This window comes from Klebsiella sp. K4 (assembly GCF_014596785.2).
GTDB lineage: Bacteria > Pseudomonadota > Gammaproteobacteria > Enterobacterales > Enterobacteriaceae > Klebsiella > Klebsiella pneumoniae.
Map to the genome: position 1 here is coordinate 2,054,660 of NZ_CP115021.1, position 57,092 is coordinate 2,111,751.

A 57,092-nucleotide genomic window follows, 5' to 3' on the forward strand; every position below is an offset into this window, starting at 1 on the left:
CCGCTATGTGTCCCGGCGCGCCCTGGCGCTGCTCGGGTTGCCGGAGCAGGAGAGCGGCCTGGTGATCGCCCACCTGGGCAATGGCGCCTCGATCTGCGCGGTGCGTAACGGCCGCAGCGTGGACACCTCGATGGGGATGACGCCGCTGGAGGGGCTGATGATGGGCACCCGCAGCGGCGATGTCGACTTCGGCGCCATGGCGTGGATTGCCGGGGAAACCCGGCAGACCCTCAGCGACCTGGAGCGGGTAGCCAACACCGCCTCCGGCCTGCTGGGGATCTCCGGTCTTTCCTCCGACCTGCGGGTGCTGGAGCAGGCGTGGCATGAGGGCCATGCCCGCGCCCGCCTGGCGATTAAAACCTTTGTCCATCGTATCGCCCGCCATATTGCCGGCCACGCCGCGGCGCTGCAGCGTCTCGACGGCATTATTTTCACCGGCGGGATTGGCGAGAACTCGGTGCTGATCCGTCGGCTGGTGAGCGAGCGGCTGACGGTCTTTGGCCTTGCGATGGACGCCGCCCGCAATCAGCAGCCCAATTCGGCCGGCGAGCGCCTGATCTCCGCCGACGGCAGCCGGGTGCGCTGCGCGGTTATTCCTACCAATGAAGAGCGCATGATTGCCCTCGATGCGATCCGCTTAGGCCGGATCCACACCGCGGCGGCGCTGGCCTGACTTTTTATTCTGTAGAGAGACGATGTTCATGAAAGTAGATATCGATACCCAGGATGTACGATACGCTGACGCCTGGCTGGGCTTTCGCGGTACGGCGTGGCAAACGCAGATCGACGTTCGCGACTTTATTCAGCATAACTACACCCCTTACGAGGGCGATGAGTCTTTCCTCGCCGACGCGACGCCAGCGACCACCGCCCTCTGGGAGCAGGTGATGGCCGGGATCCGCGTCGAGAACGCCACCCATGCGCCGGTGGATTTCGACACCAATGTCGCCACCTCCATCACCGCCCACGCGGCGGGCTATATCAACCAGCCGCTGGAAAAGATCGTCGGCCTGCAAACGGACCAGCCGCTGAAGCGCGCCCTGCATCCTTTTGGCGGCATCAAGATGATCAAAAGCGCCTTCGAGGCCTATGGTCGCGAAATGGATCCTGACTTTGAGTATCAGTTTACGGCGCTGCGTAAGACCCATAATCAGGGCGTTTTTGACGTCTATTCCCCGGATATGCTGCGCTGCCGCAAATCCGGGGTGCTGACCGGGCTACCGGACGGCTATGGCCGCGGACGGATCATCGGCGATTACCGCCGCGTGGCGCTGTACGGCATTCGCTATCTGGTCCGCGAACGTGAGCTGCAGTTTGCCGACCTGCAGCCGGCCCTTGAGCGCGGCGAGGCGCTGGAGGCCACCCTGCGCCTGCGCGAAGAGCTGGCCGAACAGCGGCGCGCGCTGCTGCAGATGCAGGAGATGGCGGCCCGCTACGGCTGCGATATCGCCCACCCGGCGCGCACTGCCCGGGAGGCGGTGCAGTGGCTCTACTTCGCCTACCTGGCGGCGGTGAAGTCGCAGAACGGCGGCGCCATGTCGCTGGGGCGCACGGCCACCTTCCTCGACATCTATATCGAACGCGATCTGCGCGCCGGTTTATTGAATGAGGAGCAGGCCCAGGAGCTCATTGATCACTTCATCATGAAGATCCGCATGGTGCGTTTCCTGCGCACCCCGGAATTTGATTCGCTGTTCTCCGGGGATCCCATCTGGGCGACGGAGGTGCTGGGCGGCATGGGGCTGGATGGTCGCACCCTGGTCAGCAAAACCACCTTCCGCTATCTGCATACTCTGCACACCATGGGCCCGGCGCCGGAGCCGAACCTGACCGTGCTCTGGTCGCAAGCGCTGCCGGCGGCGTTTAAAAAATATGCCGCCCGGGTCTCTATCGCCACCTCGTCGCTGCAGTATGAGAACGACGATCTGATGCGCAGCGATTTTCACAGCGACGACTACGCCATCGCCTGCTGCGTCAGCCCGATGGTGATCGGCAAGCAGATGCAGTTCTTCGGCGCCCGCGCCAATCTCGCCAAAACGCTGCTCTACGCGATTAACGGCGGGGTGGATGAGAAACTGAAGATCCAGGTGGGGCCGAAAACCGACCCTCTGCGTGATGAGGTGCTGGACTACGACACCGTGATGGCCAGCCTCGACCACTTTATGGACTGGCTGGCGGTGCAGTACATCAGCGCGCTGAACATCATCCATTGCATGCATGATAAGTACAGCTACGAGGCGGCGCTGATGGCCCTGCACGACCGCGACGTCTACCGCACGATGGCCTGCGGCATCGCCGGCCTGTCGGTGGCAGCGGATTCGTTGTCGGCGATAAAGTACGCCCGGGTGAAGCCGGTGCGCGATCACCACGGGCTGGCGGTGGACTTTGTCATTGAAGGCGACTATCCGCAGTACGGCAACAACGACGATCGGGTTGATGCCATCGCCTGCGACCTGGTGGAGCGCTTTATGCGCAAAATTCAGGCGCTCCCCACATGGCGTCAGGCGGTGCCGACCCAGTCGATCCTGACCATCACCTCCAACGTGGTATACGGCCAGAAAACCGGCAACACCCCGGACGGACGTCGGGCGGGGACGCCGTTCGCTCCGGGGGCCAATCCGATGCATGGCCGCGACCGGAAAGGGGCGGTGGCGTCGCTGACCTCGGTGGCGAAACTGCCGTTTACCTACGCCAAAGATGGCATCTCGTATACCTTCTCCATCGTGCCGGCGGCGCTCGGCAAAGCCCCGTCAGCGCAGGAAAACAACCTGGTGGGCCTGCTGGACGGCTACTTCCACCACGAGGAGACGGTGGAGGGGGGACAGCATCTCAACGTCAATGTGCTGAACCGGGAAAAGCTGCTCGATGCGATAGAACACCCGGAGCAGTATCCGAATCTGACGATCCGCGTCTCCGGCTATGCGGTCCGCTTTAACGCGCTGACCCGCGAACAGCAGCAGGATGTGATCTCCCGAACGTTCACCAGCCAACTCTGAGCGGCCACCGGGTCACAGGAGAGCCTTTACGGGCTCTCCTGTTATCATCTTCACATTACCGCAACAAAATAATCACCACTGTTGATCATATTCGCATTTTTGCACCACGCCGGCGCGCAGCGACCGCTAACTGCATCTATGTTTAGCTCACGGGCCGGTACGGATACCGCGTTGTCCGGCTCGCCACGTGATGGCAACCGATCTCCTGACCTGAAAGGGAATGCGCCCTTGCCGGATGCGGCACGGGTTGCCGTCGCGTGCGTACCGACTGGGGCGACTGTTCTCCGGTGTTCCACTCCTTCCTGGCGGGATTTTTGCTTCTTCCACCCTGGCCGTCCTGGCGCTGCGCCAACGTCGGCACCACACGGTAAGTGATATTTTCTGCGTCATTCCATGACGCCAGGCTTTACATCGCTGAGGAATATCCGAATGTCTTTGAAACTGAAAACAATGACGCTTCATGTTGTGATAGCAGGTTGTATGAGCATGGCCTTTTACGCCCAGGCAGACGTGAAGATCGGCGTCGCCGGGCCCTTTACCGGCCCCAACGCCACCTACGGCGCCCAGTACTGGAAGGGAGCCTCGCAGGCGGTGGCCGATATCAATGCCGCCGGCGGCATCAAAGGCGAAAAGATTGTGCTGGTGCAGGGGGATGACGCGTGCGAACCGAAGCAGGCGGTGGCGGTGGCCAACCGGCTGGTGGATGAAGCGAAAGTCTCCGCCGTGGTGGGGCACTTTTGCTCTTCCTCAACGATGCCGGCCTCCGAGGTATATGACGAAGCCGGGATCCTGACCATTACCCCCGGCTCGACCAACCCGCAGATCACCGAGCGCGGCATGAAAGATCTCTTCCGCATGTGTGGTCGTGACGATCAGCAGGGGGCGATCGCCGCCAACTATATGCTGGACGTGCTGAAGGCGAAGAAAATCGCCGTCATCCACGATAAAGACACCTATGGTCAGGGGCTGGCCGATGCCACCCGCGCGGCGCTGGCGAAGCGGGGTACCAAAGAAGTGTTGTACGAAGGCCTTTCCCGCGGTGAAAAAGACTTTAACGCCCTGGTGACCAAGATCGGCGCCCTCAAGCCGGACGTGGTCTACTTTGGCGGCTGCCATCCGGAAGCGGGCCCGCTGGTGCGCCAGATGCGCGAGCAGGGGGTGCAGGCCAAATTCTTCTCCGGCGACTGTATCGTCACCGAGGAGCTGGTCACGGCCGCCGGCGGGCCGCAGTTCACCAACGGCGTGCTGATGACCTTTGGTCAGGATCCGCGCACCCTCCCGGACGGCAAAGCGGTGATCGAGAAGTTCCGCGCCAGCGGCTTTGAGCCGGAAGGTTATACCCTCTACGCCTACGCCTCCATTCAGGCTATCGCCGCGTCCTGGAACGCCGTCGGTACCGATAACGCCAAAGCCAGCGACTGGCTGAAGAGCCACGACGTCGAGACGGTGATGGGCAAGAAAGCCTGGGATGGCAAAGGCGACCTCAAGGTGTCCGACTACGTGGTCTATCAGTGGGACGACAAGGGCAAATATCACCAGCTCTGATCGGCCACGACCTGAGGACGCTCTGTCCTTTTGACTTGCGAATTGTCACATGACGGCGGTTGACCGGGAACGGAACCCGGCGGCCGTCTGCCTGGCGGCTGGAGGGGCTATGACGGCGTTTTTTCTGCAACAACTGATCAATGGGCTGACGCTGGGCGCGGTGTACGGCTTAATCGCCATCGGCTACACCATGGTGTATGGGATCATCGGCATGATCAACTTCGCCCACGGCGAGGTGTATATGGTCTCCGCCTACCTGTGCGCCATCGGCCTGGCGCTGCTCTCTTTCTTCGGGATCCACTCCTTTCCGCTGCTGATTTTCGCCACCCTGGTGTTCACCATCGTGGTCACCGGCGTATACGGCTGGGCGATCGAGCGCATCGCCTACCGGCCGCTGCGCAACTCGACGCGGCTGGCGCCGCTGATCTCGGCTATCGGGATGTCGCTGATCCTGCAGAACTATGTCCAGCTGAGCCAGGGGCCGAACCAGCAGGGGATCCCGACGCTGCTTAGCGGCGCGTTGCGCATGACGGTGGGCGATGGGGTAGTGCAGATCACCTGGACCAAGGTGTTTATTCTCGTCGCGGCGCTGGTGGGGATGCTTATCCTGACCTGGATTATTCAGTATACCCGGCTGGGGCGCATCTGCCGCGCCACCCAGCAGGACCGGCGCATGGCGGCGATCCTTGGCATCAATACCGACCGGGTGATCTCCCTGGTGTTTGTCATCGGCGCGGCGATGGCCGGTCTGGCCGGCGTGCTGGTGACCATGAACTACGGCACCTTCGACTTCTATATCGGATTTATTATCGGCATCAAAGCCTTCACCGCCGCGGTGCTGGGCGGGATCGGCTCGCTGCCTGGCGCGATGCTGGGTGGTCTGCTGCTTGGGGTGGCCGAAGCCCAGTTCGCCGGGCTGGTGAATTCGGATTACAAAGATGTCTTTTCCTTTGCGCTGCTGGTGGCGATCCTGATTTTTCGCCCGCAGGGGCTGCTGGGACGTCCGCTGGTGGCCAAGGTCTAAGGAGGCTTTATGGGTGAAATTACGCGCCAGCCTGCGCGGGCTATCCAAAACGCGCTGATCGACAGCGTACTGGCCGGCCTTTGCGCGTTAATTGTCTTTGGCCCGATCGTCGGCGTGGTGCTCAAAGGGTATGGTTTTACCCTCGCGCCTGCGCGGGTGGCGATTCTGGTGGCGGTGGTGATGGCCGGCAGGCTGGCGCTCAGTCTGCTGCTGCAGAGCCACAGGGGAAAAGCCTTTATTGCCCGCTTTGAGGGGGCGGATGACGGGGTGTACGTCCGGCCGCCGGGCTACCGCTCGCGGCTGCGCTGGATAATACCGCTGCTGGTGGGGCTGGCCATTGTCTTTCCGTTTCTCGCCACAAAATATCTGCTGACCGTGGCCATTCTTGGGCTGATCTACGTTCTGCTTGGCCTGGGGTTGAATATTGTGGTGGGCCTCGCGGGCCTGCTCGATCTGGGCTATGTGGCGTTTTACGCCATCGGCGCCTACGGCCTGGCGCTGGGCTACCAGTACCTGGGACTTGGCTTCTGGGCGATGCTGCCGCTGGGGGCGGTGATGGCGGCTCTCGCCGGGGCGTTGCTGGGTTTTCCGGTGCTGCGTATGCATGGCGACTATCTGGCCATCGTCACCCTCGGCTTTGGCGAAATTATCCGCCTGGTGCTCAACAACTGGGTGAGCTTCACCGGTGGCCCTAACGGCGTACCGGTGCCATCCCCCACGCTGTTTGGCCTCGAGTTTACCCGCCGGGCCAAGGATGGCGGCATCCCCATCCATGAGTTTTTCCACGTCAGCTACAACCCCAACCTGAAATTCATCTTTCTCTACGCCGTGCTGTGCCTGGTGGTGATGCTGGTGCTGCTGGTGAAGCATCGCCTGACGCGGATGCCCATCGGACGCGCCTGGGAGGCGCTGCGCGAGGATGAGATCGCCTGTCGGGCGATGGGGCTCAACCACGTGCTGGTGAAGCTCTCGGCGTTTATGCTCGGCGCGTCGACGGCCGGCATCGCCGGGGTGTTCTTCGCCAGCTATCAGGGGTTTGTTAACCCGACGTCGTTCACCTTTTTTGAGTCGGCGCTGATCCTGGCGATTGTGGTGCTCGGGGGAATGGGCTCCACCCTGGGAGTGGTACTGGCGGCGTTTGTTCTGACGGTCACCCCGGAGCTGCTGCGCGGTTTTGACGAATATCGGGTGCTGCTGTTCGGCGTGCTGATGGTGATGATGATGATCTGGCGGCCGCGCGGCCTGGTGCGCACCAGCCGCAGCGGGGTTGCGTTGCGAAAAGGAGTCGCGCCATGACCGACAGCATCTTACGCGTTGAGCATCTGATGATGCATTTCGGCGGCATCAAAGCGCTGAATGATGTCAATCTGGAGGTGGAGCGGGGGTCGATCACCGCCCTGATCGGCCCCAACGGCGCGGGCAAGACCACGGTGTTTAATTGCCTGACCGGTTTTTATCGGGCGACGGGGGGCAGTATCGTGCTGCGGGCGCGGGAAAAGGTCACCGATGTTATTCAGGTGCTGGGGCAGAAGCTTCACCCGGACGATTTTCTCCACCCGGCGCAGCTGGGGAGGCGGATCTATTACAAGATGTTCGGTGGCACCCATCTGGTGAACCGCGCTGGCCTGGCGCGCACCTTCCAGAATATACGTTTATTCCGCGAGATGTCGGTGATCGAGAACCTGCTGGTGGCCCAGCATACCCAGGTCAACCGCCATCTGCTGGCCGGGATCCTCAATACCCGTGGGTATCGGCAGGCGGAGAGTCAGGCGCTGGATCGCGCTTTTTACTGGCTGGAGGTGGTGGAGATGGTGGACTGCGCCAACCGTCTGGCGGGGACCCTCTCCTACGGACAGCAGCGGCGGCTGGAGATCGCCCGCGCCATGTGCACCCGTCCGGAGATGATCTGTCTGGACGAGCCGGCCGCCGGCCTCAACCCGGTGGAAACCCAGGCGCTGAGCCGGATTATTCGCTTTCTGCGCCAGCAGCACGGCATCACGGTGCTACTGATCGAGCATGATATGGGGATGGTGATGGAGATTTCGGATCATATCATCGTCCTCGATCACGGGGACGTCATCGCCCGCGGCGCGCCGCAGGCGATCCAGGCCAACGCCAGCGTGATTGCCGCCTATCTAGGCGCTGAGGAAGAGGAGACGCGCCGATGAGCCAGCCTTTGCTTGCCTTTAATGAGGTGGATGTCTTCTACGGGCCGATCCAGGCCCTGAAGCAGGTCTCCCTCACCGTCAACGAGGGGGAGACGGTGGCGCTGATCGGCGCCAACGGCGCCGGTAAATCAACGCTGCTGATGTCGGTCTTCGGCCAGCCGCGCATTGCCGGCGGGGAGATTTTCTATCGCGGGGAGGCGATCAGCCGGAAATCGACCCACTTTATCGCCAGCAACGGCATCGCCCAGGCCCCGGAAGGGCGGCGCATCTTTCCCGATATGACCGTCGAGGAGAATCTGCTGATGGGGACCATTGCCATTGGCAACCGCTATCAGGCCGAGGACAAGGCGCGAATGTACCAGCTGTTCCCCCGGCTGGAAGAGCGGCGGGGACAGCGGGCGATGACCCTCTCCGGCGGCGAGCAGCAGATGCTGGCCATCGCCCGGGCGCTGATGAGCCGACCGCGCCTGCTGCTGCTGGATGAGCCGAGCCTGGGGCTGGCGCCGCTGGTGGTGAAGCAGATTTTTCAGATCCTGCGCGAGCTGACGGCTCAGGGGATGACGTTGTTTCTGGTGGAGCAGAATGCCCGCCATGCCCTCAATCTGTCGGACCGCGCCTACGTGATGGTGAACGGCCAGATCCGCCTGAGCGGTAGCGGCCAGACGCTGCTCAACGACCCGGAGGTGCGTAAGGCATATCTGGGGATCAGCGGCTGAGGGGGTTATTCCCGCGGTTCGTTACGGGTTTTAATGTGCTGCCAGAAACGTTCGGCGGCCTGGTTAAGCCGCGAGCCGGAGCGGTAGAGCCAGGCGCCGATCGGCAGCGACAGGCTCTCATCGAGGATCGTCAGCCGGCCTTCGTCCAGCTCGCGCTGAATGGAGTACTGCGGCAGCCAGCCCACGCCGTCGCCATTGAGGATCATGCGCTTGAGCAGCTCGCTCATGGAAGAGACAAAGGTGAGAGAGAAGGTGATCTCCGGCGTGCGGTCGATCACCTGGTTCACCTGGCGCCCCATATAGCTGTCGTTGGCGTATTTCATCAGCGGCAGCACGCCGCGATGTAAATGAAACAGCGGGCGGCCATGTTCGTCGCAGGGGGAGACCAGGTGCAGGTAAGAATCAAAAATTTTATGATTAATAAACGGATAGTTCATTAATTCTTCATTATAGAAGGAGAGGATAAAATCGCTTTTTCCCTCTTTCAGGTTAAATACGGCGTCGTTGACGTTAATCGATTCAACATGAAAAGTCTTATTTTTACGGTCGGTGTAACCGGCGATGATCTCCGGCAGTAATAACACCGACAGCGAAGGGGCGGCGTCGATTCTTATTTTTTGCGTAGTGTTATTTAAACCCTTAATACGGCTGATCTGAAAATCCATGTCATCGAGCATATTTCGCGCATAGCCGACAAAAATTTTCCCGCGGTTGGTCAATTGCAGGGGGTTGGCGCTACGATCGAAGATGCTGAATCCGAGGGAGGCCTCCAGCGACTGGATGCGTCGGCTGAACGAAGACTGAGAGATGTTGCGGGCTTTGGCCGCCAGGGTAAAGCTGCGCGACTCCTCAAGGGCAATCACATCATACAGCCATTTTACTTCCAGATTTGCCAACACCGATCCAGTCCTCAAAAACGCAATAAAGGCTATGCAATTTTAGCATAGCGCATAGAAACTATGCAATTAACATAATTATCGACAGGTGTTAACATTTTTTGGAAAGTTGAGATTTATGAATGCATATCGGCGACCCTACATGAGCACGATATGAAATCGCGACTCACGGTTATTTATTGCTTTATTTCATTGTCCAGGACTTATCTTATTAAATAGCCGGCGACGATGACGAAAGCAATGAATAACCCAGGCCTCTTACCTTAAATAGTTTGTCAGGAGTTCCATGTCACAACAAATTGAATCAGTAAAAATGGCTCTGCAGGAGCTGGGGATTAATGCAAGCGGCGAATTCTATTACAACCCTGATTACGATTTGCTTATTGCACATGAAACCTCTCCTGAGCTGACCGGCGCGGCCCGCGGCGTGATGACCGACTCTGGCGCTGTGGCTGTTGATACCGGGATCTTCACCGGCCGTTCGCCGCGCGATAAATACATCGTCCGCGACGAACAGACTCGCGACACCGTCTGGTGGGCAGACTCCGGCCTCGGCCGCAACGACAACAAACCGTTATCGCCAGACGTGTGGCGCAGCCTGAAAAGCCTGGTCGCGGGCCAGCTGAGCGGCAAAAAACTGTACGTCATCGACGCCTGGTGCGGCGCCAGCCCGGACACCCGTCTTGGCGTACGCTTCGTCACCGAGGTGGCGTGGCAGGCCCACTTTGTCAAAAACATGTTCATCGTGCCAAGCGCCGACGAGCTGGCCAGCTTTACGCCAGACTTCGTGGTGCTCAACGGCGCGGGCTGCACCAATGCCAACTGGCAGGCGCAGGGGATGAACTCCGAGAACTTTGTCGCCTTTAATCTGAGCGAGCGTATTCAGCTCATCGGCGGTACCTGGTACGGCGGCGAAATGAAGAAAGGGCTGTTCTCGGTCATGAACTACCTGCTGCCGCAGAAAGGCATCGCGTCGATGCACTGCTCGGCCAACCGTGGCGAAGCAGGGGACGTGGCGCTGTTCTTCGGCCTCTCCGGGACCGGGAAAACCACCCTGTCGACCGATCCGCATCGTCAGCTGATCGGCGATGATGAGCACGGCTGGGACGATGACGGCGTGTTTAACTTCGAAGGCGGCTGCTACGCTAAGACCATCAATCTCGATCCGCAGGCGGAGCCGGAGATTTATGGCGCCATCCGCCGCAATGCGCTGCTGGAAAACGTGGTGGTGCGCGCTGACGGCAGCGTGGATTATGCCGACGGCAGCAAAACCGAAAACACCCGCGTCTCCTATCCGCTGTCGCATATCGACAATATCGTCAAGCCGGTGTCCCGCGCGGGCCATCCGTCGAAGGTGATTTTCCTTGCCGCCGATGCGTTTGGCGTCCTGCCGCCGGTCTCCCGTCTGACCACCGAGCAGATGCAGTACCATTTCCTGTCGGGTTTCACTTCGAAGCTGGCGGGCACCGAGCGCGGCATTACCCAGCCGACGCCGACCTTCTCCGCCTGCTATGGCGCGGCGTTCCTGCTGCTTCACCCGACCCAGTACGCCAGCGTCCTGGCGGCGAAGATGGCGGAATCCGGTGCCGAAGCCTGGCTGGTCAACACCGGCTGGAACGGCGAAGGCAAACGCCTGTCGCTGCGCGATACCCGCAGCATCATTAGCGCGATCCTCAACGGCACTACCGGCCCGCTGCGCGAGGAGACCATCCCGGTGTTCGGTCTTGCGATCCCGCAGAGCATTCCAGGGGTAGACAGCGCGGTGCTGGATCCGCGTAATGGCTGGAGTTCAGCGGATAAATGGCAGGAGAAGGCCGAGAGCCTGGCTCAGCTGTTTATGGATAACTTCAAGCAGTACAGCGATACCGAAGCGGGCGCGCGTCTGGCGCTGGCCGGTCCGCAGCTGCAGAAGAGCGCGGTCGAAGCCTGATCCGCGGCCAGCAGGTCGACGCCTGGCGCCGACCTGCTGGCGAGCCGCTTTACTCCGCAAAGGCCCGCAGCGCATCTCCCGTGAGGCGATAACGCACCCACTCATCCTGCGGCTGCGCGCCAATGCTCAGATAGAAATCAATCGCCGGCTGGTTCCAGTCGAGCACGCTCCACTCCAGACGCCCGCACTGACGTTGTACAGCATATTGCGCGATGGTTTTCAGCAGCGCTTTTCCGGCGCCGATCCCGCGATAGTCGGGGGTGACGTACAGATCCTCCATATAGATACCATTGCGTCCAAGCCAGGTGGAGTAGCTGGTGAAGAACACCGCGTAGCCCACCGCTTTGCCCGCCACCTCGCAGATCAGCGCTTCGGTTTTGCTGCCGCTGGCAAACAGTGTCTCTCTGATCTCCTCTGGCGTCGTCACTACCTCTTCGGGGGCTTTCTCGTAAACCGCGAGTTCATAAATCATGTCGTAGATAGCGGTGGCGTCGTCCGGGGTGGCCTGGCGGATTGTGATGCTCATGGGGTGTCCTGTATCCATAGTCAAAAGAGAGCAAAATTGCTGACCCTGAGGATAAGCGGTATTGTGAAAAGAATTAAGTGCAATGAAATCAGCAAACGATGAATATTATGCATCCTGTCCTGCGCCGGATTGACCTCAACCTGTTGCCGGTCTTTGACGCGGTCTATCGCTCCCGCTCGGTACGCCTGGCGGCGGAAGAGCTGGCGATGAGCACCTCGGCGCTGAGCCATGCGCTTTCCCGGCTGCGCAGCGCCCTCAACGATCCGCTGTTCTACCGCGAAGGCCACCGGATGTGCCCCAGCGTCTATGCCAGCCAGCTGGCGCCCTCTATCGCTTCGGCGCTGAAGTTTCTCAACCAGGAGCTGACGCCGCCGGCGGCGTTTGTGCCGGCCGCCAGCACCGACTGCATGCAGATTGCGATCACCGATTTCACCGCGTTCTGCGTCTTTCCGACGCTGATGCATCATCTGCAGCGTGAGGCGCCCGGGCTGCGGTTTGAGCTCCGTTATCTGCCCCACAGCCCGGCGCTGACCGAGCTGCTGGCGGGCGAGGTCGACCTGGCCCTCGGGTTCAATACCCCTGACGAGCCAGCCCATCCCGATCTTGAGGAGATTAACTGGCTGCGGGACGAATATGTGGTCATCAGCCAGGCCAACCGGACGGCGCTGACCCTGGACGCCTACCTTGCGGCCCGTCATCTGGTGGTGACCCCGTGGAATGAGCGGCAGGGGGTGCTGGACTGTGAGCTGGAGCGACAGGGCTATTCGCGGCAGGTGGCGATGAAAACCCCCTCGATGCTGAGCGCGCCCTTTATTATTGAGCAGAGCGACCTGTTGATGGCGCTGCCCCGGCGGGCGGCGGAGACGATGGCCCGCGCCGCCCGGCTGACCATTTTCCCGCTGCCGTTTCCGGTTCCGCCGTTTGACGTCAAGATTTACGCCCACCAACGCAGCGGGAAACGCGAGGCTACCCGCTGGCTTATCTCCCTGTTGCAGACGCTGGTGGGGGAGTCCACCGCTTCCTGACGCGCTTTCCAGCCGGCAGGGTATTTCGTTACCCCAGGCCAGGTTTTATGCCTTCAACCCACGGCGACATATCCTGGCCCCGGTCACAAAACGGAAAACTGACTTTTTCGCCGTCACCCGCGGCGTGGTTAGGACGGTGTGTGTTAAATGATTGTATGTAAAAGTAAAGTTAATTAGTTAAATGTTATTCATGCGTAAAATGCATTAGTGGATGCGTTTATTACGCTTATTTCGTTCCCGGTTCTGTTTCAGTCTTCAGCGACAGGCGCGCGACAACGCGTGGATAACAAACTGGAGACCTGCATGCATTCAACAACCTCACAGATGAGTACCCGTGACCGGATCGGCGCCATTCTGCGCGTCACGTCCGGTAACTTTCTCGAACAGTTCGACTTTTTCCTGTTCGGGTTTTATGCCACCTACATCGCCCATACCTTTTTTCCGGCGAGCAGTGAATTCGCCTCGCTGATGATGACCTTCGCGGTCTTCGGCGCCGGCTTTTTGATGCGCCCCATCGGCGCTATCGTACTTGGCGCCTATATCGACAAGGTGGGGCGGCGCAAGGGGCTGATCGTCACCCTGTCGATCATGGCCACCGGCACCTTCCTGATCGTGCTGATCCCCTCTTATCAGACCATTGGCCTGTGGGCGCCGCTGCTGGTGCTGATCGGCCGTCTGCTGCAGGGCTTTTCCGCCGGCGCCGAGCTGGGCGGGGTGTCGGTCTATCTGGCCGAGATCGCCACCCCGGGCCGCAAAGGCTTTTACACCAGCTGGCAGTCGGGCAGTCAGCAGGTTGCCATCATGGTGGCAGCCGCGATGGGCTTTGCCCTCAACGCGGTACTGGAGCCGAGCGCTATCAGCGACTGGGGCTGGCGTATTCCGTTCCTTTTCGGCTGCCTGATTGTTCCGTTCATTTTTATCCTGCGCCGTAAGCTGGAGGAGACCCAGGAGTTTACTGCCCGCCGCCATCATCTGGCGATGCGCCAGGTATTCGCCACCCTGCTGGCGAACTGGCAGGTGGTTATCGCCGGGATGATGATGGTGGCGATGACCACCACCGCGTTCTACCTGATCACCGTCTATGCCCCGACCTTTGGTAAAAAGGTGCTGATGCTCAGCGCCTCTGACAGCCTGCTGGTCACGCTGCTGGTGGCGATTTCCAACTTCTTCTGGCTGCCGGTGGGCGGGGCGCTGTCCGACCGCTTTGGCCGCCGGTCGGTGCTGATCGCCATGACCCTGCTGGCGCTGGCTACCGCCTGGCCTGCGCTGACCATGCTGGCGAACGCCCCGAGCTTTTTGATGATGCTGAGCGTGCTGCTGTGGCTGTCGTTTATCTACGGCATGTACAACGGGGCGATGATCCCGGCGCTGACCGAAATTATGCCCGCCGAAGTGCGCGTGGCAGGTTTCTCGCTGGCCTACAGCCTGGCGACCGCGGTGTTTGGCGGCTTCACGCCGGTGATTTCCACAGCGCTGATTGAGTATACCGGTGATAAAGCGTCTCCCGGCTACTGGATGAGCTTTGCCGCCATTTGCGGCCTGCTGGCCACTTGCTACCTCTATCGCCGTAGCGCCGTTGCGCTGCAGACGGCACGTTAATCAGGGAGAAGATGATGCGTAAAACGACAGGAACCCTGCTAGCCACGCTGCTGCTGGCCGCCACCGGCGGCAGCGCGTTATCCGCTGAGGTCACCGTGATGATCTCCGGCGGCTTCAAAGCGGCGCTGGAAAAGCTGGCCCCGGCGTGGGAAAAACAAACCGGCAACCACCTCGTGGTGATCCCTGGCCCGTCGATGGGAAAAACGCCGCAGGCGATCCCTAACCGTCTGGCGCGCGGCGAACACGCGGACGTGGTGATCATGGTCGGGGACGCGCTGACCAGCCTCGAGAAAGCGGGCCGTACGCAACCGGATTCGCGCCGGGAGCTGGCCGACTCGCCGATCGGCGTGGTGGTGAAGGCGGGGGCGCCGCTGCCGGCTATCCACAGCGCAGACCAGCTGCGGGCGACGCTGCTGGCGGCGCCATCGGTCGCGTACTCCGACAGCGCCAGCGGACGCTATGTCAGCTCGACGCTGTTCCACACCCTGGGCATTGATGACGCCATGCAGAGTAAAGCGCAGATGGTGGAGCGCATTCCGGTGGCCTCGGAAGTGGCCAAGGGACGGTATGCGATCGGTTTTCAGCAGGTGAGCGAACTGCTGCCGGTGCCCGGCGTAACCTTCGTCGGCGAACTGCCGGATAACCTGCAGTACATCACCCGCTTTGCCGGGGCGGTGACCATCAGCGCCGACCACCCGCAGGAAGGCAAGGCGCTGCTGACGTATCTGGCGTCACCGGCGGCGCAGGAGACCATCCACGCCACCGGTATGCGAAGCGTAGCCGCCGCCGCGCCGGTCAGCCAGAAGGATACTGTTCAATAATCAGCTTCTCCAGCTCTGCCGCCACGTAGGACTGAATACGGCCGCTGAGGCGGATCAGGCCTACCGTACGCGTGACCACCGGGTCGGTGAGCGGCACAGCGCGGAGAACGGAATGCTCCCCGGCGGGCATCGACATCGCGGGCACGGCGGCAATGCCGATGCCCGCTTCCACCATCCCCAGCATCGTGGTGACGTGGCGGGTTTCGCAGATACTTGGCCGCGCCGGCGTCAGATGCGCCAGCTCCCGGTCAAGCAGCGTCCGGTTGCCGGAGACCCGATCCAGGCCAATATAATCCTGTTCAAAATACGCCTGCCAGCTTAGGTGCGTCTTGCGCGCCAGCGGATGATCGTGCCGACAGGCGGCCACATAGCGGTCGTCGGCAAGAGGGGTGAATTCGATACTGGCTGGCAGGTTTTTGGCAAAGCAGAGGCCAAAGTCAGCCTGTCCGCTGCTGACCGCCTCGATCACATTCCCGACGCTGCTGTCAATCAACCGGATGCGCACCTGGGGATAACGCGCCTGAAAGCTGCGGATGATTTCCGGCATAAAGTAGTAGGCGGCGGAAGGCACTGTCGCCACCGTCACCAGCCCGGTGCGCGCCTTGCTGACCTGGCTGATATCCGCCAGCACCGTCTCGACATGGGCCAGCAGCTGCTCCGAACGTTCGGCAAAATTTTGCCCATACAGCGTGAGGGTCACCCGCCGGGTGGTGCGATCGAACAGCCGGTTGCCCAGCGCCGTCTCCAGCTTTTCGATGCGTCGGCTAAGGGCCGACTGCGACAGGCAGATGGATTCGGCCGCCAGCCGAAAACTGCCATATTCCATCAGGGCGCGAAAGGCGTAGAGATCGTTGAAGTCAAAATTTACGGGCATGGCGGCATCCTTATCGGCTGTCTGGCGCCATCGCCCCGTCCGGCGAGGGGCGATGGCGGGTAGCATATCGGGCAGGACTTCGGGCGCGCGGGAAACCGCGCACCAGGGCTTACACCTTAAGCAGTTTTACCGTGGCATCGATATCGATTTCGTCTTCCGAAAAGATCAGGGTTGTCCCCTGAAAGGTGGTGATCGCCAGCTTTTTCACCGAGCGCATCTCTCCCGGCTGCACCGTGGCTTTTGGCCGGATGCTGTTCATCAGCAGCCCGACCGACAGCACGGCGTTTTCTTTATCGACGCGGGTCTCGACCGGCTCTTCCTCCCGGTACACCACATAGGATTTGATGGAGGTCAGCTTCAACCGCTCGCCGGCAATATAGATATATTTGCTTTCCGGAATGACCTTCACCGCGTAGGCCGACAGCCCTTTATTGTTGGTGGTAGGTTCGAAAGTCACCGCCGCGTCTTTCTTGATAAGATCAGGATTGGCGACCTTAATCACGTGAAAATAACGATTTTCGCCGTTTTCATCTTTGATAAATCCAAAACCTTTATCTTTAAACCACGTTGTGATTGTTCCGTTCATCGCCATTACCGTATTACTCGTTGGTTAACACAAATTTTGCAGCGCGCAGTGTAAAGCACATTGCCTGTACAGGCCATGCCTTTGCGATAAGTGTGGGTGATAAATGACGCCGCCGCGAGGGCGGATTGTGCGCCAGCATCGTGCCGGTGGGCAAAATGAGGTACTATCGCCAGCCACTCCTTCTTCGGGCCGCCTGATGTCCACCATTATCGATACCTTTGTCGCGCCGCCGTGCCGCGAACAGATCACCCTCTTGTATCAGGACGAACACCTGGTGCTGATCAATAAGCCCGCCGGGCTGCTGAGCCTGTCGGGCAAAGATCCGCGCAACCTCGACTCCGTGCATCACCGGCTGGTACAGCGCTTCCCGGGCTGCACCCTGGTGCACCGCCTGGACTTCGGCACCTCCGGCCTGATGGTGATCGCCCGCAACAAGGGCATTAACGCCTTGCTGTGCCAGCAGTTCAGCCAGCGCACGGTGGACAAGGTCTATACGGCGCTGTTGTGCGGCCATCTGGCGGAAGATGAGGGGATAGTGGAGGCGGCAATCGCCAAAGATCCGGCCCGTTTCCCGCGCATGGCGCTCTGCGCCCGCCACGGCAAACCGGCGCGTTCGCGCTATCGGGTCATAGACCGCCTGTATCAGGCGCGAGAAGGCGAGAGGGCGCTGGCGTTAACCCGGGTGACGCTCACCCCGGAGACCGGACGGACCCATCAGCTGCGTATTCACTGCCAGCTGCTGGGCTATCCGATCCTTGGCTGCGATCTGTACGGTGGCCGGGAGCTGCCCGGCACGGAATGCGCTTCGCGGCTGATGCTGCACGCCAGCGAACTGCGCTTTGTCCACCCCGTCAGCCATGAGCCGATGCATATCCAGCAGGCGAGCCCGTTTTGATCGCCCGCGGCGGGAAAGCCCGGGGTTACCACATCAGATCGTCGGGTACCTTAAAGTCGGCGTACGGATCGTCTTCATCCTGCTCATCCTGACTCAGGGCGCTGTGCAACACGATGCTGCTGGCGTCGCGCTGGGCAATTTTCTCAGCCACTACCGCCGGAATAATCGCATATTCACCTTCGGGCTTGTTATCCACCGCCAGGCGGGCAATCGCCAGACGGCCGTTAATCAGCTGGGTCTGGGTGGGCTTGTCGACCATGATTTTTTTGATCAGATTATTATCGGTAAAGTTAAAGCCGATATCGCCCCGGGCGACCGTAATGCGGTTCATCTCGATCAGCTGCTTCACCTGGGCTTTATACTCTTTCGCCAGCACCGCCTGCTTTTGCTGCTCGCTAAGCTGTTTATCACGCTCCAGCTGGGCTTTTTTATTTTCTTCCACCGCTTCCCGGGCCTCACGGGCCTGAACGCGGGATTTTTTCGCCGTTCTCTGGACTTTAGCCATTTTTTTGCTGCTGACCAGGCCGGCTTTGAGCATCTGCTCTTGTAAGGTGAGTTTTGTCATCTGCGTGTCTGAAACTGAGGAAACATCTGGCAAGTATACCTGCATTGGCAGAAACGACGCCAGACTCGCGATCGCGCTGGGCTGCTGTACCATGCCGCGCAGCGCGGCGGGGGATTACCCCCGGGGCTGAAGCTGATAAATCCAGGCGCTGATCTGCTGTCCATCGTCGGTGGTCACTTCCACCGGCACCCGATCGTACCCTTCCTCAAAGTCGTCCAGCATGGGCCAGTGCGCCGCCAGCCGATCGGACAGGAACAGATAGCCGTTGACCCGTGGGCCGTGAGCGTCGAGGACGATCCCCGGGAAATCGGCGGCTGCGCCCCAGCCGCGCGCGTAAAAGGTGCCGGTGACGTAGCCGGGACGCCACTCGCCCCCGATCGCCTCCAGAATATGCGCATTGCTGCGACCGGGACAGAGCGTCCCATAGACAAATAGCGGTTTCATTTTCTCTCTCTCGTTCGCCCTGATACCCGCCCACAGCGGAGCGGGAAACCAAAATACGGGGTAATGCAGCGCCTGGCAATGGCCGGGTGGGGCGGGGCACTCCTCCGGGCATCTGGCAGTTGCCGGGGGAGATTCTGGACTCAGCGCTACTGAGGGTATATCGATTGCGGTGATATTTTTATTATTATGTATATTTAAGGTAAATATAAATATTCCTGACGGAGGGATTAATTCGCTAATTAATATTCAACAGGAAAATAATAAAAGGGTCGCTTATGGAATATTCCTTCTACATGTGATGACCGAGAGCAATAAAGCTACCTTGGGTTGAATTCAGATATTATTTAGGGCCAGGCGTTACCTCCCCCTGACTCTTTCGCTTTATGATAAACATCCCTTGACCAAAAAATACCATCTGACTTCGAAACTCTCGCGGGCAGGGGAGATATTTCCTTTCCCTGAAGCGGCAGGTAATAAATCCAGCCGAACACACGGCGGATGAGGGATATCCGTCCGGGCATTTGGTCCTGTCTGCAGACCAATGAAAGTGAAAGGCACAGGAGGTGCAATGAAGATTTTCCGCCCATTATGGCGCGACGGGGCTTTTCTGGTCCCGCAGCAGTTTCAGCAACAGGCCCGCTGGGACGCGCACGTCGCCGATACGGTCTCCCGCATGGCGCTCGCCCACCCGTGGGGGGTATTGCGCGCGGAGTTTGACGCGAGCGCGCTCACCCTTTCCCGGCTCAACGCTACCCGGCTGATCGTGCGTTTCGCCGACGGAACGCTGATTGACACCGAGCTGGCGGATATTTTGCCACCGGTCCGCGATGTATCGGACGTGATGCAGGACAGCGTGGAGGTTATGCTCGCTCTGCCGCTGCTCAGCGCCAGCGGCGGCAATCTTGATGACGGCCAGGAGAGCGCCCGCCCGCGCCGCTGGCGCGCCGAGCAGGTGACCGTCCAGGAGCTGGCCGGCCATGAACGCAGCGAGCTGGCCGTTCTGCGGCACGCGCTAACGCTGCGTCTCTCCACCGAGGAAAATGCAGCCTTCCTCACCTGCCCGGTAGCGCGTCTGGTGCGCGACGCCCAGGGGCAGTGGATCGTTGACCCGGAATTCATCCCGCCGCTGCTGTCGCTGGCGGCAAGCCCGACGCTGGTCAGCGAGCTGGGCGAGCTGTTACATCGCCTGCAGGCCCGACGCAGACGCCTGATGGCCATGCGTCGTGAAAGCAATGCGCGGATGGCTGATTTTGCCGTGGCGGATGTTTCCCTGTTCTGGCTGCTCAACGCGCTGAACAGCGCTGAACCGGTGCTCAGCGAGCTGCATCTGGATCCCTCGCGCCATCCGGAGCTGCTTTATCGCGAACTGGCCAGGCTGGCCGGCAGTCTGCTGACTTTCTCCCTTGAACATCATCTGGAAGCAATCCCCCGCTACCGGCATGCCTCGCCAGAGCAGGTATTCCCACCGCTGTTTGCCCTGCTGGATACGCTGCTCGAAGTCAGCCTGCCCTCAAGGGTGATCGCCATCGTTCTGGAGCAGGGCGCCGACCGGGAGATCTGGCGGGGCAGGCTGCACGATGCGCGGCTGCGCGAGGGGGCGGATTTTTATCTGTCGGTGCGCTCTTCACTCCCCCCTCACCAGCTACAGAGCCGCTTTCCGCAGCTCTGTAAGGCGGGTAGCCATGATGATGTCGCCGAGGTCGTCAATATTGCCCTCAGCGGCATCGCGATCAAACCGCTGAGCCATGTGCCGGCGGCCATTCCGCTACGTCTGGAAAACCAATATTTCGCTCTGGATCTCTCCACCGATGCCGCCCGCGCGATGCTGGAGGCCGGCAACTGCACCTTCTATACCCCGGAATCGCTTGGCGACGTGAAACTTGAACTCTTTGCGGTACTGCGCTCATGAATACCTCTGAAAGCGATCTGATCAACAAAACTTTTTACCCGGGCTGGCTGATGGTCAGCCAGTTACGCTGCGGCCAGCCGGTGACGGATGGCGAGGCGCTCTATCGCCAGGCCTGTCGATGGGTGACCGAGGCGCGCGAGGCGCTGACGGCGGGGGGAGTCAGTGAAGCCAGCGCTGAGCAGATGCTCTATGCCTACTGCGCGCTGCTCGATGAGAGCGTCCTCAACCGCGCCAGTCAGGATGATGGCTACCGCAGGTGGCGCAAGGATCCGCTGCAGGCGCGCTTTTTCAGCACTCTCAACGCCGGGGAAGAGCTCTGGGAACGGATCCGCCAGCTGCTGCGAGAGCCCACGGCGGATGCGGCAGTGCTGACTTGTTTCTATCGTACTTTGCAACTGGGGTTTGTCGGACAGTACCGCGCCGAGGATGACGAACGGCGTGAGGACGTGGCGCAAGCGCTTGGCGCGCGGGTCCCGCCGTTCAGCATGACCCAGGAGGCGGCGGTGGTGGTTCGTGCCTCCCGGCTGCGCAGCGGACGGCGGATGTACTGGTGCGGCTGGGCGGCTGGCATTGTGGCGCTGGCGGCGCTGTGGTTGACCTGCTCCGCCATGCTGTCACAGATGGTGGCGCAGATAGCAGGGCAGGGATAAGAGATGCGTGATAACGCTCGTCGTCTGCTTACGATACTGACCGTCATCCTGGCCCTGTGGCTAGTGCTGGGCTTCTGGCCGCTGTCCATCGGCAACCAGGTGATCTTCAGTCTGTGCATCCTGCTGGCGGGCGGCGCGGCGCTCTGGCGTCAGCGTCGCCGGGCAGTCAGCCGTCAGCGATCGGAAATCGTCCTGCCACCCGAGGATTTTCAGGGGGCAGTGGTTCTGGTCTGCGGGGATACCGACGGTCTGTTTCCCGGGCGTTCGGCGCACGGCGAAACCCGTCACGGCTGGTATCTACGGGGAGACAGCGCGGAGCAATTGCCGGGGCTGGCGCAGTACCTGGCGGCGGCGCGTCCGGCGCTGGTATCGCAGGTTTCCGTGCTGCTGGCGGTGGTACCGGAGCACCACCCCTCCGGGGAGCATCTGGCGCAGTCGCTGCGCGACTGGCGGCGGAGTATCGTTCAGTGCCGAACCTGGCTAAACGGTCTGCCGCCGGTGTGGAGCGTGTTCTGGGTGACGCCGCCAGGCGGCCAGGCAGGGGAAAGCCGCTGGTTTACCATCACGCCGGAGAGGCCTGGGCTCCAGGCGCAGCAGAAGGGACAAGCGCCCCAGTCGGTTGCCGGGTGGCAGCGGGAGGGCAGCCCTGCCTCACGCCTGCATCAGACGCTGTGGCTGGAGAGCATTCTGACCTTGGCCGAAAACGCTCTTTTCCGGCCATTCCGCGCCCGGCAGGCGGAACTTCCTCCGCTGAACCTGTGTGCCGCGGGCATCTGCCTTACGCCGGTGGCGGCGGTGGCGAATAACCTCTGGCAACAGCAAATCGCCGCGATCACCACGCTCTCCCCGGGCAACGACGCGGCGCCAGGTCCTCACCCGCTGCCGGATCTTCTTCTGTCGTCACTGCCACACCGCCACGGGGTCAGCCGCCGGATGCGCGATGCCGGTCTTGCCGCTGGGGTGGGCTTCCCTTTCTGGCGCTGGCGATGCTGGCTTCCTTTATCAACAACCAGCGCCTGGTGCGCAGCGTCGGCGATCATCTGGCGGTGTATCACCGCCTCAGCGGCACGCCGCCGACGCCGAAGCTGCAGGCGCAGCAGCGTCTGCGTGCCGACAGCCGCCTACTGGATGACTGGTTGCGCCGGGGGGAGCCGCTGCGTTATCGGCTGGGGCTGTATCAGGGGGGGCGGCTGATCCCCTTCGTTGAAGCCGCTATCAATGACTGGGCGCCGCCCCCGCCGCCGCGTCCGGTCATTAAGCAGGTTGTGCAGGGGCCGCAGACGATCCGCCTCGATAGCATGGCGCTGTTCGATACCGGCAAATCGGCGCTGAAACCGGGTTCGACAAAGCTGCTGGTGAACTCGCTGCTGGGCATTAAGGCCAAACCCGGCTGGCTGATCGTGGTGGCAGGCCATACCGACAGCATCGGCAACGATAGATCCAATCAACAACTCTCCCTGAAGCGTGCCGAGGCGGTCCGCGACTGGATGCGCGATACCGGCGATGTGCCGGAGAGCTGTTTTGCGGTGCAGGGCTACGGCGCAAGCCGTCCTGTCGCCAGCAACGAGACGCCAGAGGGACGGGCGCAAAATCGCCGGGTGGAGATCAGTCTGGTCCCGCAGAAGGACGCCTGTCTGACGCCGGGCACGGCCAATACCTCAGGAGCAGAGACTAACGGATTAAAAAGCGAAACCGAGTAATCCGCGACCCCGATCGCGGAGGTTGAACAACAATCTGCCTGCCTGACCTTGTGCGCTACGGGTCCCTGATAAACAGGAAACAGCGATGGGCGGTAGCGTGCCTGCAGCCAGTCAAACTTGTCGGCAAAGCGGGGCCTCTGCGGGGATGAAGCGCAGGAAAGGGGATGGATAAAGGAGATCAGTATGGATAGCGCTAAGGACAGTGGCAGAGAAATGCTGGCGGCGATAAACGTTGAAGGCTCCGGTTTCTGGCTGCTTTTTTTATTTCTCAGTCAGTGAATATAAATATCCCTGGGGTTACCTTTTAGTTACGAAACTCCTGGTGGGGTATCTGATATATCGATATGCACATAAATATATTTATGATGAATGAGATGATTATCATTAAACAAAATTAAACAGGGCGTCCTGTGAATTGATTTTTGATGGTCATTACAGCGGAGTAAAACAGGAATATAATGGATACCTCTTCAATAATTACCGGCACCACCCTTAACCGTTACCAGCTGGATATTCCTTCATGTACCGCATCGCTGGATGTGGAAGAATTCAGTGGGGCAGAAAAACTGAGTGAACTTTATTATTACACTATTACGTTTACCAGCGCAGAGAAAAATATTGATGCCGCACAGCTCCTGAGCAAACCCGCCATGCTGACGATGGGCGGCGGCGCACTGCAGCAGCTGGCGGACTGCAAACGCGTCCACGGTGTGATTACCACCTTCCGGCGCGTCAATCGTTCTGAAGATCAGTCGACCTATCAGATAACCCTCCAGCCGTTTCTCTCCCTGCTGGATAAACAGTTTCGCAGCCATCGTTTTTTCGTCAACAAATCGGTACCGGAGGTGGTGGAGCAGGTATTGCAGGAACATCACCTCCATGACTGGGAGTATGAGTTTAATCTCAAGCAACACTATCCGCGGCGCGAGCAAATTAATCAGTATCAGGAGAGCGACCTGGCGTTTATCCAGCGCCTGCTGGCAGAGGTGGGGATATTTTATTTCTTCACCCTGCAGGAAGAGGCCCAGAGCGAAGTGGTCCACTTCGCCGACGCGCAGCGGGCGCTGATGTTCGATAAGACACTTCCTGTAAACAGCCCGTCCGGGATGAGCGACAGCGGTGCGGAATCGATATGGGGTCTGAGCATCACGCACAATGTCGTAGAGGCGAACGTCACTACCCGGGATTATAACCCCCGCGATGCGCAGAGCGTTCTCCAGTCGGCAACAGCGGATATGACCCGGGGAAATGGTGAAGGCCTCACTTACGGTGAGGTATACCACTATAAGCTTCGCCACCGGGAGCGTGGCGATAAAATCGACCCGCAGACGGAGACCGCCAACTTCTATGCCCGCCTCGACCATGAGCGTTTTCTGGCTCACCAGACGCTTATTACCGCGATCAGTACTGCAGCCTGGCTGGCGCCGGCCCAGGTGCTGACCGTTACCGACAGCCTGCCGTCGACCCTGCCTGCGCCCGTACAGGATCCGCTGTTAATCACCGGCACCGGTTTTACCGCCAGCCGCCGGGAGGCGCTGCGGGTGTCCCTGCTGGCGGTGCCCTACAGCGAAACATTGTGCTGGCGTCCGCCGCTGCTGCCGCGCCCGAAGGTGACTGGCACCATGACGGCGCGGGTGACCAGCGCGAAAGCGAATGATATCTACGCCTGGCAGGATGCGTCCGGCCTGTACCGGGTGAAATTTGACCCTGACAGAGATGAGAAAGGGCAGGGTCAGGAAAGCATGCCGGTGCGTCTCGCCAAACCCTACGGCGGCGACGTGTACGGTTTTCACTTCCCGCTGATCCAGGGCACGGAGGTGGCGATTGCTTTCCACGAAGGCGACCCTGACCGGCCATATATTGCGCATGCGCTGCACGACTCGCGGCATGTCGACCCTGTGACGGAGAAAAACAGCACCCGCAATGTGATTCGTACTCCGGCCAATAATAAGCTGCGAATGGAGGATAAGCGCGGCGAGGAGCATATCAAGCTCAGCACCGAGTACGGGGGCAAGACGCAGCTGAACCTCGGGCATAACGTGAATGCGCAAAGGGAGTTGCGGGGCGAGGGTGCGGAACTGCGTACGGATAAATGGGTGAGCATCCGGGGCGGTGCGGGAGTGTTTATCAGTGCGGATAAACAGCCTTCGGCAGGCGACAGGATGCTGGCAATGGAGGAGGCGATTGCGCAGCTTGAAAATGCCCTGGGTATTGCGAAAAGCCTGGCGTCGGCAGCGGAATCGGCTCAGGCCCTGCCATCGGATACCGGCAACCAGCAGACGCTGAACGATGCGCTGAAAGAGCTGGCGCAGCCGGGGATAGTGCTGAATGCGCCGCAGGGCGTGAGCATCAGCAGTCCGCAGACGGTACGGTTGTCTTCGGGTAGCGCCAGCGTGGGGATTGTGTCACAGCAGAATACGGACATCAGTGCGCTGAAACGTTTTACGGTGGCGGCGGGAGAAGCCGTCAGCCTGCTGGCGCGAAAGGCGGGGATGAAGCTGTTTGCGGCGAAGGGAAAGATGGAAATCCAGGCGCAGGATGATGCGCTGGAGGAGACGGCGAAAAAGGATATCACAGTTACCAGCGTGGAAGGCCGGGTGGAAATCACGGCGGCGAAGGAACTGGTGGTGAACTGTGCGGGAGCGTATATCAGGCTAAGTGGTGGCAATATCGAGCTGGGCTGCCCGGGGAATATTCTGCTGAAATCGGCCAATGTGCAGAAAATGGGTAAGGCGGATTTTCGGGTGCCTCCGCTGGAATTGCCTAAAGGGTTCGAAGAGCGTTTTACTGTCAAAGATCAGAAGACCGGTGAAATTGTTCCGTTTGCCCGTTACCGCATCACCACTGAAAAAGGCCAGGTATTCGAAGGCCGGGCAGATGCTGATGGGAAAACGGCCAGCGTTTATACCGCATTGCCTGAATCAATAAAAATAGAGCTACTGTGAGCCATGGACAGGAGAAAGCCGGGATGACACAAATACTGGGAACCGGAGAGGGAAAAACATCATCAGCCGCAAAAGAGCCGGTTGTTGAACGTAAACCCGCACAGGTGTTTTTTGAATCAATGGCGCTGGCTGCCTCAATGAGTGGTTATTATGCAGGGCCAACAGCCACAACGCTGGGAAATTCGCTTTCATTAGGGGCGGGGACTGCGGCAGGTGTCGGAGAAGGCGTCGCGGGCGCACGGGTGCTGGCTGCGCCTAATCCTCTCACCGTTGCTCTGCTGGCTATCTTCTATTCTCCGTCACTGAATGAAGGTGAGACGGAAACGCTACAAAATATACGTGGCGACCAGCTCTATCAGAATCTGATCCATGGCCAGATGATGGTGGGCGCTTTTACCCGTGTAAACTCAACGGTCATTCAGGGGGATTATGTCCCGGAATATGAACTCCGGGAAATAGCCCGACAAAACGGCACAGTGCGCACGAGGGTACGCTTTCGTATTGAAGAAGATCCTGAGTCAGGGGAACTGGTTTCCCGCAGCTATGAGGTGGGGGAAAAAAGCGGGCTGGATCGGGTCCGGGTGCGGTTTGCAAAACAGCTGGATAAAGAGACATGGGGTTTTGAAGATCCTTCAATTAAAGGAACATTTGTCTGGTCCCGGTCTGCTGGGCAGGGGCGATTTGAGTGGGGAGCCAGCCAGACGACTGTTCATGACGGGAGCGCTGGCGGCTCTACCACACCGCCTACACCCATTCCGGAACCGCGGAGCGTCTGGGGATTGCCTAACCCGGCCCCGGCATCGTTACCGCCCGTACCGGGAACGCCGATCCCGGAGGAACAGGGACCAAATATTGAAACATTGCCCATCGAAGACCGGGATTTCAATGACTTTATTATTGTTGACCCGATGGGGGGTGTCCCGGCAATCTATGTTTATTTTCAGAAAGCTTCAGTTAGAGATTTAGAGGTTGACTATTACGGAAATTTTGAAGGTCGTTCAAGGCAGGGCCTATATGAAGTGGATCATATTCCTTCAAAGGAAGCTGTTAGGATATATTTGAAAGGGACATATCCAAACCTGAAAGATGACATTATAGAACAAATGACTGACAGAGTGGCTGCTGTCGCTATACCGATAGAAGTACACCGGCAATGTAGTGAAACCTATGGTGGGAAAAACAATAGTAAATTTAGAACACAAGACGGAGGATTAGTCACTCAAAAAGTTCTAGATGCCAGTAATTTAGAAGCTGCAGTTGATGCTAACTGGGATGCCAATGCTGAGTGCCTTAGGAATGAATATGGTGTAAGTGATGAAAAAATTGAAGAGATCAGGGCCAAACTACATGAGTTAAACCGGAAAGCGGGGTTATATTAAATGAGCTTGAATGTTGAGAAGTTGATAAAGAACCTTGGGAAATCGTATCTGGATATTTATGAGCAAGGATTGATCCCCTACAAAACAAAACCAAGTGGTACGGTTAGTGATGACATTTATAGATTAGATATGAAACGAGAGGGGGTATTTTTATCATTTTTTAATAATCAAGATAAAAATCTTAAGGAGGTGACCTTAAGGTTAGAGGATGAGAATAAAACTGACTGGTTATTTCCTAACTTGCTACCATTTGGTCTTGAACCAGTAATGACACAGCGATGGGTACGAGACCGATTTGGTCATCCGATTACTTACGTTGATGCCTGCGTGATTATGACTATTTATGTCGGGGTGGAGGAAACATATATTTTACCGACTCCGAATCAAAATATTGCAGCGGCATTTTCTTACAATAAAGATTTTTTTGTTAACAGGATCACATTTATTCCGGTTGAACAGGCGAAAGAAATCCAGTCTGCACTTGAGAAAAAACGACTTGGTGGCAAATGATCATTGACGTCGAAAAACTGGTAAAACAACTGGGTAAGCCTTATCATGAAATTTACAGTCACGGGTTGATTCCTTATAAAACAAAGCCTTACGGTCCTATTGATGAAGATGAAGATGAAGATGAAGCTGAATTAGATATGAAACGAGAAGGAATTCTTTTGGTTTTCACCAATAATTCTGAGAAAAATCTTACTGAAATTACATTAAGGTTAGAAGATAAAGGCAAAACAGACTGGGTATTCCCCAATCCGATGCCATTTGGTATGGAACCGGTGATGACCCAATTGTGGGTTAGAGAGCGCTTTGGGTTGCCCATGATTTATGCTGATGTGGAAATCATCATGTCTATTTATATGGGGGTGAAAGAGGTCTATGCTCTGCCTGCTCCTCATCAATATATCGCTGCCGTGTTTACCTATAACAAAGATTTATTTGTAGAAACCGTGACTTTTTACCCACTGGAACGGGCCAAAGAGATTCAGGCAGTACTAGAGAAAAAACGATTAGAGAGTTAATGGATCCTTAATGGTCCGGTCATGGTTGGACCATTTCCTTGCTCCATGAAGATAGTATTTAGCCGGATGTCGGGACGTGTGGTGTATTTATCAAATGAGTATTGATGTCGAAACACTTGTGAAGCAATTAGGTAAACCTTATCAGGATATTTATGATCAAGGTTTAATTCCCTACAAAACAAAACCAACGGGTACTGTTAGTGATGATATTGCCAGGTTGACTATGAGGCGAGAAGGAATATTTTTATCTTTTATCAATAACCGGGGAAAAAATCTTGAAGAAGTGACTTTGCGGTTAGAAGATGAAAATAAAACGGATTGGTTATTTCCTAATCCGCTGCCATTTGGTCTTGAACCTGTAATAACCCAGAAATGGGTAAGGGACAAACTTGGCCATCCAATGATTTACACTGATGCGCAGATAATCATGACTATTTATGTTGGTGTGAAGGAATTTTATACTTTGCCGGCCCCTCATCAATATATCGCTGCCGCATTTACCTATAACAAAGATTCTTTTGTACAAAAAGTCACATTTTATTCAATTGAGCGAGCCAAAGAAATACAAGCCGCGTTAGAGAAAAAACGGTTGGGTGGGTAATGGTTCGCTCACAGTTGGACCATTTCCTTGCGCAATGAAGATAGTATTTAGCCGGATGTCGGGACGTGTGGTGTATTTATCAAATGAGTATTGATGTTGAAACACTTGTGAAACAATTAGGTAAACCTTATCAGGATATTTATAAGCAAGGATTAGTCCCCTACGAAACAAAACCAAGTGTTACGGTTAGTGATGATATTTATAGATTAGATATGAAACGAGAGGGGGTGTTTTTATCGTTTTTTAATAATCAAGATAAAAATCTTAAGGAAGTGGCCTTAAGGTTAGAGGATGAGAATAAAACTGAATGGTTATTTCCTAACTTGCTGCCATTTGGTCTTGAACCAGTAATGACACAGAGATGGGTACGAAACCGATTTGGTCATCCGATTACTTACGTTGCTGCCAACGTGATTATGACTATCTATGTCGGGGTGGAACAAACATATATTTTACCAACTCCAAATCAAAATATTGCAGCGGCATTTTCTTACAATAATGTTCTTTTTGTCAACAGGATCACATTTATTCCGGTGGAACGGGCGAAAGAAATTCAGTCTGCACTTGAGAAAAAAAGACTTGGTGGCAAATGAATATTGACGTCGAAACATTGGTGAAACAATTAGGCAAACCATACCAAGCGATTTTTGAACAAGGTTTGATTCCTTATAAAACTAAGCCTTATGATTCTGTTGGCGATAGCACTGCTAGATTAGATATGAAACGTGAGGGAATATATCTAGCGTTTATTAATGATCTGGAAAAAAACTTAAAGAAGTGACGCTGACATTCGAGGATGAAAGTAAAACCAACTGGCTATTTCCTAATCCATCAGTATATTGACATTAGCGCACTGGCCCAACTGATGCGCTACAGCCATGGAGCGGGTGCATCAGCGGAATATAATCCGTCAGAAAAAAAACTGGAGGGCAAAATTGAAGGTCATGCCAGTTTTGCAATGGGGGAGGCGAAGGCCGAAACGGCCCTGTACCTGCCGGACAGGTTAGGTGTCAGCCTTTTATTTCCGGCGAAAAAAGTGACGCCACAGACACCGGATGGTGTCTGTAATATGGGAGCGCTGCGTTTTGCCATGAAACTGGTATTGTCAGGTAGCGTTGGTGCCAGTGCTGCAATTGAATTAGGGGTGACAGTAGACTGGAGTGGAGAAATGGGAAAGGGCTATGGCATTAAAGGCCGTCCTGCAACCCTGACTGCTCCACCGTTGCCAGGACAGCAGCAGGTGAATTTAAAGACCTCAACGATACCTGAAGCACAGGGGGGAGGTGAAATTGGTGTTTTTGTTGGTGCTCAGGCGGGAGGTAATATCAGTGGTGCCATTGAGTGGTTTGACCCGCATCCTGATGATACGCCAGTAGCTATAGGTGTCGAGAAAGATAACAAACCCATTGTCAATAAAGAGAAGAAGTTTGCCGCGATAGCCAAACTGGAAGCGGGGATGACGGTGCAGGCAGGCGCTGGGGGAAGTGGGGTTTTTTATATCACCTATATTCAGGGACGTTTTCGTATTTACTGTAAAGCGGCTTTATGTTGGGGAGTGGGGGCCAAAGGGGAAGTCGGTTTTGAAGTTGATGGCAGCAGCTTTGCGGCTTTTATGAAGAGCTTTATGTATATGCAGAGGAATGTGGATTATCAGAAGCTTGAGCAGATGATGGCAGGGGATGCCTTTCGATCTTTATGTGCAATTCCTATTATTATGGCGGCGCAAGGGATACAGGTGGGTGAGGCCATGCTTAAGAATATGGTCGTAATATTGCAACAAATTAGAGCAGATCTTAAGGATGAAAACAAACGCGTTAATTTGATGGACAGTATTTTGTCTAATCCTGATCAGCTTAAATATACCCCTCCGGAAACAAAAGGGGCAGTGATTGCCACATTAATTGATCAGAACTGGGCGGACTGGCTTGATCCACGAAATCAGAATAATGATTTTTTTCCGTTAACAGCTGGAAGCTCGGTCCTTTAAAGAGACGAAAACAAGCGGTGTTTATGGCATTGAAGTGGGTACAAAGTCAGGCAGATTATAACAATATCATGCAGCATTTGACGTTGTCGCCAGGGGAGAAGAAAGGCAGTAAAGAACTGAATGAAAAAGATGTGATTAAGTTTTTAGGCATTGGAGAACGAAAATTGTTTTTCTATACCAATTATGGCGAAAAGCTCACCTTATTGCATAATAACCTTCCGGTTTCCGTTGGCCCGGATGAACCATTTAGACCTATTCCAGACATCCTGATGTCAGAATATCTTGCCATGGTTGACGAGCAGCATCCAACTAATACAATGATTGCTTGATTAAATTACTGAGGCATTGAAATGGAAAATAACATTATAGCTATTTCAGTTACTGTATGCTTACTGGTCGGGTGCGATCAGGGAAATGCTGCCAGGAGTGAAAAAGCGGCTAAAGAGCTTGTGGGTAAGTCGCTCTCTAACATGATTCCCGTTCAGGGCGGTGAGTTTTTAATGGGCGATTTTGGACCGTTAGTCGGTGAAAAACTGCCTTTCAGCATAAACCAGGATGACAAGGTATTACATAAGGTTGTATTAAGCGATTTTTCAATATCAAAATACAAAGTCACCAATGATGATTATAATAAATATCTGCGGATAACAGGAGTAAAAAAACCACCCATTAATATTCTGCTAAAAGATTACCCATCATTGCAAAAAGGTGATTATTCTGTTGGCATCACCTGGCAACAGGCAAAAGACTATTGTCAGTGGTTAGGTAAGGAGTCTGGTAAAAAATTTGATTTACCAACAGAGGCGCAATGGGAATATGCAGCAAGATCCAGAGGGCAATACATTCCGTTTGCAACGAATAATGGTGAGTTCCTGCCCGGTAAAAACATCCCCAGCCAGGATGAGCTGAGTGAATATACTGATGGAGCAGGTATTCCTATTTATCCAGTGGGGAAATATCCCCCAAACCCCCTGGGTCTGTATGATATGGGACTTAGTGGCTCAGAATGGACCAATGACTGGTATGCGTCAGATTATTACTCTCATTCTCCGGTAAACGATCCTCAGGGACCCGTAAAGGGGACCGAAAAAGTCCTGCGCGGGAATGTTGGCGGTGACAGACAATACGCTTTAACCGTGTTCAGACAATCAGATTTGCCAGTTCCAAAGATCAATAAAGACGATGATTATGAAAAATATGGTGTTGGTCCGCAGTATGTTTTCCGTTGCGTCATCAATAAATAATGTCGTTTGGTGGTGACATATATCATTTTAACCGGAGCAACAACGTTGAATGAATGTTCCAATAAACCGGAGAGACTATTAAAACCTGTCCCGGATAGCCTGATGTCAGAATATCTTGCCATGATCGACGACCAGCACCCGACGGGGACAATGACTGCCTGATGCAAAGGCTTAGGTGATAAGATGAGAAAATTAATCGTAGTTGCTTCTGTTGCCGCCAGTTTACTGCTCGGGTGTGACCAGAAAAGTACTGGCAAGCGTGAAACCTTGTCTGAAGCGCTTGTTGCTAAGTCGCTCTCTAACATGGTTCCCGTTCAGGGCGGCGAGTTTTTAATGGGGGATTTTGGCCCATTAGTCGGTGAAAAACTGCCTTTCAGCATAAACCAGGATGATAAGGTATTACATAAGGTTGTATTAAGCGATTTTTCGATATCAAAGTTTAAAGTTACCAACGATGATTATAATAAATATCTGCAGATAACAGGAATAAAAAAACCTCCCATTAATATTCTGGTAAAAGAGTACCCATCCTTGCAAAAAGGTGATTACTCTGTTGGTGTGACCTGGCAACAGGCAAAAGATTATTGTCAGTGGCTAGGTAAGGAGTCCGATAAAAATATTGATTTACCGACAGAAGCACAATGGGAATATGCGGCAAGGTCAAGAGGGCAGTATCTTCCTTTTGCGACTAATAATGGAAATTTCGAGCTTGGTTCTAATATACCTGAACAAAAGAAATTAGATGAATACACAGATGGTTATGGTTTTCCTATTTATCCAATTGGGAAATATCCTCCGAATCCGCTAGGTTTATACGATATGGGGCTAAGTGGAGCCGAATGGAGTAATGATTGGTATTCAACTGATTATTATTCCCACTCCCCTGTTTATGATCCTCAAGGTCCAGTTAAGGGTAATGAAAAAGTTTTAAGGGGGTATGTTGGCGGAGATCGTCAGTATGCCTTGACTATATTCAGGCAATCGTCACAACCTGTGCCAAAATTTGCTGGGCGTGATGATTATCAAAAGTTTGGAGTTAGTCCTCTTTTTGTATTTCGTTGCGTTATTAATAAATAATATCGTTTGACTGTAATACTATATTATAGTCGGAACGCTCAATGAATATAATATTCCGCTGGACAGCCTGTTTAAACCTGTCCCGGATAGCCTGATGTCAGAATATCTTGCCATGATCGACGACCAGCACCCGACGGGGACAATGACTGCCTGATGCAAAGGCTTAGGTGATAAGATGAGAAAATTAATCGTAGTTGCTTCTGTTGCTGCCAGTTTACTGCTCGGGTGTGACCAGAAGAGTACTGACAAGCGTGAAACCCTGTCTGAAGCGCTTGTTGCTAAGTCACTCTCTAACATGGTTCCCGTTCAGGGCGGCGAGTTTTTAATGGGGGATTTTGGACCATTAGTCGGTCAAAAACTACCTTTCAGCATAAACCAGGATGATAAGGTATTACATAAAGTTGTATTAAGTGATTTTTCGATATCAAAGTTTAAAGTTACCAACGATGATTATAATAAATATCTGCAAATAACAGGGGTAAAAAAAGCGCCCATCCATATTTTTTTAAAAAATTATCCATCCTTGCAAAAAGGAGATTATTCTGTTGGTGTTACCTGGCAACAGGCAAAAGACTATTGTCAGTGGTTAGGTAAGGAGTCTGGTAACAAGATTGATTTACCAACAGAGGCGCAATGGGAATATGCAGCAAGATCCAGAGGTCAATATTTTCAGTTTCCAACAAATAATGGTGAGTATTTACCTGGAAAAAATGTTCCGGGTAAAGATGAATTAGATAAATATACAGATGGTTTTGGTTTCCCATTTTACCCAGTAGGCAAATATCCCCCAAATCCCCTGGGTCTGTATGACATGGGACTTAGTGGCTCAGAATGGACCAATGACTGGTATGCGTCAGATTATTACTCTCATTCTCCGGTAAACGATCCCCAGGGACCTGCGCAGGGTACTAAAAAAGTCCTGCGTGGATATATTGGCGGCGACAGACAGTACGCTTTAACCATGTTCAGGCAATCAAAATTGCCAGTTCCGAAGATCGATAAAGACGATGACTATGAAAAATATGGTGTTGGCCCGCAGTATGTCTTTCGTTGTGTCGTTAATAAATAATGTGTGATGCTATCTCTTATTTTAACCGAATCAGAATGCTCAACGAATATTCGGCTGAACCGGATAGGATATTTAATCTACGCCGGATTTCCTGATGTCAGAATATCTTGCCATGATTGATGACCAGCACCCGACGGGGATAATGACTGCCTGATGCAATGGCTGAGGTGATAAGATGATAAAATTAATCGTAGTTGCTTCTGTTGCCGCCAGTTTACTGCTCGGGTGCGATCAGGGAAATACCACCGGGAGTGAAAAAGCAGCTAAAGCACTTGTGGATAAATCGGTCTCTAATATGGTCCCTGTTCAGGGTGGTGAGTTTTTAATGGGTGATTTTGGTCCATTAGTTGGTGAAAAATTACTTTTCAGCATACAACAGGATGATAAAACTTTACATAAGGTTATTTTAAGTGATTTTTCGATATCAAAATATAAAGTCACCAACGATGATTTTAATGTTTATTTGAAAGTAACAGATAAAAAAATCCACCTGTGGATATACTGGCAAAACGTCATCCTTCTCTGCTAAAGGGGGATTATCCTGCAGGTGTTATCTGGCAACAGGCAAAAGATTATTGTCAGTGGTTAGGTAAAAAATCCGGTAAAAAAATTGATTTGCCGACAGAGGCACAATGGGAGTTTGCAGCAAGATCCAGAGGTCAGTATCTTCCGTTTGCTACTAACAATGGTGAGTTTTCACCAGGAAAAAATGTCCCCAGCCAGGATGAACTGAATAAATACACTGATGGGATGGGGCTTCCCATTTATCCAGTAGGTAAATACCCATCAAATCCCTTAGGCCTGTATGATATGGGACTGAGTGGTTCAGAATGGACCAATGACTGGTATGCAGAAGATTATTACTCCCACTCTCCGGTAAAGAATCCTCAGGGACCAGAGCAAGGGACCAAGAAAGTGTTGCGTGGGAATGTTGGCGGCGACAGACAGTACGCATTGACTATGTTTAGACAATCTGCTTCACCACTCCCAGAAGAAGTTGATGGTGACTATGAAAAATATGGTGTTGGTCCGCAGTATGTATTTCGTTGTGTCGTTAATAAATAATGTGTGATGCTATATCTTATTTTAAAAAATCGGTGGCGTTCAACATATAAGGTTTTTTTCTAATGCATGGTAAAATCATGTACAGTAGTGAAATTATTTCATCGTCATCAACGATGATTGTCAACGGAAAAAAGTGGTGCTCATTAAAAATCTGAAAGAAGAGATGTTAAGGTTTGAAGATGAAGCCAAAACTGACTGGCTGTTTCCTAATCCTATGCCGTTTGGTCTGGAACGAGTTATGATTCACCAGTGGGTGCGGGCTTATCTAGGATTTCCGATGGTTTACGTTGAAGCAAAAATTGTTATGACTGCTTATAGGGGGGGAAGAGATATATACCTTACCTATGCCTCATCAAAATAGTTCTGTCGGATTTACCTATAACAAGGATTTATTTTCAGAAACCGTGACTTTTTATCCACTGGAGCGAGCAAAGGAGATTCATATTGCGCTGGAGAAAAAGCGACTTGGTGGCAAATGAATATTGATATCGAACACTTGTGAAGCAATTAGGTAAACCTTATCAGGATATTTATGAACAAGGTTTAATTCCCTACAAAATAAAACCAACGATTACTGTTAGTGATGATATTTTCAGGCTGGATATGAGGTGAGAAGGAATATTTTCATCTTTTATAAATAACCAGAAAAAATCTTGAGGAAGTGACTTTGTGGTTAGAAGATGAAAAAAACGGCTTGGTTATTTCCTAATCCGCTGCCTTTTAGTCTTGAGCCAGTAATGACGCAGCGATGGATGCGCGAACGCTTTGGATTTCCCATAGGTTATGGCGAACGCAAAATGATAGGGAGCAATAATCGTCATATTAGCGAGGTATACCCACTGTTGCCACCTAATCAGAAAATGTCTGTTTTATTTCCTTATAATTCTGATTATTTTGTTGTTAGTGTATTTTTTATTGTATAGAGCATGCAATAGAAATTAAGGCGACTTTCGCGAGTATAAGGTCGTCTGGCAATTGGCGTTCGAAGTGAAAAATTATTAATGTAGGGGATATCACCTGGGGGAAGAAGTATGTATTAAGTAAAGAGAGGTGTGCAGATATTCCAGATATTATTTTATGTTTATTATTCTTCCTTTGACAGGAGTCGCCGGTTTTTATCTGTTATTAAATGTTATTGCCTCACTCTTTAGGTTGAAATAGATGCGATTGAGTATTCTAATTAATAATTACTGTATCGCTGATATATAAAAGGAAATTCAATGTCCAAAGGTTTTGTATTACTCGGCGATAAAACCACGCACGGCGGTGCTGTTATTTCCGCATCCTCCACCATGATTGTAAATGGAAAGCCCGTAGCGCTGGTGGGGGATAAAGTCAGCTGCCCGATTCCGGGACATGGCACTAATGCCATTATTGAGGGAGCGCCGGAATGGTCTTCCGATGGTAAAGCCATCGTGGTCGATGGCTGCAAATGTCAGTGCGGTTGCCAGGTGATTTCCGGCGCGCCGGAATGCGCGATAGGATAAAAAATGGGCTGGGTACGAACAAAAGCATTGACCATGGAGCAGCCATCGGCTCCTTCACTGACCCGATGGCTGTTTGCCGGTGTACTGATGGCGATTATCGGTGTCCTGCTCTTTACCCTCCATGCTTCCGGCACCGTAAAAATTCTCTCAGTGATAAATATCTGGTGGGTATCCCTGATGCCTGCAGGATGCTGGTTGCTGATTTTTTGCCTGCGTTGCTATCTGTGGGACAGGGATCTGAAAGCGCATCAGTTCTTGCTGAAAGAGGCGGAATACGGACAGCAGAGGTGGGAAGACTGGGCAGGGCGCTGGCTGGCCGTTCTGGGCAGTGCAGTGCTGTTGCCGGATCATATTTCTGCGGCGCATTGGGGGAGTGAGCGGCCTCAGCAATACGGACTTACCCGCCGGATTAATTACCTTCCGGCAGAAGAGCCCGTGCAGCTGAGTGCGATGCATGCGCTGCTGACCAGTATAGAAGAGCGCGTGCAGTGCCTGCCGGAAGAGCTACCGCTGTATGTCACCCTGATCACGGATAATCCCTCGCCTGAGCTGACCAGCAGTTTCAGTAATCTCTGGAAAGAACACATTCCTGGCCGCGCCGTGCCTGATGATATTACCGTTACCGGCTCATTCTCACTGTCGGAAGTGGAGGAGCGCCTGAAGCAGCCTGTACTGACGGTCAATTTACTCCTGGTCATCCAGCTCAACGGTGGTACAGCATACTCCGACGGGCTGGCCGTGCTGCTGCTGACCAGCGATGATGTGGCGCAAAAATACCATCTGCCGCACTCATCACGGCTGTTACGTCCTATGCCCTTAGATATGACGAACTTTGAAGACGATATCACCCTGTTTCTGGAAACCCAGACTGTCGCCTGCCAGACGCCCTCCGTTATCGGGGACGCAAAAAAATGGACGGAAAGAAGCGCCGCGCTTATCACGCAGGGCGGCAAAATGCATACCCCATGGAAAGCTGAAGATATCGCGCTGCTGGAAAAATGGTGCGGTATTCCGGGACCCGCAGCGCCCTGGCTCCTGACCGCGCTGGCAGCCGATCTGGTCAGCCTCCGTAAACAGCCCCTGCTGGCGTTATTTTCCAGCGAACAGGAACATTTTATCAGTACCATCACCCCAGGGAGTGAAGATGAATATACCGGGTAATGGCCTGGGCCGGTTTGGCCTGGCCGGGCTTACGTTGGCCGGGATGGCTGCAATATGGTGGGGGATCACCCGCTATGGCGGCATGCTGAATATCAATACGCGGGGCGAGCAGGTACTGGCGTTTGTCCAGGTCTGTCTGGCGTTGGTATTTGTTTTTTACCTTCCTGCAATGTCCCGCCGTGTGAAGGAGAGTTTATATCGCCGGCAGTCGCAGCAGGACAGCGTCTTACCCGGCGAAGAAGGGCGCGTGGCGCTGACACCTCCCCATCATATTACGGTGGGGGAAATTCGCCAGACTCTACGCTATCAGTATGGACGCGCCTGGTCCCGCAAAGTCCGTATTCTGCTGATAATTGGCTCAGTCAGAGACGTAGAACAACTGACCCCAAAGCTCACGCAGGAACTCTGGCAGGAAGATCAGGGTACATTATTGCTGTGGGGTGGAGACCCTGGGGCAGCGGTAGATAACGCCTGGTTCACAGCGCTGCGTAAACTGCGTTATCGCCCGGCTGATGGTATGGTGTGGGTAACATCGGGCTTTGACGGCGTTTTGACAACGATGAACAGAACGAAGCCCAGGCTCACGCCAGATGAAATGGACAGTGTGTCTCACTCTCTAAAGCTACGCTTCGAAGCTCTTGGCTGGAAACTACCCCTATACGTCTGGTCGCTGTATGAGGGGGGCAACGAAAAAAATGGACGTATCACTCAGCCTGTAGGCTGCCTGTTACCTGCAGGTTGTACGCCGCAAATAGTTGCCGAACAGTTCACTGCCCTGGCGTCGTTACTGATAGAGCAGGGCATCCAGCAGATATGCGGGCAACCACAGCACAATTTTTTACTCGCGCTGGCCGATCAGTTGACCCGTAAACCGGAAACGGTGACGGAGCCGTTATCGGTATTGCTTAATCCTTACCGCCCGCAGCCGCTGGCCGGGGTGGTATTTAGTGAGGCGTCAGTAGAGGCTGGTCGCAGTGTCCGTCATCACTGGGGACGGGATAACCGCTGGGAAACGATACCAGACTCAGTGCTGTGGTTGCCAGCCGGTCTACGTCCGCGCAAACAGGGAGTCAACTGGATGCGTGGGATGAGCGTGGCCGCCGCCGCCCTGATGTTACTCTGGGCCGCCTCAATGACAGTCTCTTTTATCTCCAACCGCCACCTGGTGGCGATCGCACAGCAGCAGGTGCAGCAGGCCTCGGCGGGAAAACAGCCGCTGGCCGTACGCCTGTATGCGCTCTCCGCGTTACAGAAAACGCTTTCTCAACTGGAATACCGCTCGCAGCACGGAGCGCCGTGGTACCTCCGCGCTGGCCTCAGTCAGAACGATGACCTGCTGGCGGCGCTGTTCCCGCGCTACGGGGAGATGGCGCAACCGCTGCTGCGCGATGCGGCGGCGCATCATCTGGAAGAGCAGCTCACCGCCTTCGTGCAGCTGCCGCCGGACAGCCCACTGCGTGAGAAGATGACGAAGACCGCTTACGGACAACTGAAACAATATCTGATGTTGACCCGCCCGGAAAAAATGGACGCCGCGTGGTTCGCCACTACGCTAATGCAGGACTGGCCGCAGCGCTCAGGCATCGCCGACGCCGTCTGGCAGGGCAGCGGCCCTTCGCTGCTGGCATTTTATGCCGCCAGCCTGGCATCGCATCCGCAGTGGCGTCTGCCTGTCGATGACGGTCTGGTCAGCCAGGTGCGCACACGGTTAATTCGCCAACTGGGCCAGCGCAACAGTGAGTCCACGCTTTACCAGAAGATGCTCGCGCAGGTGGCGAATCAGTATGCCGATATGCGCCTGGCGGATATGACTGCCGACACCGATGCTTCGCGTCTGTTCAGCACTGATGAGGTGGTGCCGGGAATGTTTACCCGTCAGGCCTGGGAGCAGGCCGTGCAGCCGGCCATTGAGAAAGTGGTCGCGGAACGCCGCGATGAAATGGACTGGGTGCTGAGCGATACGAAGCAGACTGCCGCGCAGTCGACGTCGCCGGAAGCTCTGCGAGCCAGGCTGGCGGAGCGTTATTTCGCTGATTTCAGCGGCGCCTGGCTGGATTTCCTCAACAGTCTGCGCTGGCAGCGCGCGGCGACCCTCTCCGATGCTATCGACCAGCTGACCCTGATGGCCGATGTGCGCCAGTCGCCGCTGGTGGCGCTGATGAACACCCTGAGCGTGCAGGGGCGAACCGGCCAGACCGGGGAAGCCATCGCCGATTCGCTGGTCAAATCGGCCAGGCAGCTGTTCAACCGTGATAACTCGCCCGTCATCGATCAACGGTCCGGCGCGCGCGGTCCTCTGGATGCCACCTTCGGGCCCGTACTGGCGCTGCTGGACAATCGCGACGGCGGGACACCCACCAGCCGTCTTAGCCTGCAGACCTTCCTGACCCGCGTCACCCAGGTGCGTCTGCGCCTGCAGCAGGTCACCAACGCCACCGATCCGCAGGCGATGACCCGGTTGCTTGCGCAGACGGTATTCCAGGGCAAGGCCGTGGATTTAACCGAAACGCGCGACTACGGCAGCCTGGTGGCGGCGGGGCTGGGCCAGGAGTGGAGTGGATTTGGGCAGACGCTGTTTGTTCGCCCGATGGAACAGGCCTGGCAGCAGGTGCTGACCCCGGCGGCGGAAAGCCTCAACGCCCAGTGGCGCAGCGCAGTGGTGGAGGACTGGAATAGCGCTTTTGGCGGTCGCTACCCCTTTAAAAATACCAGCAGTGAAGTCTCTCTGCCGCTGCTGGCAAAATACCTCAACAGCGAGACCGGGCGCATCGCCCGCTTTCTGCAGACCCGGTTGAACGGCGTGCTGCATAAAGAGGGGAGCCGCTGGATGGCGGACAGTATCAATGCTCAGGGGCTGACGTTTAACCCGGCCTTTCTGCAGGCGATGAATACCCTGAGCCATCTCTCCGACGTCGCGTTCGCCAACGGCGAAGCGGGATTGCATTTTGCGCTTCGCCCCGGCACGGCGGACGGCGTGATGCAGACGGAGCTGGTAATCGACAGTCAGAAACTTGTCTATATGAACCAGATGCCGGTCTGGCGGCGGTTCAGCTGGCCCGCTGACACCGAAGCGCCGGGCGCCAGTCTGAGCTGGATCAGTACCCGGGCGGGCACCCGCCAGTATGGCGATTTCCCGGGCGCCTGGGGGTGGATCCGTCTGCTGGATAAGGCGGTGGTCAGCGCTTATCCCGGAACGAGCAGCAGCTGGAGCCTGAGCTGGAAAGCGCCGGATGGTCTGTTGCTGAACTACACGCTGCGTACCGAGGCGGGGGAAGGACCGCTGGCGCTGCTGGCGCTGCGAAACTTTACGCTACCGGAGACGATATTCAGCGTGCGCGCGTCTGCTGAACGTGTTCCGCTGACCGACGATATACCCCGCGAAGAGGGATACTGAACCTTCTCCCTCACTGATTGGCGTTGACCTGCAACGCCAGGCCTCCTTCGCTCATGGCCGCCCGACGGCCAACTAATCTGACCGCGCAGCCATGCTGCGTGTCTCCCTGTAGACGAATAAGGGAATATTCATAATGGACGATTTAACCCTGCGATATTTTGATGCTGAAATGCGCTACCTGCGCGAGGCGGCAAAAGCGTTCGCGCAGGCTCACCCCGATCGGGCGGCGATGCTGGATCTCGATAAAGCCGGTACGCCGGACCCTTATGTAGAGCGCCTGTTTGAAGGCTTTGCCTTTTCCGTAGGTCGCTTGCGCGAAAAAATTGATGATGATCTGCCGGAGCTGACCGAGGGGCTGGTCAGCATGCTGTGGCCGCACTATTTGCGCACTATTCCATCGCTATCGATCGTGGCGCTGACCCCAACGCTGCCGGCGATGAAGATAGCGGAAACGGTGCCCGCCGGGTTTGAGATTAGCTCCCGCCCACTGGGGCCGAAAAATACCGTGTGCCGGTACCGAACCACCCGCGATCTGACGCTTAACCCGCTGGCGATAGAGGAGGCGGTGATGACGGCGGAGCCGGACGGACGTTCGGCCCTGCGACTACGATTCGCCTGTAGCGAGCTGGCTGACTGGTCGCAGACCGATCTCCGCCACCTGGCGCTGTACCTGGGGGAAGACGCTGTTACCGGCAGCGCCCTCCATCTGTGGCTGACCCGACGCCAGGCCGCGCTGTACCTGCGTCTGCCGGGTCAGACAGAGCGGGTAAGCCTCGACGGCTATTTTTCCCCGGGGGGATTCAGCGAGGAGGATCGTTTATGGCCGAAAGGGGAGAGCGCTTTCAGCGGCTATCAGCTGCTGCTCGAGTATTTCACCTTTCGCGAAAAATTTATGTTCGTGCAGCTAAATGGCCTGGAAAACATCACCCTGCCGGCGGGGATATCGCATTTCACGCTTGAGGTGGTGTTCAGCGAGGTCTGGCAAAGTGATTTACCCGTCAGCGCAAGCAGCCTACGCCTGCACTGTGTGCCGGTGATTAACCTGTTTACCCTTGAGGCCGATCCGTTGACCATCAGCGGGCTGGAGAGCGAATACCTCCTGCGTCCGAAGCGCCTGCAGGACGGGCATACCGAAATCTATTCTGTTGACAGCGTGACCGGCTCCGGGCGCACCGGGGAGGCACGCTATGTGCCTTTCACCCGCTTTCGTCACCAGGGGGGAATGATGCGTCGCCATGCGCCGGAGCGCTACTACCACACCCGCGTAAAACGGGGCGTAACCGGCATGCACGATACCTGGCTTATCCTCGGCGGACAGCAATGGGAGGCTGACCGGGAGCTGGCGCGGGAAACGGTCTCCTTGCGCATCACCGGCACTAACGGCCAGCTGCCGCGCCGGGCGCTACAGAGCACGCTGCTGGATCGCTGTGAGTCGATATCAGCCACGCCGCTTACCGTCCGCAATCTCTGTAAGCCCACGCTGCCGGCCTATCCCCCGGCGGAAGACCGCTACCACTGGCGGGTCATGAGCCATCTGGGCACCCGTTTTCTCAACATGATGAGCAGCGCCGAGGTGCTGCGCGGCACGCTGTCGCTCTACAACTGGCGGGAGGATGAGCTCAATAATCGCCGTCTGGACGCCATTCTGGCGGTCAGCCATCACCGAATTCAGCGTTTCGAGCAGGGTTTCCTGCTGCGCGGGCTGGATATCGAAGTGACGCTCGACGGTAGCGGATTTACCGGTGCGGGCGATGTCCACCTGTTTGGCGATATGCTCAACCGCTTTTTCGCACTGTATGCCGATATGAATCAGTTCAACCAGCTGACGCTCATTGTTCAACCTGAAGGGAAATGTATCCGGTGGAAAGAGAATCACAGTCTGCGCCTTCCCGGCTGATGGCGCAGCTCCGGCCTCAGTTGCCGTACATGAATTTTTACCGCTTCTGCCAGTTGCTGGAGAAGAACCATCCGAAGGCGCCGATCATCGGCAGCGGCTGGCTATTAGGTGATGAACCCATACGCTTTCGCCCGCATCCGGGGATGGGCTTTCCGGCTGGCGAAATCCGTGGAATGGACGATCCTGAACCGCCCCGTCCGCCGGCGGTTCGCGTGACTTTTATGGGACTCTACGGCGTGGAATCCCCGCTGCCGACCCACTATAGCGATGACATTGCGCAACGGCGGGAAGGCGTCGAGGCCACCGAGGATTTCCTCGATATCTTTAACCATCGGCTGATCGCCCAGTATTACCGTATCTGGCGCAAATATTCCTACCCGGCAACCTTTAGGGCGGGCGGCACGGATAACATCTCGCAGTATCTGCTGGGCCTGGCGGGGCTGGGCATACCGGGATGTGCCGCCGTTGCCGCAGCGCCGCTGTCGCGATTTCTGGCGCTGCTGCCGGTGATGATGCTGCCGGGGAGATCCGGGGAAGGCATGGAGGCGCTGGTGGCGCTCCTGGCCCCGGGGACCCGGGCGACGGTGTACCACCACGATCCCTGCCGGATCCCCTTGTCGCAGCCGTTAACGATGAGCGTCCGTCAGCCGGTTAGCCTGCAACATAGGCCAGTGATGGGAACCCACGCCACGGATGTGAACGGTCAGGTATTGCTGCAGCTGGCCACGGAAAAGCCTCATGAGGTTCGCGGCTGGCTGCCCGGCGGCGAACTGTTCAGCGACCTGATGGCGCTTCTGCACGTCTGGCTCGGATCTCATCTTGACGTGCGGCTGCAGCTTTGCGTCGCCCGCCATTTACTGCCGGATGCGCAACTTTGCTGCCAGCAGGAGCATGCCGTCCAGCTCGGCCGTACCGCTGTGCTGCGTCCGCTGGATGCGCAGAAGCAGGCTGACGACAGAGTCACGATTTATCTGGGGCGCTATCAGCGCGTCCGGGAAAATATCCACCGCAGGGAGAGCGATGAAGATGGCGATTACCGCAGTTAAACCCTCCGCCAGGTTGCTGGCATTCCTCATGGTTACCGTCTTAACCGGCTGCGGCCTGACGCAGACCGTGAAAGACGGCGCCGTTTCCGTGACCCAGTCCATTTTTTACCCCCAGGTGAAAACCCTGCATCTGGATCTTCGCGCCCGGGAAGGCGTGAATAACAACGCCAAAGGCGCCTCCCTGGCGACGGTGGTGCGTATTTATCAGCTGAAGGACCGGCAAGCGTTCGACAATACTGACTACCCGTCGCTGTTTGCCGGCGATGGCCAGGCGCTGCATGCGGACCGGGTGGCGGAAAAAGATGTTCGCCTGCGTCCGGGCGAATCGGTGACCGTCGATATGCCCATGGAAACCAGCGCGCAGTTTGTGGCGGTGGCGGCCATGTTTATCGATCCAGACGTGACGCAAAACAGCTGGCGGCTGGTACTCACCCGGGACGAACTTGATCCGGCGAGGCCGCGCATTATCGAAGCCAGCCAAAATCAACTGACGCTGCACCCGTTTAAGGAGAAGTGAAAATGCCTCGTCCCTCCCTGTATGACATCCTGTACGGCAATTTCGCCGGCGGGCTTGACCTGAATACTGTCAGCGAAACGGATCAGGTCATCCTGTCGGTGCTCGATAACATGCAGCGCATCCTCAACTGTCGGGCCGGAACGCTGGCGCATCTGCCGGACTACGGCCTGCCGGATATGACCGCTGTCCTCCAGGGGATGCCAGCGTCGGCGCACCAGCTGATGAGCACGTTGTCGGCGGTGTTGCTGAAATACGAACCGCGCCTGCAGCGGATCGCGGTGGTGATGCTCGATCAGCATGCGCCCGGCGACCTGCGCTATGCCATTGATGCGGAGCTGAAGGATATTGGCCTGGTGCGTTACGGCACGGAGTTTATGCCCGAGGGCAGGGTGTTGATCCGCCACCTCAAACGTCAGCAGTACCTTGACGCCCGCTCCGCCCTCTAATCTCTCGCTGAAAGACATCATGATGACAACACACCACGACCGTCACTATAAAGCCGGTGGCGACCCGCGCACGCTGGCTGATTTTATGGCCCTGCGTGCGGAAATGAACAAGCTCAGCCACCCGGCGCGGCCGGATATTAACTGGCCGTATGCCGAGCAGCTTGCCCGCGGGCTGTTGGAGCATCACGGCGCGGACCTGCAGACTGTCGCCTGGTATACCCTGGCCCGCGCCCGGCTGGGCGGGGTGGCAGGGATCAATGAGGGGCTGACGCTGATGGAGTCGCTGCTGGTTCGTCAGGGGAAAAACCTGTGGCCACAGGCGCTCCCGGCCCGGACAGAGATCTTCCGCACCCTGAGCAAGCGGCTGCGGCAGGTGATCCGTACCCTGAATCTTACCCCAGAGGATGTTGAGTCGCTTGAGCAGGCTGAACGTTCGCTGCAAAGCTTCGACGCAGTGCTCCAGCGCCTTGAGATCGCTCCTGAAAACCAGCTGAGCGACCTGCGGGCGCTACTGCACAGCACGGCAACTCGCTTCGAGAGCCTCGACCCTGCGCCAGCGCTTCCCACCGCGCCGCCGGTGGCGGTGTCTGACGCGGAACTTCCCGGCACTCTGGTCAGCAAAGAGGATGCGGCGAAGGTTGAGCCAGTGCCAGACCTAAAACGTAGACCAAAGGCTGAGCCGCTGGCTCCGCCTTCACCTGCAAAGCGGCCCGCGCCGGTGGCGGCGTCTACTCCGGCACCCGTGCCGCGCTGGAAGCCGTTTATCGCCGGGATGGTTACCATGCTGGCGGTAACGGGTATCGCCGTCGGCGGATGGCTGGTGCTGCGTCAGTCCGACTTGCCGCCCATTTCGGTCACCCAAAATGCCGGACCGATACCGGGCCTGCCGGCGACAACGCCCCCGGGGCCGGTTGATCTGCCACAGACGCAGCGCCAGCTTGGCGAGCTTGCCCGCCTGGCGCCGGACTGGGCGGTCAGCTACGGCGACCAGCTGGTCCACCAGGCCCTGATCCGCTGGCCGGATCAGGCGCAACCGCTGGCGCAGCAGTGGCGGCAGCAGCTGAGTGCTGGCGCATTGCCCGCGGAAAATCTTACCGGCTGGTCGGAGGGCATGCAGCAGCTGCAGCGGCTCGCCGACCAGCTCAATGCCCTCGACGAGCAGAAGGGGAAGTACCTGACGGTGAGCGAACTGAAAACCGCAGTATTTGCCATCACACAGTCGTTTAACCGCGCTGTTCCGCTGGAGGAGCAGTTGCGCCAGCTGGCCGCGCTTCCCGTTGATCAACCCTGGTCAGCCGCGCGGGGAAGCCTCGCGGAGCTGCATCTGCAACAGCTGATAGTGGAGTATGCCCTGCTGAAGCGAAAACAGCCGGCGTCGCCGACCGCTGCGCTCCCCACAACCGGTGAGCCCTCGGTGAGTGAGGCGGTGAAATAAAGTGTGCGCATGGCAACATTTTCTTTACATCAATATTGCAAGAACCGAACGCCCTTCGTAGTCTGAAAATGATTTAAATATACCGTTTGTAGTTGTATTGAAAATTTTATTTCGATCTCTGAGGGCATACTATGAAGCACTGTAAAATCATCCTGTTAGTAGGCCTTCTGGCCAGTTCCGCTTCGGCATTAGCGGAGAAGATCGGCGTCTCAATGGCCTACTTCGATCAAAACTTTCTCACTATTATCCGCCAGTCCATTGAGAAAGAAGCTCAAGCCCGCCACGTCGACGTACAGTTTGAAGACGCCCGCGGCGACACCGGACGCCAGGCCGATCAGGTGCAGAGCTTCATCGCCTCCGGCGTGGACGCGATCATCGTTGACCCGGTGGACTCCGCCAGCACCCCGCAGCTGACGAAGATGGCGCAGCAGGCCAAAATGCCGCTGGTGTATGTGAACCGGACGCCGGGGGATAAAACGTTACCGCCCGGCGTGGTGTTTGTCGGTTCGGACGAGCGGGAGTCTGGCACATTGCAGATGGAGGCGCTGGCGAAGCTGGCAAACTACAAAGGCAACGTCGCCATCATGATCGGCAATCTCACCGACGCCGGCGCGCTGCAGCGCACCAAAGATGTGGAGCAGGTGGTGGCCAAGTATCCGGCAATGAAAGTGGTGCAGAAACAGCCGGCCAACTATTCCCGCAGCGAGGGAATGGATCTGATGCAGAACTGGACGGGCAACGGAGAAGCGATTGATATTGTGGCGGCGAACAACGATGAGATGGCGATTGGCGCGGCGATGGCGCTGGAGAAAAGCCAGAAGAAGCTGCTGATCGGCGGGATCGACGCCACCCCGGACGGGCTGAAAGCCCTGGCCAGCGATAAGATTCAGGTGACGATTTTCCAGGACGCCGTCGGTCAGGGCAAAACGGCCTTAGCGGTAGCGCTGAAGCTGATTAAAGGAGAAAAGGTCGAGTCTCATGTCTGGATCCCGTTTGAGTTAGTGACCAAAGAAAACATGCAGACCTATGTGGAAAAGAGTCATTAACGGCAAGGCGCAGGCGCGCGAACCTGGCTGATAAAACCGGGCTGATAATGTGACGCCCGGGCAACTAAATCGGAGGAAAAGGCATGGCAACGGCAAGAAGCGGCTATACGCTGCAGGTGATAAAGGCAGGGCAGCAGGGGCATGTTGAAATGAGATGGGGGCATCTCGCAGACGTTGATACGCGCGCGGCGGCGGCGGCTATCATGCAGCATATCGGGCGTTCTTCGTCCTCGCGGGGCCAGCAGGAGATCAGCCTGTCGCTGACCAATGCCGCCAGCGGTATCTCGGTGGAGCTTCATCACCCGGCCTCAGGGGAAAGCGCTACCCCGGCTTTTATTGAGGCTGAGTTAAAGAAAATTGTGCAGATCGTTGATGGCTACGAGGCGGCAGAAGATACCCATATTGTGGAGTAGCGTGTCGCCTGGGTAAAAAAAATCCACGCCGCTGCGTGGATTTTTTTGCGCGGTGGCGGCGAAAACGCCAGCCAGTGGGATTAGACGTTGAACAGGAAGTTCATCACATCGCCATCTTTCACGATGTAGTCTTTACCTTCAGCACGCATTTTACCGGCTTCTTTCGCGCCCTGTTCGCCTTTGTAGGCAATGAAGTCTTCATAAGCGATGGTCTGCGCGCGGATAAAGCCTTTTTCGAAGTCGGTGTGGATCTTACCGGCTGCCTGCGGCGCGGTCGCTCCCACCGGGATGGTCCATGCGCGAACTTCTTTCACGCCCGCGGTGAAGTAGGTCTGCAGGTTCAGCAGAGCGTAACCGGCGCGGATCACGCGGTTCAGGCCCGGCTCTTCGAGGCCCAGCTCAGCCATGAACTCGTCACGCTCTTCATCGTCCAGCTCGGCGATGTCCGCTTCAACGGCGGCGCACACCGGCACCACCACAGACCCTTCCTGCTCGGCGATGGCGCGAACCTGATCGAGGTACGGGTTGTTCTCGAAACCGTCTTCATTGACGTTCGCGATGTACATGGTCGGCTTCAGGGTCAGGAAGCTCAGATAGCGGATGGCCTCTTTCTCTTCTTTGGTCAGATCCAGCGCACGCAGCATACCGGCGTTTTCCAGCTGCGGCAGGCATTTTTCCAGCGCGGCCAGCTCAACCTTCGCGTCTTTATCGCCGCCTTTGGCTTTTTTGGAGACGCGGTGAATCGCGCGTTCGCAGGTATCAAGGTCAGACAGCGCCAGTTCGGTATTGATAACATCGATATCTTCCGCCGGGTTCACTTTCCCCGCGACGTGAATAATATTATCGTTTTCAAAGCAGCGAACCACATGGCCGATGGCTTCGGTTTCACGGATGTTGGTCAGAAACTGGTTGCCAAGACCTTCACCTTTGGACGCGCCTTTCACCAGGCCCGCGATATCCACGAACTCCATGGTGGTCGGCAGGATGCGCTGCGGTTTGACGATTTCAGCCAGCTTGTCCAGACGCGGATCGGGCATCGGTACGACACCGGTGTTCGGCTCAATGGTACAGAAGGGGAAGTTGGCCGCTTCAATACCCGCTTTGGTGAGCGCATTGAACAGGGTGGATTTGCCGACGTTGGGCAAACCGACGATACCGCATTTGAATCCCATGATTTAAATCACCTTAATCTTTGGATAATCAATCTGTTACAAGGAACAGATTGCAGAAAATTGAATAGCTTTGCCTATTATACACGGTGCGCGGCAAAAATGCCGCACGACAACGGCTTATTGCGCCTTAAAGGCGTGCAAACGGTTGGTCGCTTTGGTCAGCCCGTCCTTTAACCAGATTTCGGTACAGCGCGCCGCTTCGTCGACAGCGTCATCGATCAGTTTCTGCTCGCTGGCCGGTGGTTTGCCAAGCACAAAGCCGACAACCTTGTTTTTGTCGCCCGGATGGCCGATTCCGACGCGTAAACGGTGAAAGTTCGGGTTATTGCCGAGCTTACTGATGATATCCTTCAGGCCATTGTGGCCGCCATGGCCACCGCCAAGCTTAAATTTCGCCACGCCCGGCGGTAAATCCAGCTCGTCATGGGCGACCAGAATTTCATCCGGGTTGATGCGATAAAAGGTCGCCATCGCGGCCACGGCTTTACCGCTGAGGTTCATAAAGGTAGTGGGGACCAGCAGGCGGACGTCCTCGCCCGCCAGGTTGATGCGCGAGGTGTAGCCGAAGAATTTGCTCTCTTCGCGCAGCGGCGCACGATGGCGATCCGCCAGTAAATCCACATACCAGGCGCCAGCGTTGTGCCGGGTGGCGGCATATTCCGCACCGGGGTTGGCCAGGCCGACAATCAGTTTAATGGTCACGTTTTCTATCCTGCATGGGGCATTCTCTGCCGCGTAGTGTACTGTCTGCGGGCGCGCTTGACAAAATTCTGGCTATTAGACAATACCCGCATTGATGATTTACTCACTAAATCATTAGAATTTGATATGGTTCATAGACTTATTTGTAAATTTTTGTCTATTCGCTGTTCACTAATGTGATCGTGGACGCACTCCGCAGAAGAGACCTTGTCTATACTACACCTATAAGATTTGGGGACATTCCCTGGCAACCCAAAGTCCGGAGGTGACACATGAAACGCAAAAACGCTTCGTTACTCGGTAACGTACTCATGGGGTTAGGGTTGGTGGTGATGGTTGTGGGGGTAGGTTACTCCATTCTGAACCAGCTTCCGCAGCTTAACCTGCCACAATTCTTTGCGCATGGCGCAATCCTAAGCATCTTCGTTGGCGCAGTGCTCTGGCTGGCCGGTGCCCGTATTGGCGGCCACGAGCAGGTCAGCGACCGCTACTGGTGGGTGCGCCACTACGATAAACGCTGCCGTCGTAACCAGCATCGTCACAGCTAACCGTAGCATGATTTCCCGCATCGGCCGCTAAAGGCCGATGCGCTTTTCTGTGTCTCACTTTATCTCTTCCTCTTTTTCCCGCCATATTACGCCCCCATTCCGTCCTGGTCTTCGTGCTGCTATGGTTGCCAGCAAAAATGAATAGCAAGCGCGGTTTTTGCTTGACCCTGACGTTACGTCAGGCTGCAGAGTAGCGGACCTGGCCACAGAGAGGAGCAGTCATGTTAATTCAGGTGGGAGAGCTGGCGAAGCGTGCCGGACTGACGGTACGTACGCTGCATCATTATGAACAGACCGGGCTGTTAACGCCTTCGGCCAGAAGCGAGGCGGGCTATCGGCTCTATAACCTGTCCGCGGTTCAGCGCCTGCATATGATAAAGGCGCTGGCGCAGGCCGGGCTAACGCTCGCCACAATCAAGGACTATCTCGATCGGCAAACGCTGTCGCTGCCCGAGCTGCTGACGCAGCAGATAGATACGCTCAACGCCCAGCTGCGCGATGTTGGCAGGCTGCGCGACCGACTATTGGTGCTGCGCGAGGCGCTGGCGAGCGGCAATGAACCCGATCTGGAGTCCTGGCTACAGACGCTGGAGTTAATGAAAATGTACGATCGTTGGTTTAGTCAACAGGAGTTAGCCGCGCTGCCGTTTGCGGCACAGGATGAACAGCGGGCGCAGGCGTGGCGCGAGCTAACGGAGGAGGTGCAGACGCTGATGGCGAGCGGCTGCCCGACGGACAGTCCGCAGGCGATGCGTCTGGCGACGCGCTGGATGGAGCGCCTGGAGCAGGATACGGCCGGGCGTCCGGAGTTTCTGACCCGCCTGAACGAGATGCATGCCGCCGAGCCGCAGATGGTTGAACAGACCGGCGTCACGCCGGCAATCATCGCCTATATCACCGAGGCCTTTGCCGAAAGCAAACTGGCCATCTGGGCGCGGTACCTTGACGAAGAAGAGATGGCGTTCACCCGCCAGCACTATTTTGACCGGCTACAGGAGTGGCCTGCGCTGGTGGCGAAGCTGCATCAGGCGTGCCGGGAGGGCGTAGCGCCGGACTCGGCGTCGGGTCAGGCGCTGGCCCGGGCGTGGCTTGAACTGTTTCAGTCCTACGCCGGTACCCGGCCGCAGACGTTGCAGAAGTTTCGTCGGGCAATGGAGCAGGAGCCGCATTTGATGAAGGGCACCTGGATGACGCCGGCGGTGCTGAGCTGGCTGCAGCAGGCGACCGGATCCTTGATGCGGCAGGCGCAGGGACCTGCCGCCGGGTGATCACAGGTCAGCCAGCGCGGCCTGACGATCGGGGTAGAAGCTCAGGCGTCCGGGCAGCGGCTTGACGCCGGCGCGCGCTAGCGTGCGTAGCGGCTGAAACTCGAGGTTAGATACGCGCAATTCACAGCCTTCCGGCAGCTTGTTCACAAAGCGCTGGAAGGCATCCAGGCCACCGGCGTCGAGAACCGGCACCGCGTCCCATTTCAGCACCACGATGCGCTTGCCGGCGATCCGGGTCTCCAGATCGTTGAACAAGCCTTCGGCGGCGGCAAAGAACAGCGGCCCAATTACCCGCAGCACCAGCACATCGTCTGGCACCTCGACGTTGACCGGCGCCAGATGAGTCATGCGTGCGATACGGCGCATAAACAACAGCGAAGCCAGCACGATCCCGACGCTGATAGCGATCACCATGTCAAACAGCACCGTCAGCGACATGCACATCAGCATCACCACGATGTCGTCCTTCGGCGCGTGGCGCAGCAGATTGATGACTTTATGCGCCTCGCTCATATTCCATGCCACCATCAGCAGCAGGGCGGCCATCGCCGACAGTGGCAGCCAGGAGAGCAGTGGGGCGAGGATCAGCAGCGCCAGGATCACCAGCAGGGCGTGGATCACGGCGGCAACCGGCGATGTGGCGCCGGCGCGGACGTTCGCCGCCGAGCGGGCAATCGCCGCGGTGGCAGTGATCCCGCCGAAGAACGGCGCGACAATGTTGCCCAGCCCCTGGCCAATCAGCTCGCTATTGGCTTTGTGCTTGGTGCCGGTCATGCCATCAAGCACCACCGCGCACAGCAGAGATTCAATGGCGCCGAGCATCGCCATTGAGAAGGCGGCAGGCAGCAGAGCCTGCAGCGAGGCCCAGCTCAGGGTAAAGTTTGAGCCCGGCATATCCCAGGGCAATACCAGCTGCGGCAGCAGCTGCGGAATGCCATTGCCCTGAGTGCCGTCCGCCAGCTGATAATGGAACTGCGAGCCGATCGTCGCGACATCGCCGCCGAGCAAGTTGACCACCAGCATGACCGCACAGCCGCCCAGCAGCGCCGGGAGGTGGCCCGGCAGGCGGATACCCAGCCGCGGCCAGAGGATCAGAATGCCAAGAGTAACGACGCCGATGGCGGCATCGCCAACGTTAATGGTCGGTAGGGCCATCGCCAGCGCCGCCACTTTCTGCAGATAATGCTCCGGCACATGGGGCATCTGCAGGCCGAGGAAATCTTTAATCTGCATGGTGCCGATGGTGATACCGATCCCCGAGGTGAAGCCGAGGGTGACTGACAGCGGGATGTATTCGATCAGGCGGCCAAAGCGCGCCAGGCCGAAGAGGATTAAAAAGATCCCCGACATCAGCGTCGCCACCAGCAGTCCCGCCAGACCAAACTGCTGGGAAACCGGATAGAGGATCACCACAAAGGCGGCGGTCGGCCCGGAAACGCTAAAGCGTGACCCGCCGGTCAAGGCGATCACAATCCCTGCCACCGCTGAGGTATAGAGGCCGTACTGCGGCGGCACGCCGCTGCCAATCGCCAGCGCCATCGCCAGCGGAATCGCAATGATCCCGACGGTGATCCCGGCGATCAGGTCACGCGTGAAGCGGGCGGTGGTGTACTTTTCTTTCCAACAAGCGTCGATGAGGGCGCGGAAAGGCATCACATGTGAGGAAAATAATCTGTTCACAATAATGTTTCATCCATGAGCGCATCATCTGTCAACTAAATGGCAGGTGAAGGAGGCATTGATCATACAAATAAGGTGCGGAGACAAAAAAACCCGCCGCAGCGGGTTTTTGTGCTGGGCTCGATTAATGTTCGAACATAGCAGAGATAGATTCTTCATTGCTGATACGGCGAATAGCTTCAGCCAGCATACCGGAGAGCGTCAGAGTACGCACTTTATCCAGCGCTTTAATTTCTGGTGCCAGCGGAATGGTATCGCAGACGACAAATTCATCAATGACAGAGTTTTTGATGTTCTGGATAGCGTTGCCGGAGAAGATTGGGTGCGTCGCGTAAGCGAATACGCGTTTCGCGCCACGCTCTTTCAGCGCTTCTGCCGCTTTACACAGGGTGCCGCCGGTGTCGATCATATCGTCGACCATCACGCAGTCACGACCGGCAACGTCGCCGATGATGTGCATCACCTGGGAGACGTTGGCGCGCGGACGGCGCTTGTCGATGATAGCCATATCGGTATCATTCAGCAGTTTAGCGATAGCGCGGGCACGCACGACGCCGCCGATGTCCGGAGAAACCACAATCGGGTTGTCCAGGTTCAGCTGCAGCATATCTTCCAGCAGGATTGGGCTGCCGAACACGTTATCGACTGGCACATCGAAGAAGCCCTGGATCTGTTCTGCGTGCAGGTCAACGGTCAGCACGCGGTCAACGCCGACGCTGGACAGAAAATCCGCCACCACTTTTGCGGTGATTGGCACACGAGCAGAACGAACACGACGGTCCTGACGAGCATAACCGAAGTAAGGGATAACGGCGGTGATACGACCTGCCGAAGCACGACGCAGAGCATCAACCATAACAACCAGTTCCATCAGGTTGTCATTGGTGGGAGCACAAGTGGACTGGATGATGAAAATATCACCACCGCGTACGTTTTCATTGATTTGTACGCTGACTTCGCCGTCGCTAAAACGACCTACAGCGGCGTCGCCAAGAGAAGTGTACAGGCGGTTGGCAATACGTTGTGCTAGTTCCGGGGTGGCGTTACCAGCAAAAAGCTTCATATCAGGCACGAGAAGAACCTCAGGCATGCGTCCAGTGGTGGATGAATGGGCCAATAATGTGCGGGATGGCGCCATTCGATCCAGTCGGTGTATTTAAAGAGCACGATGCAACGTCTGGAACAGGGTGACGTTGTCACCGTAACTCAATTTCCCCGGCTGACTCATTATCAATGTGCCATCACGGCGCAGGATTCAGAGCAGGGCCTGCTTGAGCGGCGAAAGGTTAACTCCGCGCGCCACAAAGCCATTTAGCCATGCCGGGGCAGTGTCCAGCACCTGACGGGCAGCGGATTCGGTGTTAAATTCAGCAAACACACAGGCCCCTGTGCCGGTCAGGCGTGACGGCGCATATTCTAACAGCCAGGAAAGCGCGGCATCAACCTCGCGAAAACGTTTTCTTGCGATAAGCTCGCAATCGTTGCTGAATTCACAATTTAATAACGTATTAATTGACCGGCGCGGGGTATTTCGTGGTAGCTCCGGATCGCGAAAAATGATCGGCGTCGGAATACTGACCCCCGGGTGGGCCACCAGGTACCATTTTTCCTCGGGTTCTACCGGCGTCAGTATTTCACCCACCCCCTCGGCGAAGGCGGCATGGCCGCGTACGAAAACCGGCACATCGGCCCCCAGCTGAAGGCCAAGAGTCGCCAGCTCATCTTCCGAGAGACCGCAGCCCCACAGATGGTTGAGCGCCACCAGCACGGTGGCGGCATTGGAGGAGCCACCGCCCAGGCCGCCGCCCATCGGCAGGCGCTTATCGATACTGATATCGGCGCCGCTGCCCGCCGGCAGGCGATCGCTTTCGCTGGCGGCATGCATCAGCAGACGCGCGGCGCGAACGATCAGATTCTCCTCGTCCGGCACGCCGGCCACCGGCGTCAGCAGGCGCAGTTGGCCGTCACTACGCGGTTCGATGGTCAACGTATCGCCGTAATCGAGAAACTGAAACAGCGTTTGCAGGGTATGGTAACCATCGGCCCGCTGGCCGGTGATATATAAAAACAGATTCAGTTTTGCAGGAGAGGGCCAGCGGGTCATCATTTCACGATCCAGTTATCCATCTTCAGCTTGATGCGCTGAGCGCCATTGTTCAGCTCGACATTGGACGGTAGGGCTGGCTGGGTATCGCTGGTATAGCCGCCGTAGGTCACGTGCCAGGTTTTGCCGTTTTGCGTATAGTTCAGTTCACGCAGACGGTACCGATCGTCCAGCGAATAGTCGGTGGCGTCGCCCGGCAGGCCGATGATCCACTGGCGCAGGCTGTTCAACGGGATCGGCATCCCGGTCAGACGGCCAATCATCTCTTCGGCATCAGTGGCGGTATAGGTCTGGCCTTTGTTATCGATCAGCTGCACGCTGCCCGGCTGCGCGGTCAGCGACAGCTCGGTGCTGCCCAGCGGGTTGGTCAGCAGCAGGCGATAGCGGTCCTGGCCGGTTTGCTGCCAGAAGAAGCGGGCATAGACTTTTTGCTCATCGGAAAGATAGGCAAACGCCCCGCGGGTCTGGAACTGATTGAGGCTGCGGACAGCCTGCTGGTGCTGACGCCACTGCGGCGAATCCGGGCTTTTGCCAGGCCCTTGCGGCGTATGAAGAGAACAGGCGGTGAGGACGAGGCTGGCCAGCGGCAGCAGGCGGAACAGTCGATTCATAATGATGACAAATCCTTGATGTCTACAGGGAAAAACGGCGACAGGGAACAGCGGGCCGATTTGTGTAGCAGGTTACATTTATAACCCTTAATGCTAGCGTCGCCGGGCGATAGCGTCTACGTTCAAGTTGTCTGAAATCAAAAAATTAACCTTAATGGCGGTCTTGCTTTAACTATTACTCCAAAAGGGGAGCCTCTCTTTTATTGATTACGCGCATCCTGTATGATGCACTCAGACTAACCTTAGCAACGCTGGTACTACTCCCTCACAATGACCCTTTTAGCTCTTGGCATCAATCACAAAACAGCTCCGGTCGCCCTGCGAGAACGCGTCACGTTTTCGCCGGAAACGCTCGATAAGGCGCTGGAGAGCTTGCTGGCTCAGCCGATGGTGCAGGGTGGGGTGGTGCTGTCGACCTGCAACCGCACGGAACTCTATCTCAGCGTCGAAGAGCAGGATAACCTGCAGGAAGCGCTGATCCGCTGGCTGTGCAACTACCACGGCCTCAACGAAGAAGACCTGCGAAAAAGCCTTTACTGGCATCAGGATAATGACGCCGTCAGCCATCTGATGCGCGTCGCCAGCGGCCTCGATTCGCTGGTGCTGGGCGAGCCGCAGATCCTCGGCCAGGTGAAAAAAGCCTTCGCCGACTCCAGCCGCGGCCATCTTAACGTCAGCGAGCTGGAGCGGATGTTCCAGAAATCCTTTTCAGTGGCTAAGCGCGTGCGTACCGAAACCGATATCGGCGCCAGCGCGGTCTCTGTGGCTTTCGCCGCCTGTACCCTGGCGCGGCAAATCTTTGAATCGCTCTCCAGCGTCACCGTGTTACTGGTCGGCGCCGGTGAAACCATTGAGCTGGTAGCGCGCCATCTTCGCGAACATCACGTGCGCAAAATGGTGATCG

At 56.4% G+C, this 57,092-nt stretch carries 59 protein-coding genes and 4 pseudogenes (2 of these 63 running past the window's edge); 50 read left to right on the forward strand and 13 right to left on the reverse strand.

Translation table 11 applies throughout. The features are described from left to right. Together tdcD and pflB are read left to right on the forward strand one after the other, a co-directional pair. On the forward strand, nt 1-673 hold the 3' portion of the coding sequence (tdcD, locus tag IB144_RS10180) for a propionate kinase (protein WP_029602072.1). The gene continues 536 nt to the left of window position 1, outside the view; 673 of the gene's 1,209 nt are visible here — the last part of the coding sequence; the start codon falls outside the window, past its left edge; its stop codon occupies nt 671-673. 28 nt (nt 674-701) lie between these two features. Further along, nucleotides 702-2,996 carry a formate C-acetyltransferase gene (gene pflB, locus IB144_RS10185; RefSeq protein ID WP_004175487.1) on the forward strand — a complete coding sequence of 765 codons (2,295 nt, stop codon included), beginning with the start codon at nt 702-704 and terminating at the stop codon, nt 2,994-2,996. Between the two features lie 50 nt (nt 2,997-3,046). On the opposite strand, the gene IB144_RS10190 is transcribed toward pflB, so the two are convergent. Further along, nucleotides 3,047-3,193 carry a hypothetical protein gene (locus IB144_RS10190; protein WP_004225356.1) on the reverse strand — a complete coding sequence of 49 codons (147 nt, stop codon included), beginning with the start codon at nt 3,191-3,193 and terminating at the stop codon, nt 3,047-3,049. 289 nt (nt 3,194-3,482) lie between these two features. Between IB144_RS10190 and IB144_RS10195 the strand changes: the two genes are divergently transcribed. The 5 genes from IB144_RS10195 to IB144_RS10215 all read left to right on the forward strand — a co-directional run bounded on the left by IB144_RS10195 (nt 3,483) and on the right by IB144_RS10215 (nt 8,449). Next, complete coding sequence (locus IB144_RS10195) at nt 3,483-4,541, forward strand: branched-chain amino acid ABC transporter substrate-binding protein (RefSeq protein WP_026008343.1); 1,059 nt, start codon at nt 3,483-3,485, stop codon at nt 4,539-4,541. Between the two features lie 109 nt (nt 4,542-4,650). Then, entirely contained in the window at nt 4,651-5,565 is a 915-nt protein-coding gene (locus IB144_RS10200; protein ID WP_004175489.1) for a branched-chain amino acid ABC transporter permease, read from the forward strand. 9 nt (nt 5,566-5,574) lie between these two features. After that, nucleotides 5,575-6,861 (forward strand): high-affinity branched-chain amino acid ABC transporter permease LivM, encoded by a 1,287-nt coding sequence (gene livM, locus IB144_RS10205; protein ID WP_004148804.1) that lies wholly within the window; start codon nt 5,575-5,577, stop codon nt 6,859-6,861. Then, complete coding sequence (locus IB144_RS10210; protein ID WP_004148803.1) at nt 6,858-7,733, forward strand: ATP-binding cassette domain-containing protein; 876 nt, start codon at nt 6,858-6,860, stop codon at nt 7,731-7,733. The genes livM and IB144_RS10210 overlap by 4 nt, the downstream gene beginning before the upstream one ends. Then, a complete protein-coding gene (locus tag IB144_RS10215; RefSeq protein WP_004175491.1) occupies nt 7,730-8,449 on the forward strand; it encodes an ABC transporter ATP-binding protein in 720 nt (239 codons plus the stop codon). The genes IB144_RS10210 and IB144_RS10215 overlap by 4 nt, the downstream gene beginning before the upstream one ends. 5 nt (nt 8,450-8,454) lie before the next feature. On the opposite strand, the gene IB144_RS10220 is transcribed toward IB144_RS10215, so the two are convergent. Next, nucleotides 8,455-9,348 (reverse strand): LysR substrate-binding domain-containing protein, encoded by an 894-nt coding sequence (locus IB144_RS10220; RefSeq protein WP_002910720.1) that lies wholly within the window; start codon nt 9,346-9,348, stop codon nt 8,455-8,457. A 283-nt stretch (nt 9,349-9,631) separates the two neighbouring features. Between IB144_RS10220 and pckA the strand changes: the two genes are divergently transcribed. Next, nucleotides 9,632-11,275 (forward strand): phosphoenolpyruvate carboxykinase (ATP), encoded by a 1,644-nt coding sequence (gene pckA, locus IB144_RS10225; protein ID WP_004180410.1) that lies wholly within the window; start codon nt 9,632-9,634, stop codon nt 11,273-11,275. A 49-nt stretch (nt 11,276-11,324) separates the two neighbouring features. Here pckA and IB144_RS10230 read toward each other — a convergent pair whose 3' ends face one another. Beyond that, the gene (locus tag IB144_RS10230) at nt 11,325-11,801 is read right to left on the reverse strand and encodes a GNAT family N-acetyltransferase (protein WP_002910717.1); all 477 of its coding nucleotides are present in this window, start codon (nt 11,799-11,801) and stop codon (nt 11,325-11,327) included. Between the two features lie 98 nt (nt 11,802-11,899). Between IB144_RS10230 and IB144_RS10235 the strand changes: the two genes are divergently transcribed. The 3 genes from IB144_RS10235 (at nt 11,900) to IB144_RS10245 (ending at nt 15,246) form a co-directional block, all read left to right on the forward strand. Then, on the forward strand, nt 11,900-12,826 hold the full coding sequence (locus IB144_RS10235; protein ID WP_002910715.1) for a LysR family transcriptional regulator: 927 nt from the start codon (nt 11,900-11,902) through the stop codon (nt 12,824-12,826). Nucleotides 12,827-13,129: 303 nt separating this feature from the next. Next, nucleotides 13,130-14,425 carry an MFS transporter gene (locus IB144_RS10240; protein WP_004175494.1) on the forward strand — a complete coding sequence of 432 codons (1,296 nt, stop codon included), beginning with the start codon at nt 13,130-13,132 and terminating at the stop codon, nt 14,423-14,425. An 11-nt stretch (nt 14,426-14,436) separates the two neighbouring features. Continuing rightward, nucleotides 14,437-15,246: a substrate-binding domain-containing protein gene (locus tag IB144_RS10245; protein ID WP_004899032.1), complete on the forward strand. Its 810-nt coding sequence runs from the start codon at nt 14,437-14,439 to the stop codon at nt 15,244-15,246. Here IB144_RS10245 and IB144_RS10250 read toward each other — a convergent pair. Next, complete coding sequence (locus IB144_RS10250) at nt 15,221-16,120, reverse strand: LysR family transcriptional regulator (RefSeq protein WP_004152315.1); 900 nt, start codon at nt 16,118-16,120, stop codon at nt 15,221-15,223. The genes IB144_RS10245 and IB144_RS10250 overlap by 26 nt on opposite strands. A 109-nt stretch (nt 16,121-16,229) precedes the next feature. Continuing rightward, complete coding sequence (locus IB144_RS10255) at nt 16,230-16,712, reverse strand: cold shock domain-containing protein (RefSeq protein WP_002910657.1); 483 nt, start codon at nt 16,710-16,712, stop codon at nt 16,230-16,232. Between the two features lie 190 nt (nt 16,713-16,902). On the opposite strand from IB144_RS10255, the gene IB144_RS10260 reads away from it, so the two are divergent. Next, on the forward strand, nt 16,903-17,601 hold the full coding sequence (locus tag IB144_RS10260) for an RluA family pseudouridine synthase (RefSeq protein WP_019724838.1): 699 nt from the start codon (nt 16,903-16,905) through the stop codon (nt 17,599-17,601). Nucleotides 17,602-17,626: 25 nt separating this feature from the next. Here IB144_RS10260 and IB144_RS10265 read toward each other — a convergent pair whose 3' ends face one another. Together IB144_RS10265 and IB144_RS10270 are read right to left on the reverse strand one after the other, a co-directional pair. Then, nucleotides 17,627-18,166, reverse strand: a complete 540-nt coding sequence (locus tag IB144_RS10265; RefSeq protein WP_002910652.1) for a DUF2058 domain-containing protein — start codon at nt 18,164-18,166, stop codon at nt 17,627-17,629. Nucleotides 18,167-18,280: 114 nt separating this feature from the next. Beyond that, on the reverse strand, nt 18,281-18,610 hold the full coding sequence (locus IB144_RS10270; RefSeq protein WP_002910650.1) for a gamma-glutamylcyclotransferase family protein: 330 nt from the start codon (nt 18,608-18,610) through the stop codon (nt 18,281-18,283). A gap of 112 nt (nt 18,611-18,722) precedes the next feature. Between IB144_RS10270 and IB144_RS10275 the strand changes: the two genes are divergently transcribed. The 35 genes and pseudogenes from IB144_RS10275 to IB144_RS10445 all read left to right on the forward strand — a co-directional run bounded on the left by IB144_RS10275 (nt 18,723) and on the right by IB144_RS10445 (nt 48,103). Further along, nucleotides 18,723-18,941 carry a hypothetical protein gene (locus IB144_RS10275; RefSeq protein ID WP_306173921.1) on the forward strand — a complete coding sequence of 73 codons (219 nt, stop codon included), beginning with the start codon at nt 18,723-18,725 and terminating at the stop codon, nt 18,939-18,941. A gap of 237 nt (nt 18,942-19,178) precedes the next feature. Beyond that, on the forward strand, nt 19,179-20,519 hold the full coding sequence (gene tssK, locus IB144_RS10280) for a type VI secretion system baseplate subunit TssK (protein ID WP_004175497.1): 1,341 nt from the start codon (nt 19,179-19,181) through the stop codon (nt 20,517-20,519). Further along, entirely contained in the window at nt 20,516-21,169 is a 654-nt protein-coding gene (gene tssL, locus IB144_RS10285) for a type VI secretion system protein TssL, short form (RefSeq protein WP_065888592.1), read from the forward strand. Before tssK ends, tssL begins: the two co-directional genes overlap by 4 nt. Before the next feature lie 3 nt (nt 21,170-21,172). Then, nucleotides 21,173-22,869: pseudogene (locus IB144_RS10290) on the forward strand (OmpA family protein). Nucleotides 22,870-23,052: 183 nt separating this feature from the next. Next, nucleotides 23,053-23,177, forward strand: a pseudogene (locus IB144_RS10295) (hypothetical protein). Nucleotides 23,178-23,327: 150 nt separating this feature from the next. After that, nucleotides 23,328-25,814: a type VI secretion system Vgr family protein gene (gene vgrG / locus IB144_RS10300; protein WP_102016947.1), complete on the forward strand. Its 2,487-nt coding sequence runs from the start codon at nt 23,328-23,330 to the stop codon at nt 25,812-25,814. A 23-nt stretch (nt 25,815-25,837) separates the two neighbouring features. After that, nucleotides 25,838-27,193, forward strand: a complete 1,356-nt coding sequence (locus IB144_RS10305) for an S-type pyocin domain-containing protein (RefSeq protein WP_032430450.1) — start codon at nt 25,838-25,840, stop codon at nt 27,191-27,193. After that, a complete protein-coding gene (locus IB144_RS10310) occupies nt 27,194-27,703 on the forward strand; it encodes a DUF6392 family protein (protein ID WP_002910593.1) in 510 nt (169 codons plus the stop codon). Further along, a complete protein-coding gene (locus tag IB144_RS10315; RefSeq protein WP_108430131.1) occupies nt 27,700-28,218 on the forward strand; it encodes a DUF6392 family protein in 519 nt (172 codons plus the stop codon). Before IB144_RS10310 ends, IB144_RS10315 begins: the two co-directional genes overlap by 4 nt. A 76-nt stretch (nt 28,219-28,294) precedes the next feature. Next, on the forward strand, nt 28,295-28,819 hold the full coding sequence (locus IB144_RS10320) for a DUF6392 family protein (protein ID WP_162487897.1): 525 nt from the start codon (nt 28,295-28,297) through the stop codon (nt 28,817-28,819). 83 nt (nt 28,820-28,902) lie between these two features. Further along, on the forward strand, nt 28,903-29,412 hold the full coding sequence (locus tag IB144_RS10325; protein ID WP_040216887.1) for a DUF6392 family protein: 510 nt from the start codon (nt 28,903-28,905) through the stop codon (nt 29,410-29,412). Continuing rightward, the gene (locus tag IB144_RS10330; protein WP_040216891.1) at nt 29,409-29,600 is read left to right on the forward strand and encodes a DUF6392 family protein; all 192 of its coding nucleotides are present in this window, start codon (nt 29,409-29,411) and stop codon (nt 29,598-29,600) included. The genes IB144_RS10325 and IB144_RS10330 overlap by 4 nt, the downstream gene beginning before the upstream one ends. Then, nucleotides 29,597-29,662, forward strand: coding sequence for a hypothetical protein (locus IB144_RS10335; protein WP_219054847.1), 66 nt, complete (start codon nt 29,597-29,599; stop codon nt 29,660-29,662). Before IB144_RS10330 ends, IB144_RS10335 begins: the two co-directional genes overlap by 4 nt. A gap of 115 nt (nt 29,663-29,777) precedes the next feature. Beyond that, on the forward strand, nt 29,778-30,806 hold the full coding sequence (locus tag IB144_RS10340; RefSeq protein WP_014343205.1) for a hypothetical protein: 1,029 nt from the start codon (nt 29,778-29,780) through the stop codon (nt 30,804-30,806). Between the two features lie 23 nt (nt 30,807-30,829). Then, on the forward strand, nt 30,830-31,135 hold the full coding sequence (locus IB144_RS10345; protein ID WP_015958629.1) for a hypothetical protein: 306 nt from the start codon (nt 30,830-30,832) through the stop codon (nt 31,133-31,135). 21 nt (nt 31,136-31,156) lie between these two features. Then, a complete protein-coding gene (locus IB144_RS10350; protein WP_014343203.1) occupies nt 31,157-32,050 on the forward strand; it encodes an SUMF1/EgtB/PvdO family nonheme iron enzyme in 894 nt (297 codons plus the stop codon). 45 nt (nt 32,051-32,095) lie between these two features. Further along, nucleotides 32,096-32,212, forward strand: a complete 117-nt coding sequence (locus tag IB144_RS10355) for a hypothetical protein (protein WP_014343202.1) — start codon at nt 32,096-32,098, stop codon at nt 32,210-32,212. A gap of 21 nt (nt 32,213-32,233) precedes the next feature. Next, nucleotides 32,234-33,127: an SUMF1/EgtB/PvdO family nonheme iron enzyme gene (locus IB144_RS10360; protein WP_014343201.1), complete on the forward strand. Its 894-nt coding sequence runs from the start codon at nt 32,234-32,236 to the stop codon at nt 33,125-33,127. Between the two features lie 25 nt (nt 33,128-33,152). Beyond that, on the forward strand, nt 33,153-33,281 hold the full coding sequence (locus tag IB144_RS10365; protein WP_038435084.1) for a hypothetical protein: 129 nt from the start codon (nt 33,153-33,155) through the stop codon (nt 33,279-33,281). A 21-nt stretch (nt 33,282-33,302) separates the two neighbouring features. Further along, the gene (locus IB144_RS10370) at nt 33,303-34,196 is read left to right on the forward strand and encodes an SUMF1/EgtB/PvdO family nonheme iron enzyme (RefSeq protein ID WP_004184615.1); all 894 of its coding nucleotides are present in this window, start codon (nt 33,303-33,305) and stop codon (nt 34,194-34,196) included. 295 nt (nt 34,197-34,491) lie between these two features. Next, complete coding sequence (locus tag IB144_RS10375; RefSeq protein ID WP_162487910.1) at nt 34,492-34,725, forward strand: SUMF1/EgtB/PvdO family nonheme iron enzyme; 234 nt, start codon at nt 34,492-34,494, stop codon at nt 34,723-34,725. After that, entirely contained in the window at nt 34,689-35,261 is a 573-nt protein-coding gene (locus IB144_RS10380) for an SUMF1/EgtB/PvdO family nonheme iron enzyme (protein ID WP_014343198.1), read from the forward strand. Before IB144_RS10375 ends, IB144_RS10380 begins: the two co-directional genes overlap by 37 nt. A gap of 163 nt (nt 35,262-35,424) precedes the next feature. Next, nucleotides 35,425-35,740: pseudogene (locus tag IB144_RS10385) on the forward strand (DUF6392 family protein). Further along, nucleotides 35,737-35,873: pseudogene (locus IB144_RS10390) on the forward strand (DUF6392 family protein). Before IB144_RS10385 ends, IB144_RS10390 begins: the two co-directional pseudogenes overlap by 4 nt. A gap of 68 nt (nt 35,874-35,941) precedes the next feature. After that, nucleotides 35,942-36,184: a DUF6392 family protein gene (locus IB144_RS10395; RefSeq protein ID WP_014343194.1), complete on the forward strand. Its 243-nt coding sequence runs from the start codon at nt 35,942-35,944 to the stop codon at nt 36,182-36,184. A gap of 297 nt (nt 36,185-36,481) precedes the next feature. After that, the gene (locus IB144_RS10400; protein ID WP_004175522.1) at nt 36,482-36,748 is read left to right on the forward strand and encodes a PAAR domain-containing protein; all 267 of its coding nucleotides are present in this window, start codon (nt 36,482-36,484) and stop codon (nt 36,746-36,748) included. Between the two features lie 3 nt (nt 36,749-36,751). After that, the gene (locus IB144_RS10405) at nt 36,752-37,909 is read left to right on the forward strand and encodes a hypothetical protein (protein ID WP_014343193.1); all 1,158 of its coding nucleotides are present in this window, start codon (nt 36,752-36,754) and stop codon (nt 37,907-37,909) included. Then, nucleotides 37,893-41,303, forward strand: a complete 3,411-nt coding sequence (locus IB144_RS10410) for an ImcF-related family protein (protein WP_040215882.1) — start codon at nt 37,893-37,895, stop codon at nt 41,301-41,303. The genes IB144_RS10405 and IB144_RS10410 overlap by 17 nt, the downstream gene beginning before the upstream one ends. Before the next feature lie 133 nt (nt 41,304-41,436). Next, a complete protein-coding gene (gene tssF, locus IB144_RS10415) occupies nt 41,437-43,200 on the forward strand; it encodes a type VI secretion system baseplate subunit TssF (RefSeq protein WP_032418816.1) in 1,764 nt (587 codons plus the stop codon). 29 nt (nt 43,201-43,229) lie between these two features. Then, entirely contained in the window at nt 43,230-44,246 is a 1,017-nt protein-coding gene (gene tssG, locus IB144_RS10420; RefSeq protein ID WP_021440342.1) for a type VI secretion system baseplate subunit TssG, read from the forward strand. Beyond that, nucleotides 44,227-44,763 (forward strand): type VI secretion system lipoprotein TssJ, encoded by a 537-nt coding sequence (gene tssJ / locus IB144_RS10425; RefSeq protein WP_077256175.1) that lies wholly within the window; start codon nt 44,227-44,229, stop codon nt 44,761-44,763. The genes tssG and tssJ overlap by 20 nt, the downstream gene beginning before the upstream one ends. 2 nt (nt 44,764-44,765) lie before the next feature. Further along, nucleotides 44,766-45,209, forward strand: coding sequence for a type VI secretion system baseplate subunit TssE (tssE, locus tag IB144_RS10430; RefSeq protein WP_032418818.1), 444 nt, complete (start codon nt 44,766-44,768; stop codon nt 45,207-45,209). Nucleotides 45,210-45,228: 19 nt separating this feature from the next. Continuing rightward, nucleotides 45,229-46,644 (forward strand): VasL domain-containing protein, encoded by a 1,416-nt coding sequence (locus IB144_RS10435; RefSeq protein WP_032418819.1) that lies wholly within the window; start codon nt 45,229-45,231, stop codon nt 46,642-46,644. 131 nt (nt 46,645-46,775) lie between these two features. After that, a complete protein-coding gene (locus IB144_RS10440; RefSeq protein ID WP_032418820.1) occupies nt 46,776-47,690 on the forward strand; it encodes a sugar ABC transporter substrate-binding protein in 915 nt (304 codons plus the stop codon). Between the two features lie 83 nt (nt 47,691-47,773). Next, complete coding sequence (locus tag IB144_RS10445) at nt 47,774-48,103, forward strand: DUF1869 domain-containing protein (RefSeq protein WP_004145442.1); 330 nt, start codon at nt 47,774-47,776, stop codon at nt 48,101-48,103. 80 nt (nt 48,104-48,183) lie between these two features. On the opposite strand, the gene ychF is transcribed toward IB144_RS10445, so the two are convergent. Then, a complete protein-coding gene (gene ychF, locus IB144_RS10450; RefSeq protein ID WP_002910443.1) occupies nt 48,184-49,275 on the reverse strand; it encodes a redox-regulated ATPase YchF in 1,092 nt (363 codons plus the stop codon). Nucleotides 49,276-49,392: 117 nt separating this feature from the next. Further along, nucleotides 49,393-49,977, reverse strand: a complete 585-nt coding sequence (gene pth / locus IB144_RS10455) for an aminoacyl-tRNA hydrolase (protein ID WP_004180389.1) — start codon at nt 49,975-49,977, stop codon at nt 49,393-49,395. A gap of 272 nt (nt 49,978-50,249) precedes the next feature. On the opposite strand from pth, the gene ychH reads away from it, so the two are divergent. Then, nucleotides 50,250-50,525, forward strand: a complete 276-nt coding sequence (ychH, locus tag IB144_RS10460; RefSeq protein WP_002910437.1) for a stress-induced protein YchH — start codon at nt 50,250-50,252, stop codon at nt 50,523-50,525. Between the two features lie 221 nt (nt 50,526-50,746). Further along, a complete protein-coding gene (locus IB144_RS10465) occupies nt 50,747-51,793 on the forward strand; it encodes a MerR family transcriptional regulator (RefSeq protein WP_002910436.1) in 1,047 nt (348 codons plus the stop codon). On the opposite strand, the gene dauA is transcribed toward IB144_RS10465, so the two are convergent. The 4 genes from dauA to lolB form a co-directional block, all read right to left on the reverse strand. Continuing rightward, nucleotides 51,794-53,473 (reverse strand): C4-dicarboxylic acid transporter DauA, encoded by a 1,680-nt coding sequence (gene dauA, locus IB144_RS10470; protein ID WP_004200291.1) that lies wholly within the window; start codon nt 53,471-53,473, stop codon nt 51,794-51,796. Between the two features lie 124 nt (nt 53,474-53,597). Beyond that, nucleotides 53,598-54,545 carry a ribose-phosphate diphosphokinase gene (gene prs / locus IB144_RS10475; RefSeq protein ID WP_002910407.1) on the reverse strand — a complete coding sequence of 316 codons (948 nt, stop codon included), beginning with the start codon at nt 54,543-54,545 and terminating at the stop codon, nt 53,598-53,600. Between the two features lie 183 nt (nt 54,546-54,728). Then, entirely contained in the window at nt 54,729-55,577 is an 849-nt protein-coding gene (ispE, locus tag IB144_RS10480; RefSeq protein WP_014343188.1) for a 4-(cytidine 5'-diphospho)-2-C-methyl-D-erythritol kinase, read from the reverse strand. Then, a complete protein-coding gene (gene lolB, locus IB144_RS10485) occupies nt 55,577-56,188 on the reverse strand; it encodes a lipoprotein insertase outer membrane protein LolB (protein WP_002910405.1) in 612 nt (203 codons plus the stop codon). Before lolB ends, ispE begins: the two co-directional genes overlap by 1 nt. A gap of 270 nt (nt 56,189-56,458) precedes the next feature. On the opposite strand from lolB, the gene hemA reads away from it, so the two are divergent. Further along, on the forward strand, nt 56,459-57,092 hold the 5' portion of the coding sequence (hemA, locus tag IB144_RS10490) for a glutamyl-tRNA reductase (RefSeq protein ID WP_002910404.1). 623 nt of this gene lie beyond the right edge of the window; only the first 634 of its 1,257 coding nucleotides appear in the window; it begins with the start codon at nt 56,459-56,461; its stop codon lies beyond the right edge, outside the window.

Coding starts and splice junctions, on each gene's coding strand:
- pflB (WP_004175487.1), top strand. CDS start 702: ATGAAAGTAGATATCGATACCCAGGATGTACGATACGCTGACGCCTGG.
- IB144_RS10195 (WP_026008343.1), top strand. CDS start 3,483: ATGGCCTTTTACGCCCAGGCAGACGTGAAGATCGGCGTCGCCGGGCCC.
- IB144_RS10200 (WP_004175489.1), top strand. CDS start 4,651: ATGACGGCGTTTTTTCTGCAACAACTGATCAATGGGCTGACGCTGGGC.
- livM (WP_004148804.1), top strand. CDS start 5,575: ATGGGTGAAATTACGCGCCAGCCTGCGCGGGCTATCCAAAACGCGCTG.
- IB144_RS10210 (WP_004148803.1), top strand. CDS start 6,858: ATGACCGACAGCATCTTACGCGTTGAGCATCTGATGATGCATTTCGGC.
- IB144_RS10215 (WP_004175491.1), top strand. CDS start 7,730: ATGAGCCAGCCTTTGCTTGCCTTTAATGAGGTGGATGTCTTCTACGGG.
- pckA (WP_004180410.1), top strand. CDS start 9,632: ATGTCACAACAAATTGAATCAGTAAAAATGGCTCTGCAGGAGCTGGGG.
- IB144_RS10230 (WP_002910717.1), bottom strand. CDS start 11,801: ATGAGCATCACAATCCGCCAGGCCACCCCGGACGACGCCACCGCTATC.
- IB144_RS10235 (WP_002910715.1), top strand. CDS start 11,900: ATGAATATTATGCATCCTGTCCTGCGCCGGATTGACCTCAACCTGTTG.
- IB144_RS10240 (WP_004175494.1), top strand. CDS start 13,130: ATGCATTCAACAACCTCACAGATGAGTACCCGTGACCGGATCGGCGCC.
- IB144_RS10245 (WP_004899032.1), top strand. CDS start 14,437: ATGATGCGTAAAACGACAGGAACCCTGCTAGCCACGCTGCTGCTGGCC.
- IB144_RS10250 (WP_004152315.1), bottom strand. CDS start 16,120: ATGCCCGTAAATTTTGACTTCAACGATCTCTACGCCTTTCGCGCCCTG.
- IB144_RS10255 (WP_002910657.1), bottom strand. CDS start 16,712: ATGGCGATGAACGGAACAATCACAACGTGGTTTAAAGATAAAGGTTTT.
- IB144_RS10260 (WP_019724838.1), top strand. CDS start 16,903: ATGTCCACCATTATCGATACCTTTGTCGCGCCGCCGTGCCGCGAACAG.
- IB144_RS10265 (WP_002910652.1), bottom strand. CDS start 18,166: ATGACAAAACTCACCTTACAAGAGCAGATGCTCAAAGCCGGCCTGGTC.
- IB144_RS10270 (WP_002910650.1), bottom strand. CDS start 18,610: ATGAAACCGCTATTTGTCTATGGGACGCTCTGTCCCGGTCGCAGCAAT.
- tssK (WP_004175497.1), top strand. CDS start 19,179: ATGAAGATTTTCCGCCCATTATGGCGCGACGGGGCTTTTCTGGTCCCG.
- tssL (WP_065888592.1), top strand. CDS start 20,516: ATGAATACCTCTGAAAGCGATCTGATCAACAAAACTTTTTACCCGGGC.
- vgrG (WP_102016947.1), top strand. CDS start 23,328: ATGGATACCTCTTCAATAATTACCGGCACCACCCTTAACCGTTACCAG.
- IB144_RS10305 (WP_032430450.1), top strand. CDS start 25,838: ATGACACAAATACTGGGAACCGGAGAGGGAAAAACATCATCAGCCGCA.
- IB144_RS10310 (WP_002910593.1), top strand. CDS start 27,194: ATGAGCTTGAATGTTGAGAAGTTGATAAAGAACCTTGGGAAATCGTAT.
- IB144_RS10315 (WP_108430131.1), top strand. CDS start 27,700: ATGATCATTGACGTCGAAAAACTGGTAAAACAACTGGGTAAGCCTTAT.
- IB144_RS10325 (WP_040216887.1), top strand. CDS start 28,903: ATGAGTATTGATGTTGAAACACTTGTGAAACAATTAGGTAAACCTTAT.
- IB144_RS10330 (WP_040216891.1), top strand. CDS start 29,409: ATGAATATTGACGTCGAAACATTGGTGAAACAATTAGGCAAACCATAC.
- IB144_RS10340 (WP_014343205.1), top strand. CDS start 29,778: ATGGGGGAGGCGAAGGCCGAAACGGCCCTGTACCTGCCGGACAGGTTA.
- IB144_RS10345 (WP_015958629.1), top strand. CDS start 30,830: ATGGCATTGAAGTGGGTACAAAGTCAGGCAGATTATAACAATATCATG.
- IB144_RS10350 (WP_014343203.1), top strand. CDS start 31,157: ATGGAAAATAACATTATAGCTATTTCAGTTACTGTATGCTTACTGGTC.
- IB144_RS10360 (WP_014343201.1), top strand. CDS start 32,234: ATGAGAAAATTAATCGTAGTTGCTTCTGTTGCCGCCAGTTTACTGCTC.
- IB144_RS10370 (WP_004184615.1), top strand. CDS start 33,303: ATGAGAAAATTAATCGTAGTTGCTTCTGTTGCTGCCAGTTTACTGCTC.
- IB144_RS10375 (WP_162487910.1), top strand. CDS start 34,492: ATGGTCCCTGTTCAGGGTGGTGAGTTTTTAATGGGTGATTTTGGTCCA.
- IB144_RS10395 (WP_014343194.1), top strand. CDS start 35,942: ATGAAAAAAACGGCTTGGTTATTTCCTAATCCGCTGCCTTTTAGTCTT.
- IB144_RS10400 (WP_004175522.1), top strand. CDS start 36,482: ATGTCCAAAGGTTTTGTATTACTCGGCGATAAAACCACGCACGGCGGT.
- IB144_RS10405 (WP_014343193.1), top strand. CDS start 36,752: ATGGGCTGGGTACGAACAAAAGCATTGACCATGGAGCAGCCATCGGCT.
- IB144_RS10410 (WP_040215882.1), top strand. CDS start 37,893: ATGAATATACCGGGTAATGGCCTGGGCCGGTTTGGCCTGGCCGGGCTT.
- tssF (WP_032418816.1), top strand. CDS start 41,437: ATGGACGATTTAACCCTGCGATATTTTGATGCTGAAATGCGCTACCTG.
- tssG (WP_021440342.1), top strand. CDS start 43,230: ATGAATTTTTACCGCTTCTGCCAGTTGCTGGAGAAGAACCATCCGAAG.
- tssJ (WP_077256175.1), top strand. CDS start 44,227: ATGGCGATTACCGCAGTTAAACCCTCCGCCAGGTTGCTGGCATTCCTC.
- tssE (WP_032418818.1), top strand. CDS start 44,766: ATGCCTCGTCCCTCCCTGTATGACATCCTGTACGGCAATTTCGCCGGC.
- IB144_RS10435 (WP_032418819.1), top strand. CDS start 45,229: ATGATGACAACACACCACGACCGTCACTATAAAGCCGGTGGCGACCCG.
- IB144_RS10440 (WP_032418820.1), top strand. CDS start 46,776: ATGAAGCACTGTAAAATCATCCTGTTAGTAGGCCTTCTGGCCAGTTCC.
- IB144_RS10445 (WP_004145442.1), top strand. CDS start 47,774: ATGGCAACGGCAAGAAGCGGCTATACGCTGCAGGTGATAAAGGCAGGG.
- ychF (WP_002910443.1), bottom strand. CDS start 49,275: ATGGGATTCAAATGCGGTATCGTCGGTTTGCCCAACGTCGGCAAATCC.
- ychH (WP_002910437.1), top strand. CDS start 50,250: ATGAAACGCAAAAACGCTTCGTTACTCGGTAACGTACTCATGGGGTTA.
- IB144_RS10465 (WP_002910436.1), top strand. CDS start 50,747: ATGTTAATTCAGGTGGGAGAGCTGGCGAAGCGTGCCGGACTGACGGTA.
- ispE (WP_014343188.1), bottom strand. CDS start 55,577: ATGACCCGCTGGCCCTCTCCTGCAAAACTGAATCTGTTTTTATATATC.
- lolB (WP_002910405.1), bottom strand. CDS start 56,188: ATGAATCGACTGTTCCGCCTGCTGCCGCTGGCCAGCCTCGTCCTCACC.